A 57671-nucleotide genomic window follows, 5' to 3' on the forward strand; every position below is an offset into this window, starting at 1 on the left:
AAGCTTTCTTCTTTATGCAGATTAATAACGCCATCCACTTTATTGTCACCCTTTTCATTACTAAGGTAGTAAGTCGTTTTTCCGTTCTTAATATTCATCTTAGTAAAATTATAAAAAAGAGGATCAGAAGCATGGACCTTGATAACAAGATTGCTTTCATTATCTCGAATATAAGCATTAATAACTCTTAGGGAGCGGGGACTCATTAATAACTGAATGCTACTTTTTCTATTGATCGCCATGACATCGGCATTAAACAAGCGCTTTTTGCTTGTCTCATTAAACTCCAGATTTAACGCACGACAGGGCTTATAATCAAAAAACTCATGTTCGATATTAATATCTGCCAACACCTGATAACTCATCTTTGCCCCTTAAGATCAGAAACAGGTTCTCTTAGTTTATGTACTCGTCCAGAAATAGTTGAAGAGTCCATGCAGATCATTCTTAATCGATAAAATACCGACGGCAAATACTTACCGCTTAAAACTCCCCAGAGACTACTAAGATCATGTATTGATAAATTCTCTATATCGACGACGAGCTTTTCGATCCCTTTATCCAACTCTGGACTGCTCTGGTGATCAAAAACCGCATGACTCTGAAAATAGTTAGCTGCCGATGACAACAACTTCAAGCCTTCGCTATAGCTGTTACCACCAAAGTTAGCGGCGAGCATAAAGTACAAATTTAAATGAAGAGAGTAGGGCGATGAAGGTTTGAAATTACTTTCTGACTGCCGTACAGGATAGTTCGTAGTATAGGTACTTTCTTTTTGAACATTAGCTAGCGAGATGGTTAGTTTATTATTAACGTCGGTACTGGCACTGCCGTCTTGTTCAGTTAAATTGGATACAACAACGATGTCTTCATCAAGCTCATACTGATGCCTTAAAAACTGGTTTAAGTTACTGGCAATATGTGTGATGGCTATATTGATCATTCGTTTTGATCCATCAAGTAATTGTGAAACTCCCTAAACTACTCACAATAGTGTTAATCAAATTACGAGATAGCTAATACTTATTGATCAATCGACAAAGAATGTTTATGGCGACAAATTTAGTCTTCATCTTATTGAGCGATAAATGCAAAAGCTACTCAGTCATAATTAAGCTAGTTCATGAGTTATAAATGCACAAGAAGTGAAGGCATAAGTTGTGCCGTCACTGTGCTTTGACAAGATAGATAGAAATTTTTTCGACGTGATAAGGATGTTCTAACTTAATAAATAACTTTACTTTTTTAATTTTTTATCAGTTAGAGAGATGCTTAGAAAAAATCTAAACATCTGCAATTATACCATTGGAAGTAGTTGGAAAAATTTGTTGGCTAGCAACAAATAAAGATAACATTGCGCGATGTTTTAATGGATATGGTCATCCATATTTTCAAACCATGCATAAGCGCTTTCTTGACCGGGAAGATTAAACAACACCATCATGGTGATCCATTTTAGTTGCTCTAAATCCACATCTTCTACCGCAAGAGCCATAATACGATCGATGACCAGCTCACGAGTAATAGCATCTAACACTCCAATGTGTTCGAGGTGATACAAAAACCCCTGTGCTTTGGTATTTAGCACAACCATTTCGTCTTCACTGAAAATGCGCGTGGCAATATTAGGTCGATCGGTTTCAATGCTGGCTTGCTGTCGAGCATCCATTAAACCATCTAGCCAATCCAAGGCGCCATGAATTTCGTTGTCACCGAACCCAACCTCACTGAGTTCTTCAACAAGTTTGGCGGCTTCATCAATGACGACATAGTCTTCTTCCTGAAAACGTTCAAAAATATACAACAGCACGTCAAGGACGTCGTTTTTCATAATTTCCCCTGAATGACGCTTTAACGCCAAATTAACTAAAGTAAGCTGGTATAAGCACAACCAACATTACTACGTTATTTTATTTCACGTTTTTAAAAACGTTTATACTTCAAAATTGTTATTTGAGGCGCTGATAACCACCAACCGATGATACCACCCATCCTTCAAGCTCTAATGTTAGCAGTTTTGATGAAAGCTCCGCTACCGATTTCTGACAAGCTTCCACCAGGCTATCAAGCGGCGTCGGTGCGAAATCGATAAGAGTCAGTAGTCGCTGTTGCTCCTCTGATAATTGAGCCATGTCAGGCGTACTTTTGCTAATAAGATCATGCTGCCCACAAGCCAACCAGTTAAGTTGTTCGAGAATATCATCGACGGTCTCTACCAGATGCCCACCCTGCTTAATTAACGCATGACATCCTTTAGCCACCGGATTATGAATCGAACCGGGTATAGCGAATACTTCGCGATCTTGATCAATAGCGGTACGAGCGGTGATCAGAGAACCGCTACCAATGGCGGCTTCTACCACCAGTACTCCTAAACTTAAGCCACTAATGATTCGATTGCGCTGTGGGAAATGGCTCGGTTTAACGCCCACACCCGGCATAAACTCCGACACTAATAAACCCGATTGAGCAACACGGTGCGCCAAGGATTTGTGAGCCGCAGGGTAAACCCGATCAAGACCTGTCCCAGTCACAGCAATGGTAGCACCGCCGCAGGCCAAAGCAGCCTCATGAGCCATGCCATCTATACCCAGTGCCAACCCCGAGGTAATGACAAAACCTTCCTTTACCAATGCCGAGACAAAATGACGGATTAGCCCTTTGCCAGCCACACTTGGGTGACGACTGCCCACCACCGCAATCTGCGGTGACTGAAGCCAATGGAGCTGTCCTTTGGCATAAAGAACATTAGGAGCCCCCGACACTTGCTGCAATAGGCGCGGAAACAGAGCGTGCTCTGGCGTAAGCAAATGATGCTCTTCAGACTGATCGAGCCAATCTGTCACTCTGACTAACAGACCATCATCAGGGCATAATATGGCCGACCGCTGCTCCTTATTGAGACCCACCTCTTGCAGCTGACAACAGGATGCAGCAAATAGAGCATCAATGCTGCCAAACGAGTCAACCAGGCGGCAGGCATTAACAGGGCCAACATTGTTAATTTGAGTAAGTAATAACCACAGACGTTCACGATCAGATATCATCGACGAAACTCCTTTTTCGTTTAAAACTACCTTTATGATGAAAGGTAAAAATTGAATTCACTGAGCCAAGAGTCGTTGTTTAACACACTTGGCAGAGCTTCCATGCTCTTTCGTAGTGGCGATAAACAGCCACTAAGTTGAGTGGGCATTAACCCACTCATATTCTTTTAATAAGGGGTCTTTGCCTTATCTAACACATGTAATGGGCGCTGAGCTTTCAAAATCAAGGCCATGCTGACTTTATCGAAAGTACGGAAGACCATAAGAGAACCCGCTTCTTCGTCAGGTAACGTGACCATATCTTTCTCATTGGTAATGACCTTAAGAAAACGGTCAAAGCCAGAATCCTTATTCACGTTTTCATTATCGCGGGCATAACGATCTTCTACTTCTTTACCACGCTGGAATACCGTCAATACATGGCCTACCTCTAAACCTTCACGTTCCCCTTTGTTCAATACAACCACATCATATTGACCAATCTGAGAAACCCCGTTGTAAACCGAGATAATGGTCGCATCGATATTTTCGTTAGGAGCATGAGGGAAGTAATAGGGGCGTAGCTGTTCTTCATTGGTTGGCCAGGCATTATCGCCTTTCATCACTTCAGAGACGCTTTTTTCAATGCGGATGGTAGCAGGATCGCCATTACGGATTTTGGTACCGCCACCCAGGTGTATGGCTTCAACTCCCAAAACCTCTTTGGTGTCAGGATCGACATAGCGTTCACCGCGGCGGAAGAAAGCATACTTGCTGTGTTCAACCTGGGTAATGCCACGCACATAAACACGGTTGTCTTCGGCATTGGCGATACGTCCCTCATCTCCAGCGACAACGTAAGGGGCATTTTTGAGGTCTTTTTCGGCCACGACCTGTGCTCCCACAAGAAACGGCAAAATCGCATCAAGAGGAATAGTGGTAATGGCATCGCCGCGACTTAGCTCTCGCACAGATGGAGATAACTTAACGGTTCCATCGGCCATTCGAATCTCGCCAGTGTTGTTTTTAATCAACCTAGGTTGGCCATCCATGTAAACCAGCGCAATCACATCACCAGGATAAATAAGGTGTGGATTATCCACCTGATCATTCACATGCCAGATCTCTGGCCACAGCCAGGGGGTTTGTAAAAACAAGGCCGAAATATCCCACAAGGTATCGCCTTCCTTCACAACATAGAAGTCTGGATGATCTTTTCTTAATTCTGCGGCTTGCACACAGGCACACATCCCATATACCCATGCGGCGATCAAACCAGCAATAAACTTTTTCATAGTGGGTATCCCTTATCTTATAATATGCAACGATTACGTTGAAAAACCGATAGTTAACCGAGTTAACCATTAGCTTTTCGCATGACTTATTGAGTATGATCATAATCTTAGCAGCAAAAGTTGCGTTTTTACTAGAACTTACATCACAGATACATGGCTTTTATATGGCAATATTAGAAATTCTTGAGTATCCCGATCCACGCTTAAGAACGAAAGCAAAACCAATTACCCAATTTGATGATGCCCTACAGGCCAAAATTGATGACATGTTTGAAACTATGTATCAAGCATCCGGTATTGGTTTGGCAGCGACTCAGGTGGATATTCATGAACAACTGATTGTGATGGATCTGTCAGAAGAGAAGAACGATCCCTTAGTACTTATTAACCTCAAAATAACCGAAAAACGTGGCTTTGAAGAATTGGATGAAGGCTGCCTGTCGTTTCCTGGAGTCTATGCAAAAGTGCAGCGAGCCAACGAAGTAACCATTGAAGCTCAAGATCGTCAGGGCCAAACCTTTACTTTGGACGCCTCGGGTTTAAAGGCTGTTTGCATTCAACACGAGATGGATCATCTGGAAGGTAAGCTCTTTGTTGACTATCTATCGCCGCTGAAGCGTGATCGCATTCGCAAAAAACTGAAAAAACTACAAAAAGGCCGCTAGTCAGACCTGTTATGAAGCCACTTAATATTATTTTCGCCGGAACCCCGGATTTCGCTGCACACTGCCTACAAGCACTACTCAACAGCGAACACAACATCGTTGCCGTGTATACCCAGCCCGATCGACCTGCTGGCAGAGGCAAGAAGCTGCAACCCAGCCCGGTAAAAACCCTCGCCCTCGACCATAATATCGCAGTAGAGCAACCACTTAATTTTAAAGAAGAGGGCAGCGTAGAAGCACTGCAAGCTTACGAGGCCGATCTCATGGTTGTGGTTGCTTATGGCTTACTTTTACCTCAAGTGGTACTGGATGCACCCAAACTCGGTTGTATCAATGTTCACGCTTCATTGTTGCCTCGCTGGCGAGGTGCCGCACCGATTCAACGAGCTATCGAAGCGGGCGACGCCGAAAGTGGTGTGTGCATCATGCAAATGGAAGCGGGTCTGGATACCGGACCTGTTTGGTCAAGCGTTAGCTGCCCAATCACTGATACCGAAACGGGCGCCAGCTTACACGACAAACTGGCAGCATTAGGTGCCACGGCGTTGATTGATGCGCTTCCTGATATAACCGAGCAGAATCGACAGCCCGAAACACAAGACGAAGCCCAGGTTATCTATGCCCACAAATTGCAAAAAGCAGAAGCCGCCATCGACTGGTCTCTGCCAGCTTTAGCCATAGAAAGAAAAGTCAGAGCCTTCAATAGCTGGCCTGTGGCATTTATCAGCATCGAGAATCAACCACTGCGCATCTGGTCTGCCGTTGCACTGGAATCATCATCCGCCCAACCGCCAGGACACGTCATTAAAGCCGATAAAGAAGGGATAGAAATCGCCTGCGGTGAAGGCAGTCTGCTTATTCAAGAAGTACAGCCTTCGGGTAAAAGAAAAATGGCAGTCGCTGATCTGCTCAATTCAAAAAGCCACTGGTTTACCCCAGGAAAGTTGGTAGGAGCTTAATTGATGTCGGCTGCGCTAAGAGCACAAACCGCACGGTTATTTTATGCCATCGCCTTTGATGGTCGTTCTGCCAATGAGGTGTTGCTAGAATTGCGTCAGCAAATCAGCGACCGACACGAACAGGGTTTTGTACAGGAATGTCTGTTTGGCACTGCACGCCACTTTGAAAAACTCGACTGGATGCTAAACCAGCTCCTGAGCAAATCCTTCAAGAAAAAAGACAATGATTTGCGCTGCTTGCTGTTAACCGCGCTGTATCAGCTATTTTATCTCGATAAACCTTCTCACGCAGTGGTCTCCGAAAGCGTTAATGCTACCCGTCAGCTAGACAAAGACTGGGCCAGCAAGTTGGTTAATGGTGTTTTGCGAAATGCTCAGCGTCAAGGCAAAGAGTTAATGAGCTCTGATCAACAGCCCCTCAATGTTCAGCATGAATTACCTCAATGGTTATTTAAACGCTTACGTGGAGCCTGGCCACGACAGTTAGGCGCCATCGCTGAAGCCGCAGCCACCAAAGCCCCGTTAGTTTTGAGAATCAATCAGTCTCATCCAGAAGCAGCGCATTATTCTGATCACCTGAGCACCGCGAATATTGAGTTCGAAACCCATAAAACCGTTGAGTCTGCTATTCGCCTTAAACAAGCCGTGCCTGTCTCTCAGATCCCCTTGTTTGATGAGGGACTGTTTTCTGTTCAGGATCTGTCAGCCCAGCTGGCCGCCTGGATACTGCCGCTCACCTCTAGCAATAAAGTATTGGATGCCTGCGCTGCACCCGGTGGAAAAACCGCGCATCTACTGGAACGTCATCAGCTGAATTTAACCGCTGTTGATAAAGATCCCAGACGAGCCGAGAAGATCCATCAAAACTTACAACGCCTATCCTTAGAGTGTGAGGTGATAGCCGCCGACGCAGGTCAACTTGAAGAAAGTGCCTTTGACGGCATTTTGCTTGATGCGCCCTGTTCTGCGACTGGGGTCATTCGTCGTCAGCCTGACATCAAGTTGCATCGCCAAAACAGCGACATTGCTCAAGTCGTCAACGAGCAAAAACAACTGCTAGAAAGTTTGTGGGCCAAAGTAAAGCAGGGTGGCCACTTGCTCTATGCTACCTGTTCTATCTTGCCACAAGAAAACGCCGAGCAGATTAAAGGCTTTTTGGATCGCCACCCCGATGCCAAATTAGAGCCACTTGCCACCGACATTATGGCGTTAGGCATCGATACCCGCTTTGGCTTACAAATATTGCCGCAGAACTGGCACGATGGTTTTTTCTATGCCTTACTAAAGAAAGCGTAATGCGACAAAGATAATCTCCGATTATCAATAATTTAACTGGCTTTTAGGCGATGAAAGCTGAATAATGGATTAGCGATAACATAAAAATCTAATACGCAAATGAAGATAATTATTCTTGGTGCAGGCCAGGTCGGTGGAACCTTAGCTGTGAATCTGGCTGGGGAAGATAACGATATTACCGTCGTTGATACTGACGCCAAGCGTTTACGTGAATTACAGGACCATCTTGATCTACGTACCATTGTAGGTTGTGGTTCTTATCCTAATATTCTGCAACAGGCTGGCGCAGACGATGCCGACATGCTTATCGCCGTCACCAACAGTGACGAAACCAATATGATCGCCTGTCAGGTTGCTTTTTCACTCTTTCATACGCCCCGCAAAATCGCCCGTGTCAGAGCACCGAGTTATCTCTCCCGTAAAGATCTGTTCCAGACAGATTCGATTCCTGTCGATGTTGTGATCAGCCCCGAACAACTGGTGGTTGATTCTATTGCTCACCTGGTGGATAACCCAGGCGCGCTTCAGGTTATGGACTTTGCCGATGGCCGCGTCAGACTGGTTGCTGTTAGGGCCTACTATGGTGGGCTACTGGTAGGTAATGCTTTATCAGCATTGCGCGAGCATATGCCAACCATCGAGACTCGAGTGGCCGCTATCTTTCGCGAAGGCCAGGCAATCATGCCCACCGGTGACACCGTTATCGAAGCCGATGATGAAGTTTTCTTTTTGGCAGCTCGGCACCACATACGTACGGTTATGGGTGAATTGCAGAAGCTGGAACACACCTACGAGCGTATTATGATTGCCGGGGGCGGCAACATAGGCCTGGGCTTGGCCCAGCGGCTTGAAACGAATTATAGCGTTAAACTGATCGAGCACAGTGCCAAACGCGCACAGGCCATATCAGAAGAACTTGAAGATACCATCGTTTTGCATGGTGACGCCTCTAACCAAGAAATGCTTAGTGATGAAAACATCGAGAACATCGACGTTTTTATTGCGGTGACCAACAACGATGAAGTAAATATCATGTCAGCCATCCTCGCCAAACGGATGGGTGCTCGCAAAACCATGGTGCTGATTAATCGCAGCGCCTATGTGGATCTGATGCAAGGATACGAAATCGATATCGCGATCTCTCCACAGCAAGCGACCATTGGTAGTTTGCTAACGCATATTCGTCGTGGTGATGTTGCTAACGTTTATTCACTACGTCGTGGAGCTGCCGAAGCACTCGAGGCCATTGCCCACGGCGACGAGCAAACCTCTCGTGTTGTAGGCCGTGCCATCGGTGAAATCGATCTACCGCCCGGCACAACCATTGGTGCAATTGTGCGCGGCGATCAAGTTTTGATTGCTCACGACAATATTGTTATCCAATCCGATGATCACGTCATTTTATTTTTGGTCGACAAAAAATACGTGTTCGATGTCGAACAACTGTTCCAAGTCGACTTTGCCTTTTTCTAGTTATGCAGCCCCGAGTCATTATTCGAATTTTAGGCATTCTGCTCATGGTTTTCAGCCTGACCATGCTGCCGCCTATTGGTGTGTCTTTGTATTACAAAGATGGCGCAGGCGGTGCCTTTTTATCAGCCCTGATCATGAGTTTGATCACAGGCTTTGTGCTTTTTATCACCAACAAAAAATATCGCGCCGAACTAAAAATTCGTGATGGCTTTTTGATCGTTGTGATGTTCTGGACAGTACTGAGTCTGTTTGGAGCCATTCCACTGTATCTATCGAACATTCCTCATGTTGGCATACCAGAAGCGGCCTTTGAGTCTTTTTCTGGTTTAACAACCACAGGGGCCACAGTGATCGAAGGACTCGACTTTTTACCTAAGTCGATCCTTTATTATCGTCAACAACTGCAATGGTTAGGCGGTATGGGGATCATCGTATTAGCCGTCGCTATTCTCCCTATGCTGGGGATCGGGGGTATGCAGCTTTATCGAGCCGAAACGCCTGGCCCGGTTAAAGACGCGAAGCTGACACCGCGTATTGCTGGAACCGCAAAGGCCTTGTGGTTTATTTATTTAGGTCTAACCGTTGCTTGCGCTATCAGCTATTGGTTAGCAGGCATGACGCCTTTTGACGCCATTAATCACAGCTTTTCTACCGTGGCCATTGGTGGTTTTTCTACTCACGATGCCAGTATTGGATGGTTTAACAACAGCACCATCGAGTTGGTGTGTAGTGTCTTTATGTTGATATCTGGCGTGAACTTCTCACTCCACTTTGTCGCCTATCGTCAGTTGAGTATTGATCCTTACGCCAAAGATCCAGAGTTTCGAGCTTACATTACCTTAATGCTCATCGTTGCTGCGATCTGTTTTATTGTGTTGTTCTCGACCCAGCAATTTGGCTTTAAAGATTCCATTTATAAAGCCATTTTCCACGCCATTTCTATCGGTACAACAACCGGATTTGCCAGTGCGGCTTTTGATACCTGGCCAAGCATCTTGCCCTTGCTATTGCTGTTGTTCTCTTTCGTTGGTGGATGTGCAGGTTCGACCGGTGGCGGTATTAAAGTGATTCGCTTTTTGCTGTTGTTCAAGCAGGGCATGCGTGAGATCCGCAAGCTGATTCACCCCAACGCGGTGTTCTCTATCAAGCTGGGTGGACAAGTATTACCCGAGAAAGTGATTGATGCCATCTGGGGCTTCTTTGCCACCTATGTGGCGCTTTTTGTGATCATGCTATTGATACTGGTTGCCGAAGGGATGGACCAGGTAACGGCGTTTTCTGCGGTGGCAGCCTGTATGAATAATCTGGGTCCGGGTTTAGGTGAAGTCGCGACTAACTATTCTTCGCTTAGTCCTTTATCTATGTGGACTTTGTGTGTGGCCATGTTGTTTGGCCGACTGGAAATTTTCACCTTGCTGGTTCTGTTTACTCCCGCTTTTTGGCGACGTTAAAAAGGAAAAATAATGTCACTTATAAAAACAATAACAACCATTGCCTTCACCTTCTCAGTTTTAACCAGCTTTGCAGAAGAGCACAAACACCACCATCATCATACATCTCCCATAGAAGGGCTTTCTCCCGAGTTAAGACAGTTACTTGGCAAAGAGATGCGAGCATTACAAGGTGGCATGCAGTCGATTATTCCGGCTTATATTTCTGGCGATTGGGAGCAAATTGCCAAAACCGCTCATAAGATGAAGAACAGTTATATTTTGAAGCAAAGTTTAACCGATGCTCAAATCAAAGAGCTGCATCATTCATTACCCAAAAGTTTTTTGAAACAAGACCATCAGTTTCATTATCTGGCAGGTATGTTGGAGCATGCAGCAAAACACAAAAAGCCAGAGCTGGTGAACTTCTACTTCTCTGAAATGAACGAAGCCTGTGTCAGTTGCCATACTGACTTTGCCACTCATCGATTTCCTAAGTTAAAGAAAGAAGAGAAAGGGCATCATCATTAAAGCGTTTTGATAGTCATAAAAAGGGTTCTTCTGGGTTCAATTGGCGCAACTAAGATATCGTTTGCTCATACTTTTTTAGCCTTATTGACTCTTGGAAGAAGTTTCCGGAGAACAAGTAATAAAAGGCCAAAGATACAGAAGCTTCCACCACCCGATGATTCTTCACCTATCGGATAAAGTGGTCCATTGTATGTTCCAGGGTAATCATTTTTCATGACGGCTTTGATCCAGTCCAGATTATCGCTGACCCTTTCATATACGGACATTGAACCGTACTTAAATATACGATCAGAAAAATCAAAATGGGCCGTTGATCCAACACCAGCCACGTAACGTTGATTATCTACCCAGATGAACGCTGGTCCACCACTGTCTCCACCACCAATATGAGCTTCAAACTCTGTAACATCACTATCATCTGGACGATCAAACGTCATAAAAAGCTCATGGTCGGTTATTCTATTTACTCGGTTTGTGCCACGACGCAAAGTACGTGAGCATGGCTCAGAACCGCAAGGTTGCAACTGGCCACTGAGTCCGTTTCCAGTATGTCCAAAGCCCCAGATTTCTACTGGCTGATTCAGCTCTTGCGAGCCCTCATATAAAGGGATGGGGGTAACATTCAGTACCGGACTGCTGAGCTTAACCAGTGCAATATCTTTGATTCGTTCATCGTAGCTTGGCCGTCTTACCGAGCGATACTCTGGGTGAAAATAGGGCGAGCCAGTTACGGAATATTCTGTGCCAGCAATGGTGACCTTCGACAATGTAGAGATGCCACTACCATCGAAGCCTCTCACACAATGGGCGGCTGTCAGCAACCATTGAGGGTGGATCAGAGTGGCTGAACACCCCCAATACACAACATAAGCATGGGTCGTTTGGTCCATCACATAGTCGCTGTCGTCTCGGTCATGGCGCTTGATGATGGCATTGGCTGCAATAGGCATCATTAAAATAAAGCTGATTAGCCATGTGCAATTTGTTCGCATCCAGATTCTCCTTTTAGGTATTTAGCTATCTTCTACGCATCCAGACAAGCCCCAGCAAAAGCAATAAAGTTGAGACAGCGCCTCCACCAGATGCTGGTTCTTGTTGATCTGGATAGGCAAATTTGTACTGGTAGAGAAAAGTTTCATCAAGAGAGCTGTGATCGTCGATAGCCGTTGTCACAGCTATGGCCAGCATGACTTTGTCTGCCCCCGCGACGGCCACAGAAAATTCATCAAGGCGGCCATTTTGCAAAGGCAATTGTGTATAGCTAGCAATGCCGTTAGTGGTCGTTACGACACTCACATGCCATTCGCTAGATGCATTTAAGCTCCCGTGAGAAGCTCCCTGAAAAGAAATCAGCAGATTCCCTTGGCTGGGCTTAGCCAGTTCAATGTAGTTACTGCCAAAACGGCGTGGCAAAGTGGCCACTGGAGCAGAATGCCAGCGATTTTCGGGTTGTGCGTGGCGACGAGCAATATGTTCATTTCGGTGGTTCGTAGAGCGCGAGGCGAGCACCTCAACATAAACCGACTGATCGGGATAATCCCAAAGCGCGTTCCTTGCGCTGAACGCTGCAAACGCGGAGGAAAGTGTTATGTTGTGGGTATCGATTAAATAGCGGTCCAGCTCTTTTACCGCATTGGGTGTGTGATTGGGCCGAGCAATAGTTTTCAGGTATTCCAAAAAATGACGTACAAAATTTTGGTCTCCAGTTAACTCGGTTAAATGCACAAAAAACAAATAGGCACCATAGTGATGGCCCCTTAACAAATCGTATCCAGAGCCTTCTTTTGTGGGTGATTCATGATAAAGGGTGTAGTGTGGATAGAAGGCATATTGAGCAAGCACATGTTCAGCAACGCTTTGTGCACCAGCGTCCGTTAGCCCAACCGCCCAACTGGCCGTTGCTTCTGTTAACCAGCTGATATACACCATGGCGTCAGACCGTATAAGGCCGTAGCTTGACTGAATGGTGTGAAAAAACTCATGGGGGAGTACAAAAATCAGATTGTCAGGCAAAGGCACAATGTCTTTATGCATAACAAAAGCCTCGTGCCCACGACGATCAAGAATAGCGTAACCTCCCAACACATGATTATAAGGAACTCGGCTTCCGGTACCTGAGAGATACACATTCAGCTTATAGTTTTGCATGGTAATAGGGCGTTCATATCCCTGTTCAATCACCAGACTTTCCCAGCTATGCTCTAAAATATCGAGCAAAGGCTCAACCTGTGCAGCATCAACACCCTCCTGCCAATAAATGACAAAGTGCTCGCTACTGACTGAGTTTTCGAGGTTGTATGGATTACGTTCCGTCAATTCACTAACACTGCCGTAAACTTCTGTGCAGCAGAAAATACAAAACCAGTAGAGGAGGCTGATACCGTATCGTAGCATTTTAAAAATCTCTGATTTATGATGAATTCACTTTTAACATGGGTCTTTGGCGAAGTCCTTTCCATGGAGATTGAAAAGCTGTGATTTTTTTGTGATGCTTTTAAAAATCAAAGAGTTAATGCCCTCTGACGGAAGTTATTAATAGATAGAATGGAGCCATTTTTTGCAGCAAAGTGAACAACAAAACTCTTCAATCACGACGCTAAGTGCTGTGCACTGGACACTCGGCGACTGGCTTATTGATGCCGATGGAAATGGCCTCTATCGTGCTGGCGAGAATTATCTGATTGAGCCCAAAGCGATGGCCGTGTTGGTCTATCTAGCCGAGCACAAGGGGCGCACTGTTTCTATTCAGGAACTGTTGGAACAAGTCTGGGAAGGTTCTGTTGTCAGCGAAAATACCGTGCGCCGAATACTGACCCAGTTGCGCAAAGTATTACAGGACGATGCAACAAACCCTCAATATATAGCGACAATTCCCCGCAAGGGTTACCGAGTGATTGCCGATGTACAGATAAAGCCGCCTTCGCGCACCTGGCGAAAGCCGTTTCTGCAGGCTGGATTGGCGGGCATTTTACTTATAGCGGTGAGTAGTATTGGATGGCTAACCGAACCTTCCAATGATTCTGGTGCAATACCCTTGCTCCCCATCACCACACTGCCAGGTCGAGAACTGACACCCACTTTTTCACCAGACGGAAAAGCGTTTGTTTATGCTCATGCAGAAGAAAACTCCCCACATTATCAACTCAACATTCAATGGTTGGAGAGCGGCAAACGCAGCGTCATTAAAGACGTCGTGGGTAACCCTTTTGCGCCAGTATGGTCTCCCGATGGACGCTATCTAGCTTATGCCGATATTCAAAACTATCAGATCATGGTGGCGCAGTGGCAACCTGATGGCCTCAGTTTGAAAACACCACAAAGTATCTATGCTTTTCAGCCTGATAATTTTCCTCAGCTTGCATGGTCGAAAGACAGCCGCTCGTTGTTTTTTAATGATGTGGATTCCTCTCGCTGGTTCTATCAGCAATTCCAGTATTACCTGAACACTGCTTCGCTCGAACTTATTGATCTGAAGCCTCCGGAAAGTAAGCAAGGCATAATAAAAATCCTGCCGCACCCGAATGAAGATAATTGGGCCGTGGTATCCCTTGATGGAAATAACTCTACACATACCTGGTTGTATTCGCCCACGGTCGGTAACTTCACCAAAGTCTATGATGCTCCCGAATTTAATCCGCACCTTACCTGGTGCGGCTCACAAAAAAAGTATCTTTTGCTGGGAGGAAAACAACAGTTACTTAAGCTGGAGGCTCAAAACCATAATCATAAGGTTTTAAAACAGAACGCCGATGGCTTTCATTATCCAACTTGCTCTGCCAGTGACTCAAAGGTGTTATTTGCATCACGCTGGAGAAACCACAGCCTGATCAATCAGCCCAATCCTTTAACCAATTCTGACTTGTCGACTCAACCTCAATTTCTGTATCGTTCGACTCAAACAGAAAGGCATCCTGTATGGAAGAATACAGAGAAGCTCTTGACCTTCACTTCGAACCGAAAAGGTTATTGGCAATTATGGCAAGGCGAAGGTGTCGATGAGGCCAGACAACCTGAATTATTATCCGATCAAACTTTTGAAACCCGACCTCAACTCATTGGATGGTCGCCGGACGACTCTCAATTGTTGCTGACTCATTTGGGCAAAGTATGGATATTTAGTGCTCAAGAAAATATCTTCCGCACAATTGAATTGAAAATTAACGCACCACTCGCTTTGAGCTGGTCGGCAAATGGCAAGATGATTTATTACGTTGATGCAACTAAAGGAACCTTGTACCAAACGGAACTGAAAACAGGCACTACAGAAGTCATTGGTGGTAACGCAGGCCATGCTCTTGCTGCAAGTCAAGACGGAGAACATATCTACTTATCAAAACAAGAACATAAAGGACTATGGAAAATCCATCTGTCCAGTAAAACAGAGAGCCTGATTTTCAAAGATTTTCCGGCTGGGAGCCAGTTGCAAGTATTTGAGAAGGGTATCTATTTTCATCACCATGATAAACCCGCTCCCGGTCTCTACTTTTATAACTTTACTTCCGAAACTATCCAGCCAGTCCTAAATCAATATAACGACCAAGGTCATGAGTTCGCCATATCTTCCGATGAAAAGGAAATCACATATATTACCTGGGACAAATACCATTCTGATCTGAAGTTGCTGCACCTGCAAGAGTAGAGCACTTCTTCAATCGTACGGAAAGTGAAGTCGTTAAACAGTATTTAAACAAGTCAGGCAACATGCCTTTAAACAAAAACCAAAACACTACCTTTGTTAAACAAAAGAAAACTTTATTGATCAAATTAAAACTTAATTGGACTTGAAGATTACGGATACCAGTGAGCCGTCACAAAAAGTTCAGCTGGTAATTCAGTTGGCTTCTGGTGCGAACGATGCGCTTGGGAATATTGGTCGTACTCAGGCTAATACTATGTAGATGCAACTTTAAAATATAAAAGACGCCAACCAAAGTTGGCGTCATAAATGCACTACTTTTTATCTTCCTTGGTTAACTCGGAATAAATACTCTGGCCAAGGCCGATTGCGGCCGTCGCAATAGACTTTTTATGGTCAGCTGATATCGTGATTTTAGATGATACCTTTGTATCCGAAAGTGTTTTTCCTAAAGTGTTATCCGCCAAGTTGTCTTTTAGTGAACCCGTTAATCCTCCAGTAGCAGCATCTGCAGCATCAAATGATGAATTATCAGTAGTGTCAAGCGCCTGATTAATAGCTGACTCTCCTAGAGAAGATACCGCTCCTGATAAAACAGCTTCAGTGACATCTCCTGCCGCCTTAGCTGTAGTATTCACCAGCTTTGCAGCCTTCTTTCCTTTAGAATAAAGCGATGCTAACTGAGCAGCTTTCTGGCCTAACCCAACGCCAGCTCCACCTGCAATAGTCGCCACAGCCAACTTAGCAACATCGTACTCTCCTTGAATGGCTTGCATAGTTAATTCCGCTGCAAAACCTAACGCAGCTCCAAGAATTCCGAACTCACCATCAGGATCGACAAATTTGTGAGGGTTATTATTCGCATAAGTAAATCGATTAAAACCATGTACAGAATTCCCTCTGCTTATATGCCCTAATGCACCAACAGGGTCATTCGAATAAAAACGCCCAACCACAGGATCATAATAACGCGCCTGCATATAGCTCAGATCCAAACTCTTATCAAACTTATGTCCGGTATACCCAACATCATCCTTTGGTGCTTCAATCTGCTCACCAAAAGGTTGATAGTGCATCTTCGCTGTCACAAACCCTGCTGTATTAGTTTCTGCCGCGGGACTGCCCAAATAGTCCGTATGAACATAAGTCACCGCAGAGCCTTTCTTCTTCGCAACCAGCTTTTTACCTAAATGATAATAGTCGGTATGAATGCCGTTTACTTTTCGATAAACGAGCTTTCCGTCGCGAGCGTACATTGAGTAGCTGGTGCCTTCACTATCAACGGTCTTCACTCGTTTGTTATGACCATCGTAAACATAATCACCCACATCCGAGCTGTACATCTGATCTGCGGCGTTATAGAGGAACGTATGCAGACCATTACTGGTGACATTCCCTTTATCATCATAATTAAATGAGCGAGACTGATGTCCTGAAACAGAGGTTAATTGCTTACTGCTGTTGTAGTAATAGTTAAGCGACTTATTGCCTATTTTGTAATAAGTGATGTTGCCCATGCCATCATAGTTAACATCGCCCGTTCCAGAGTAACTGTCTGTAATGCGGTCAAGACGATCCAGACCATCATAAGTTGCTCTAAAGTCATAAGCGCTGTTGACCTTGTCATCCCAGAACGTCAGGTTACTGTTCGCGTCATAAGTAAAACCTTGATTGATGGCATAAGTCAGGGTCTGACCAGCTTTCTGGATTGTTGCTCCCTGACCGCCTTGTTTAGCGAATACACCGCCTTTGATAGGCTCAATAATAATTGGGTCAATCGGTACTGGGTCAATGGGTACTGGCGTAATGGTTCCTGACTTTGCAATACGATCATAAGTACTTGAAGGCAAGCCCGTTGTATTCTGCGTCATACTGTAAGAGTAGTTATTTCCATAAGTATGAGTCTTCACAGCTCCGTTCGGATGATAAGTTGCATACTTGGCATAACTTCCCGCAGTCGTAGGTTGACCCAGAGCATTAGGTGCATAGGTAATATTGGCACCGCTTGGGTATTTCAAGCTACTCAGGTGGCCATTGCTGTTATAAACATAGTCAAGTACGAAGTTATTTGAATCAACCGACAGGGCTTCAGATTCCAACAACCCAGCGCTGTTATAGGTGTAGGTCGTTGTAACGTTACCTGCTATTACTCTTTTTAACAGATTATTCTTATAGTAGGTGTAAGTCTTATCGGGGCTATTATCAGAGTAGGTTGTACTTCTTAAGTTACCCAGATTATCGTAACCATAAGTGACTTTATCTGCAGAATTAACCGATGTATCACACGCACTGGTACTGCTTGATATAGAGCTTCCTTTTGCACTCCATAACAACTCGTTCAATGCGTTGTAGGAGTAAGCAGAGTTTCCAACATCTGGACGAGTGGTTTTACAATGGCGTTGATAGTTATCATACACACGATGTTCAGTGATACCTCCTTGATTGATGGAAGTAACATTACCAAAGATGTTGTAATTTAGACGGGTGTTGGTACTGTGAGGCGCGGCAATATAAGTTGCCATACGCTGACTGGGAGAACCGTAAGCCAGATAAGTGGTCGTGGTTTGGTTGCCTTTATTATCATTAGCACGAACACGATTTTGCGACAGGTAACTGTAAGACATGGAACCTGAAGTCGTATTGTCGTTGACATCAACCACACGACCCAAAGCATCGTATTGAGTGATGGTTCCATAGTTGGTGGACGACTTTAACCAAGGCTTACTTTGATAGGTTGGACGGTTAAAAGCATCAAAATCATTTCGGGTATATCGTTGAGTCGTTGACTTTGATTTGTCCCACTCTTTAATCATACGCGGACGTAAAAGATTATCGAAGTAGGTGACTTTTTCATAGTTACCACGAGAGATTGTCTGCTTTAACATGCCACTGTGGACATAACTCAAGCCATCATTGCCGGATGTGGTTTGATAGCTGATATTGGTATTACTCCAACGCGTATCACAAGGATCAATCTGAGTTAAGCGACCAATGGTGTTGTATCGATAGTAGGTACAATGACCTTCAAAATCCGTCACTTTGGTCGTTCGACCATCATTGTCAACAACAAGGTACGCATATTGACTGGCCGTGCTCTGGCTTTGTGGCATACGAACCGTTTGCGGTTTACCACGCTTGTAGTTAGTAAAATCTACCCAACGACTGTAGCTATTATTGCTCGCACCGTTGTATCTAACTCTCCAGGGTAATCCCGCTTGATCACCACTGGTGTGATACAGCTCATTGCGTTTGTACCAACGACCAAACTCATACTCATAATGAGGTGAAGACTTATAGGCACTGGATGCACTGTGATAAGTAGTTTTGGCCACCTCAGTGTAGTTGGAATCCGTTGCAGATACCTGAGTAATGCTATGACGGCCAATCAGATTATAAGTTTTATCGTGATTATAAAATGTCTTGGTGTACTTCTTTTTATTACTGAAGTTATTGTGTTCATAGGTTTTCTGAGGTAGATCGTAGCTATCAAAACCACTATAGACTGTTGTATACACATCGCCTGTTGTAGAGAGTGTCTCAACTTTTTTTGTCGTCAACTGCTTACGTGAGGCTGAATGCCCCTTTTTGATATCAGCAGCAGTGAATGCATCTTCAGTAGCAGGCACAGAGGTATACATCAATGCTTCGCCATGATAGTACCCATCGGTATACTCATACGAACTTCTTTTTAATAGCGTATCCGTTGCACTGTATATTTCTGAGAATCGCAGACTGCCCGATTGCTTCCCATATCGGCGATCAAAGTATTGTATGGTTTTGCTGTTGTCGGGACCGATGATGGTTGTTGACTTCAGATGTGCGGTTTCAACACCAGGTACATTCAAGCTTAATCGATGACTGGACTTGATGGCATCGCCTTTGTAGTGACCGTCATTATTGGAGTAGAGATAGTCCCACTCATACTCTTCACCATTGGACAGTGTCAGTTTCTTTGAGGAAATAGCAAACAAATTTGAAATACGTGGAATGTAATAAGTATCGTAGTTTCTTCTCAGTGGGTTTGGACGACGGATCTTAGGTACATCAAACTGTCCCTGACACACTTCTTCCAGAACAAATTGTCCCTTAATACCTTCTGGGTGCGTGATATCAATGAAGTTTCTTGTTCCACTCTCAATACACTGAATACCATGATGAGGCGCTTGAGCATGTTCTGCTATATTGCCAAATATCCAAAGGCTGTTGTTGCTCGTCTTGTCATGGCTAAAGTTCCATTCTTTGTTATCTGGGCGAACAACGGTTTTCAGTGTTTTAACACGATAATCGTCATAGTAATAACGCCAGGACTTTCCGTTCGCAGACACTGAGCTAATTCGCTGGCCCGAATAATAAACGTTAATGCTTCGTCCATCATTGGAAGTAATCTTCTGAAGACGTCCATCATTGTGATAACTGTAGTTCACCCAGTTTCCGAAGCGATCTTCTATACGTGTTGCCTGCATAAACACAAAGTACTGTGGGTACTGCACTGTCGAATCAGGATCCGAAGGGCCGACGGCCTCCATAGGGCAGGGGCGAGAAGTTCCATTACAAGGAGTAAGACTGAATACAGGTGACAAATTGAACGGCTTAATCGACTTAACGGTACGTTGCTTACCCATGGTATAGGTGACGCCGTTGTCCAGAGTAATCTTGAATCCTTCTGTTCCATCACTGTTGGTGATGCACTCGACATTCCAGTTGCGATTGTTGTACCGCTTATAACTACTGTCACCGGGTTTTTCTGTCAGTTTGACAGAGCCATGCCCCGGAATTGAGACAGTATCACCATTCCAGTAACTGTCTTTACTCCCCTGGTAGGCTTGTGTTTGTAAAGAGTAAGAACTATAGGATACATATCGACTGAAAGTAGGATTCGAATTCAATCTGCGTGAACAGGCTTGACCAACCGCCCAGTACGCATTCTTGGCATTACCAGTCTTATCTGTAATGTAAGTCGACCTAACGTGTGGGATCGACAGACTCCAATTTTCAAATTCACGAGTTTCACGAAACCATGAATCCGGATCGGACAAGGTTCTTGTGATAGCGACAGGCAGTCCAGAATTACCAGGAATGCTGATATCAGTCTGAGTAAAAGAGATGCTGCCAGACGAAGGATCGATCTGATCACCCAACAAATCTGTAGTCATGGTTGGGATATCAGGAGTGATGTTATTTTGTTCGTGAAAGTTATAGCCGTAGTCTTTAACTTCCTCTGCAGGTCCTTGACCTATATCGCCAGGGTTAAATCCATCAATGGCGACAACAGCCTGACCAGCAAACATAAGGCTTACTAAAGTGGATTTTATAAACAGGTTTGATGTGCGTGCCTTTTGGCGCAAACCTTTTTGGGTAAGACTCCCCATACAAAGCTCCTTAGCTAACGGATGTACATTAATCGATTGGGAACAATAGACCTGTGGATGTGGTGGTAAGCAGTTACACAGTTTTATCTAGAGTTTCGGAGAGAATGAGTGACCAGAGTCGCTCATTCTTTAACATGTTGAACTTCAACTGAATCATTAAAACGGATTAATAACTCCCGTATTTTCTATGGTGACATACTGCGTTTTTGTACTTTCATAGCCATCGTCGTCTGTCACAATGACCTTCACCAGATAACTTTGTCCAATGGCTCCTCTTAACATCACACTGGTTCGGTTTTGTAGCTCGCCATCTATAAACAGTTGCTTCTTTACAATGGTGCCATCGCTGTCATAACCCAGAGCTTTGATGTAGACCTCACCATAACTAAATTGATCCACTTCAATCTTGGCACTGGGTCGATAATCACACACTTCTCGAGATACAGGCTGATAGTGAGAGAATGGAACCGATGCTACACAGCTAACTTCGATCACTGAACCCGAATAGAGCTCTACGAGTCGTGTAATTTTAAATCTGGGACTCGATTGAGGAGGCACGTAAGCCGATAATGTAAAGAGAAAGTTATTGTGGCTAGCAATGCAGCTTGCTTGACCCGAGTAAATAGGCAATTGTTCAATAATTTCTGTACGGCAATTTACGGGTTCTCCTCCAGCCATTGCACTCATAGAAAATGCCGAGAATACAAGTGATGAGAATAAGTATTTCTTGAGTTTCATAAAGTTTCCTTAGTTTAATTTTGGTGCTGTTGTTTAAGTTTCGAGCAGAATATCGGACTCGTTCTTATGCCTTGAAGGAGAATTCGGCCCAGCCAGAATTGATTGAAAACCAAACCAATCAGGTTCATTAAACAAAGTTAACTATCTACTTGAAGTAACGACTCTGCATGCAACGACGAGCGTCAATGAAGGCCAAAAACTCATTAATATCAAGGGAAAGGAATTGTGCGATCATTGAGTTAAAATCAGGTATAAATCATCGGACAAACACAAGCTCTATTCAGACAAGCTCTTATTTATCAATAAGTTATAAACCGTCCAAATAAAGAGGCAGTTGAAGAGTATTTCAAGATCCGAGAGTTAACTTTCGGCTTGAAAATCGGAGGGGGCAACTCTGTATTTTGCTTTAAAACACTTTCCAAAATACGAATAGGAAGCGAATCCAACATCCAATGCAACGTTGCTGGCAGGTTGACCGAGGCGCAATAAATCAGCGGCTTTAACCAGACGGTAGTCGCGTAAATAATGCGTCGGTGTCATATCCAAAAGCGCTTTAAGCTTGCGGAACAACTGTCGCTCACTCATAGCGACTCCTTTCGCGATCTCTGATATTCGCAATCCTTCCTGGAAATATAATCCATCAATAACGCTATTTAACTCTTCAATAAATTCCTGCTTTTTTTGATCCCCAACTGAAAGCGCAGTGCTTGATTCTGTAGACTCAGCTGGCTTAAAGCTTTGCTCCTGGAAGCTTTTTTGAACAATTTCCCGAATTGACAACAAGTTATCGATTCGAAGAATCAGCTCTTGTTCGTTAAAAGGTTTGGTCAAATATTCATCGGCCTGGTGTTCCCAGCCTTTCAATCGACTCTTTTGATCTCCACGAGCGGTAAGCAAAATTACCGGGATATGGTTAGTCACACTATTCCCACGAATAGTTTTTAGTACTTCATAACCATTCAAACCTGGCATCATAATGTCACTGATAATTAAATCCGGAACTTGCTCGATGGCCAACTCAACGCCTTTTTGTCCGTTAGGTGCAGCCATCACGTCGTATTGATTCTTCAAGCAGCTCAATATGTAGCTGGACATGTCTTCGTTATCTTCAATAACCAACAACTTAGGGTTCGAGGATCGGCTGGAGGCATCTTGAGATTCACTCTCAACCTCTAAAATTTCGCTCTCCCGGTCCTGAAGGCTGTTAAGCTCAATGTCAATCAGCTCCTGATTAATAGACTCAATGGCCGTTTTTTCGCAAGCTTCTATTACAATAGGTAAGCTAACGCTGATTGAGGTTCCCTTATCAACTTCACTGTGAATATCAATAGTTCCATCATGGCTATCGACTAATTCTTTGACCAGCGCCAAACCAATACCCGCACCTACGACACTGTCGCTTTCTTCACCTAGCACTCTAAAGTACTTATCGAAAATATGAGGGAGTTTGGCTTCAGGTATGCCAATACCAGTATCCTCGACGCTCATGACAAGATTGTTCTCAGATTTTTTAACTATCAAGGAGATGCTATTCCCTGATGGAGTATACTTGAGCGCATTTGAAAGCAGGTTGAGTAGAATTTTTTCTATGCTGTCTTGAGTGAGTAGTAACTCAATATCGGCCTCAACAGTGTACTTCATGGAAATATTTTTTTCGGAAGCCAGCTGTTCAAAGGACTCCGCAATCAACAGGATAATCTTTGAGGCTGGCTGCACTCTTTTTTCAACAATAGACTTAACTCTAAAAGTTTGCAGATTAAGTAACTGATCAACCATACGCAATAATCGAAAACCACTTCTTTGAATAACGCTGAGCTTCCTTTTACTCTGTATAGAATTCTCCTCACTCGACAACATCTGACCCAAAGGCCCCAAAATCAATGTTAAAGGTGTTCTGAATTCATGAGATATATTGGCAAACTCTTCGTTCTTCTTTTCTAGTAATTGTTCTACTTTTTCTTTTTCTACTTTTAACTCCGTTGTTCTTTGCTCTACAACATCTTCAAGGAACTCAGCTCGCAAACGCAAAGTTTTTGTTCGATACCATAAGAATGAAATACCTGATACAACCAGAAAAAGAAAATACAGTGTATACGCCCACCAAGTTTTCCATGGTGCAGGAGCAACCGATATTGGCAGTGTTAAGGCCTCTTCACTCCAAATACCATTGATAGTTTTTGCTCTTACTTTAAAAACATAATCACCAGGCTCAAGGTTTGAGTAAGTCACTCTCCGATTCTGAAAGCTGGATTTTATCCAGTTGGGTTCCAGACCTGACAGTTGATATTCGTATTCCAACTTATTGGGAGACAAATAGTGCGTTGCTAAGAAATGAAAGCCAATAACGGCTTCTCGATGGCTTAGGTTCACGCTTTCCATATCATTGATATGGTTATCGATAGAAAATCCTTCGTAATCGACTCGAGGCTCAACAATCTCGCCTAGTCGAGTAAAACTTTGCAATGATATTGTTGGCGGGCTCAGGTTAACTTGAAGCTTCTCAGGAGCCAAAAGGTTGAATCCATTTCTGCTGCCGAACAGGACTCTTCCATCTGGAAAACTAGCGCTGGCCCCCAGATTGTAGATATTGTTGATAAGCCCGTGCTCAGAAAGGTAATGCTCAACATCATCGGCTTTCAGGTCAAATTTGAGTAATCCATTGTTCACCGATAATAGCCATAAGGTATTGTCATCATAAGTATGAAACCCAGCAAAGCCCTCTCGATAGGTAAGCTGGAAGTCATTGGTTCTGTTCTTAACCTCATTTGACACTGGGTCCCATTGAAACACTCCTTGGCTTTCTTCAGTAAACCAGACGCCATGATTTTGGGTAACAGCAACGGAATGAACGGCATTATGGTTAAGGTCAGGATTATCCTTCCATAAGTGAAAAAGAGTGCCTGTCTCAGTATCCAATCGATGAAGACCTCGACTAGTGCCTACCAATACTGCGCCAGAATCTAACCGTCTTAATACCGAAATACTAAAGCTTTCACCTTCTTCATTAGTAATCTTTTGCGCAGACCTTTTATCCATATCAAAGTGGAAGAGGCCTTTGTTTGTCGCCAGCAGCAAAGCCTTATCATAAGGCAGAATATCGAATACAAGAGCATTATCAATCAGATGGCCAAACCTTTTTACATCGCCGTTTTTTAGCGAAATAATATCAAGACCTTTATCAGTTCCAATCCAGTAATGATTCTCACCAGCAGGGAATATTTTGAAAACTTCATTATTCGATAAGCTTTTATTACTGGAAGCGTCATGGGTATAGTGCTTGCAGCTTTTTTCGTTCAGGTTTACAAGAGACAGTCCTTTTAAGGTACCAAATAACGCTTGTTCGCTGGATACCGGATAAACACTTCGAATATCATCAGATAACAAGCAAGGTAGACTACTTAAAGAGTTGTTATAGCTCCCAAAAGTAAGGTGCAATGGATCAAAGTAATTAACCCCAGCATTGTAAGTTCCAACCCATATGATGCCAGATCGGTCTTGATACAAGCTTAAAACCGTCTTATCGCTCAATGAACTGGCATTACTTTTATCAGGTAAAAAATTGAGCACAGGCTCCGAGGGTGACACTCTAAAAAGCCCCCAGTTAAATGTGCCAACCCAGATATTATTATCACGATCAACTAAGAGGGACAGAATATACGATGCGGCTTTACCTAATTCGACTTTTCTGGCAGCTCCAGTATCAGGATCTAAGACATAGAGTCCTTTATAAGTGCCGATCCATATTTGTCCAGTATGCGACTGAACCATCGTACGAATAACTGGCTGAGTCTCTATAGGGAGCGGGATGGCTTCAAATTTTTTATCTTTATAGCGCTTTCGAAAAACACCTTGGCTAGTGCCGACATACAAGTCATTAGACGCAGTCGTCAGCAATGCTCTTGCTTGTTGGGTTAGACCACCTTCTACTTCAGAGTCGTGACTATAATGAGTAAATTGCTGCTTAACTGTGTCAAAGTAATCTAGCCCTTTGCCTGTAGCTATCCACAAATTACTATGAGTATCCGACGTTAATGCCAATACTTTGTTATCACTTAAAGTATTAGTGTCTTTTTCGTTAAATTGAAAATGCTCAAAGTTGCTCGAATCTTTTCTATAACGGCTCACTCCCTTACCACCGCTAACAACCCATATACTTCCTTGATTATCGACATGTAAAATTCGGATATAGTTTCCAGCTAGGCTACTCGTGAGCGATGAATTAGCAAAGACAGTATCTAATGAATATCCATTAAACTTAGCCAGGCCTAGCTCTGTTCCAAACCAGATAATACCTTGGTTATCACTCGCTATCGAGCGGATAGAGTTATAGGGCAAACCATCAGTGATATCGATAGTCTGAAACTTGAGGTTATGAGAAAAAAGTGTTTGAGAGAAAAAAACCAGTCCAGCTAGAAATAACTGGACTAGCTTTAGATAACAGTTAGCTTTCACTGAATGACTAGAGAGTGATCACAGGCATGCCATTTTCAATAACGGTTCTCTGCGTTTCAATAACACAGCTCGCATTACCATGAGTTTGATTGTCATAATAAATGGAGGTATTGGTTTGGTGAGTCCTATTTAAGATCAGCTTCTCTCCTCTGAAATTAGAAGGAGGAGGGCACTCTCTTAAATCGTTATAGACTTTTATCTCAAATAGCTCGGTCTTTACACCTTTAATATCTTCATAGTGATAGCTAGCACACTGAACACTGGTTGCAGAAAGTGCTGTCCCATGAAAAATAAGAGCACTGGCTATAGCCGCCCCAACTTTACAATACTTTAACATTTATTATACTCCTGACTATTTTGAAAGGTTCCTTGAATACTAACAAAGTGGCATATTTTGCGTCACTCTATCACTTCGCAGCTAGAAATAAAAGTGTTATAGTTCACAAGCTGAGATTGATAAAAGCGAGAAGAATCATGGGGAAGTTTTTTTTAGGATTGGTGACAGGAAGTTTTCTGACAGTAGTAGCTTACAGTACTTTTAGCTCTGTCGAAGAAGATAAAAAGCAGGATGAACATACATATATTCAGCAGCCTTTAGCCAACATGCAACGCCAAGAACCAGTTCTTAATATCCAGGAAAAAAAACAAAACATCACTCCAGTTCTGATAGAGAATCAACATAAGCAGCTCAAAGAAGAAAGTGCAGACTTAGATGAAAACCTGATAAAGCACATTAGGTCCCTCAACGAAGAACAATATGTTCAACTCCAGTCTTTTCTTCAAAACTTAGGAAAAAAGACATCCAAAGAAAGATTCATAAGTGAATCCACTAAATCAACTTCTTCTCTTGAACGTCAGTCGGAATTGGAATATTCCTTCTATCAGAATGCAAGCCTTAAAGACCTCGGAGTATTGAAATCTATCGATTGTAGGACCAGCATCTGCCTAGTTCAAATTACTGCTCCAATCGATACAAAGTTAATGCCTTCAAATTTAATGGACTGGGTAATGCCTGAAGCGATAGAAATTAATTCGACCGGAGATGAAGAAAATCCTGAACAGCTAATTGAGCTTTATATTTCTATGGAGTAGTTAGAGTATTACTCTCAACTCGATAGTACTTTCTATCAAGTTAATAACTTTTTTAGTCTCAGTATTCAACCCTCTTTTAATTATTATCATTTTTAATTGATAACCTTTCTTTTAATCAATTAAAACTCCCGGTCACTTTGAAGACAGTATAGAGCGCAACAATCACTAGTAATTTTCCCATTCTTATCTAACTCCTGATCATTCCGATATGGGAAGTTCTCTTAGCACTAAACATACGCATTGACACACTATAGCTTACCGAACTTTGCTACAACTTTTAAAACTCAACGACTTTTTAGCAGCAATTTCATTAACTGCCTAAAAACAAAGTAAACGACTAAGGTATTAAGAATAAAGCCAAAATAAAATGCCGCCTTGATAAGAAGTTTGCTACCACAATCATCTAGACATGCTAAAAATGGAGTATCAAACCAAGGAAATGACCAAGGCAAAGAGCCATAGTAAGTAAACTTGTATAGCAGTTCATTGAAACCAGTGGAAACTTTGGAGTAGAAGTAGAAAAGACTGCCAATGAACATAATTATGACAATTTCTTTCTTATTCAAATGTATTTCCTTACGATCAGCGCTCTCCTGCATCAAGAGACCCGATGACCTTACAAAACCTATACTGACCACCACCGCTGACATTGTACCCACAACCAGACGGTACTTGTTTACGATAGCCGCCCTACTCATGCCATCTAAATTAATCTCTCTCTTCGACTAAAATTGACTCTAGAAGAGGTAAACTTGCTCCTCTTTCAAGCTCCTCAAGATAGATGCCTTTTAGGACCTTAAATGCCTCATCATAAGATACAAGTAACTCAGTAATATTTTCCGGATCACTCAAAGTCTCGGATTTGAGCAAAGCCTCAAACCTATTAATACTCTCATAGACAGATTGCACTGCAACCAAAAGAGTGTCCCTATCTATAATGGGCATTTTTTTAGTTTACCTCTCTGCTTCTCGATATTAACAAGCAACTGATCTATTAACAGTTTGAAATTAGCTACTGACATAGGATAGTCAGGAATAATCGAATAGCGTGTTGTTTGATTCCGGTCATGTAGCCATCTTAAGTTATTAGTGTGCAGAATATAGCTGATAATATTCAGAATAGCACTTTCACTTTATGCCACTACTTTTCAAATGAAAATGTCATCGTATAGCTTAACTCTTGTTTTGAAGCCTCTCCATACTGAGGTTCAAAATGCCACTTGGGAATCGTTTTAGCTACTGTTCTTTTAAAAGCATCTCCGGGGCAAGACTCACCAAAACGTAAGTCGTAAGCTTTTCCATGCTCATTAACCTTAAAATAAACTTTTACCCAACCGCTTTGTTTCTTGTAAGCTTGTCTTTTAGGGTAGGGAGCTGCGGTAACTTTTATCGGTTCTGCAACTTCCAAGTTTTTCTCTCCGGTATATTCTGGTGGCTCGCCGCACTCAACGGGGCCGCTCTTAAGATGCGCACAACTTGTAACTAAAAATACTGTTGATAATAGAAGTAATACCTTCACTGATTTATCCTTATTCAATCACTATTTCAATAAAAATCCGAGTAACACTCGGCGATAAAATAATTAGCCTTACTAAATGATATTTTATTAATTTTCTTCAGATACTTTGTGAAGCTTCAGCGCCCCTATCTTGGACAAAGTATACATTAAAGCAAATGGAAGAAAGAAGCATACAACCGCTGCATATTTAACATCAAAGTTAAAATATAAGCTCGCCATATAAACACTAAAAATCACTAAGCCACTTATGGTATAAGCAATGATATTTATCTCGGCCATTAAATATGGCGGAGCGAGGATAGCGTTGGCATAAACGAACATTGCCGTATTCTTTATGCTTAACTCGGCAGTGTCATGCTTTTTCTCTCGAACAAAAAACTCGAGCGACAAGTGAATTAAAATAGGTAGTGCTATCAATAAAGTTAGCACAGTAATATTCTGATCTTCTATATAACTCCAATACATAATGGAACAAAATAGTAAGTATGGATTTATAAAAACAGACTTTAACTTTATGTTACTCACCTCGATGTGCTTCCTTAAGGTTCATTTTTAGAGGTAATAGATGGATTAACATACATTAAAATCAGAGCAGACAATATGTTAACAATAATGCCTAAATTCGCTTCCAAGTAGCTTGATGACAAGTACAACACAACCGCAAAAATGAATACATTGTAAAAAATCCTAGAGGACCGAAAAACAGATACACCGCACTTTTTACATTTAATCTCTGAAAAAGCATTCAGCATTAAGTTTTCAAAGTAGCTCACTGTTTTACTTGTGCAACTAGGGCATTTTATCGCCATATTCGACTCTCCTTTAATCGCTACTATTTTTCTTCAAACAATCTTACTAATACATCTTGAAGGATTTTATCGTCTTTTGTCGATTCTAAGGCTATCGCCTTTTGTTCTTCGGAATAGTCTGCTTTTAGCAAAGGTAATATTTCAACCCGCCCATTTCTGATAGCCATCATAAGAGTAAAGCTTCTCGGATCTCCTGTTGGGTCTAAGTCTTTATCGACATAAGTAGGGTCTGCTCCTCTCCAAATTAAAAACTCGACTCTTTTATTTGAAATATAGCTTTCTTTACGACCTAATTCGTAACTAAGCGCTTTATTAGGTTCTTCCAATAACTGATAAATGCCACCTAGTTGCATGACAGCCATTACCAGTAAGATTGAAAGTATTATGAAGTATTTCTTAGTAAATGCTTCTCTCAATTTTCCTTTCAATTTATTTTTAACTCCACATATTAATATATCGCATAGACTATGCTTTTAATGTTTTCGCTTATTTTATGGAAAGAAATTAACAGACAAAGCTCCTTCTCTTGTTTACTCACTCCTTATTACTAGCATATTGAGTAAAACTGAAATTATCAATTCGCCTCAAACAACCGCTGCACTTAATAAACTTAACTTATCTAGAACTTTAGGTTTGATAAATACAGCGGCTAAGATGTATCAAGCTACTAATTATAGCTTTGCTACCATTTGCAAACTCTAAGTAACTAGGAGCTTTCTGATTCTTGTCGAGTTTTAACTTCATTAAGAACATCATTATAGATGTCTTCATCATTCACATGTGGAGTTATCCAAATTCTCTTTAGATGATCTACCTGATAAGAGTAAGGAATGCCTTTCTTATCAAGTAAATGCTTAATGTCATTCACTAACTCGCTATTTGAATAACTATAGCTTGGATAAAGTTTAACCTGGCTTTCTAAGTAAAGATAGCTTGCTCCAAATGCCAAGCCTACTCCAAGGAAAAAACATAAAATACAATTCAATTTCATAAATATACTCTCTGATCAACATCCACAACTAGAAGCCCAGCTCTGAAGTTCCTCAGATGAGGAGTCAGCCGCTTCAAACCATTCATAACCAGACTGATTATAAGTCCAAGTTCCAGAATATGTGTTATATCTAGCATTAGGATGATAGGTAGTACCAATAGGATTTCCTTCTCGCCCATCATCACCATCTCTATCGTGTAAATACCATTCTTTATGAGTGCCTTTGATAGATTTTTGAGAATTTTTACTCTCTGTATTTTTACAAGTATATGTTGCAGTAACTACTCGATCTTGACCATACCAACGATCTATATACTTGTCATCTTTCATAGTACTTTTATCGAAAATACATACACAGGCCAACCCAAGAAAATCATATCTTTTTACTGGGTTCCCATCCACGTAAGCGTAAGTCGACGGTTGCCCTGCCGCTAATCCAATAGGATCACTCTGCAAGTATCGTCCTAAATCGGCATCATAATCACGGAAGTAGTTATACCACGAAGCTTTCTCTGCGTCATAGTATTGCCCAGGAAAGCCCAAATTAAACTCACCAATAGATGAGGTAATCACTTTGCGATCAAAAGCTTGATTCTCTGCTCGCCAAACGGTTGTATTACTGGTATTGGTTATTACTTCTGGGCGGCCTAGATGGTCCGATTGAATATAATGCAAAGTACCGTTTTTAATATAGGCAACAGGCTCTGAATTAAGATAGACGTAGTCTTTCTTATCATCTGGCAGACTTTTGTGGTTTAAATCCACATACTCATGCAACAGCTTGCCATCAGTACCATAACTAAAGAAGGTATTGATGTGTCCAACTTGCTTTTTAACACGCTGACCAAACGCATTGTAGTCATAGCTGGCATTGGTAAATCCTTGTTGGTAACTCATCATTCGATTGCTGTCGCCATAGCTATAGCTCTGGCTACCTTTGCTTAAGATGTTACCGTTACCATCATAAGAAAACGCTATCGAATCCACCGATTGTAATCGATTGGTATAATTTGATGTAACGTACCGAGTGCCATCTTTATAGGTGCGGTTACCATTTTTATCGTAACGATAGCTGTGGTAGGTGCCGTAATCGTTTGAAGTTAGCAGACGGTCCATAACATCGTAGCTGTATAGTCGTGACGATGTTTGCCCGCTGTGATACCCATCTGTGATTGATTGGATGTTGCTGTTCTTATCGTATTGATACGATAGGTTCATTACTCCCGCACTGAACAAGCGCGTCACTCGATACTGGTTATCTCGACTATAAAGTCGCAGTAAGTTACTGCCGTACTTCAAGTCACTCACTGGACCAAAAGGTTTGTAGTTAACCGAATGTACCACCGACTGACCGTTGTAGGTCACCCCATTTACTCGGCCCTGACTATCAAACTGATAACGAATATCACTGCCACTGGGGTAAACAATGCGCGAGATTTTTCCGGCTTTGTTGTACTCCCATCGAGTGATGAGAGAGTGGCCGTTCAAACTACTCGACTGCCAGGTCTTTTCACCATGTGCATTAAATTCAAAGTTGTGAGTACCCGATTCATCCACCACGCGATTCAAATAACCCACTCGCTGCTTATCGTATTGATAGCTGCGTGAAATGGAAGAACCCATCGCTTCGGAAGTAATACGACCTAGCGCATCGTAAGTCATAATTGAAATGACGTTTCGTGCATCCGTCTTTTGAGTCAGATTGCCTGCTGCATCGTACTGGAATCGAGTGATACCTGTATCGGGGCTTGTCTGTTGGATTAACTGACCAAAACCATCGTAAGCATAACGTGTCGTGTTACCTTCTGGGTCATTCACACTGGTGATGCGATCATTAGTGTCATAACCATAAGTCGTCACACCACCGTCTCGACTGACTTCGGTTTTAATTCGACCCAGTGCATCATAGCTACGTGTGGTTGGAATGCCCTTGGCATCTTTTATCGTAGTCGGTTGATTATTAGTGTTGTAAGCAACACTTTTAACTACAGAACCACTCGTGCTGCCACTTCCGCCACCAAAGCTAGTGCTATCTTCACCAATACCACGAACTATTTGCGTTAATCGATTTAGAGCATCGTAACCACGACGTTCTTCCTTAATAGTTTCGTGCGTTAATACCGGGCATAACTCACCACCCAGCTTACCAGCAAACGGATTAAATCCACCAAAACCACCTGAGCCACCATCACACACTTCAAACTTGGTGACCCAATGTTTGATGCGTTCGTGGGTTAAGTTACTTGCTGCATCATAAGCGTATTCGACGGATTGATTCTCGGTGTTTTTGACCGATGTTAAACGATGCGCCGAATCGTAAGTGAAGCTTAAGCGCAGACCATCGGGTTTGATGATTTGTGTTAACTGGCCGACTTTATCGTATTGATAACTTGTTGTGCGTTTATCACCATAAACATCGGCCTGTTTGCTTAACAACCATCCGCGCGGATGATAAGACAAGGTATCTACACGCCCATCAGCATAACGAATGGTTTGCGGTTGACCGTTAGCATTGTAGTTTTCGTAACGTGTCGTATGACCTAGCGGATTGATCACCTGAGTCAAAAAGCCCTGAGTCGAATAATGGTAAGTGGACACATCATTGACATCAGTGCGAGGCCCATCAATGGTCATGGTTTTAGTTAAACCATTTGCATGCTGTGTGTATTGATAGCTCCAGCTACGGCTGATCTGGCTATCTAATGCTGTTTCTGTTTTTTGACTTAATAATCCCTCATCGGTGTAACTGAAAGTCGTTTTTAAATTATCGGTTTGGATACTTAAAGGTTGGTTAAGCATCATATTCCACTGATACTCGGTGGTGCGCTGCTCAGCCGTCCCTTTTGCTTCAATGATCTTGTTAACATAGCCATAAGCATTATGGTCATAGTCTGTCACATGACCTGCCCAATTAGTCTGAGTGTCGACAAAACCATTGGCATCATAAGTAGTGTTTTGATTTGCGGCCAGGCAGCTGTCTTTAGCATGCCCCTCTACTTGTTTTATTTTCCATTGCCCACCTAACTTAGCAAAATGATAAGTCGTCTCTTTGCCTAGTGCGTTACGAGTGCGAGTGTAGCGCCCACCACTTTCTGTGCCTGAACTAATAATCGAAACAGCATTTTGTTGGTTGCCATGTGCACTTGCTATCGCTCTGCCATAACTATCGTACTGCCAGTGACCATAAGCATCGCCATTTTCATCGATGATTTTAGTTAAGCGTGTCCCTTCATAAACATACTGCTTTTGATGCACTTCGTTATTCAAAGCAGGATAGGTAACGGAAGTCAGGTTGCCAGAGCTATTGTAAGCGTAGCGATAGATAGCATTGCCTGGCGCTTCAACTTGGGCTAAACGACCTTGAGTGTATTGGAATTTCAAAGCTTGGCCCGAGTTGTGACGAATCTCGGTTAACTCACCATAACCATTAGCCAGAGAGTATACATATTGCAGTTGTTCGCCATTAGCATGCTTGACCGCCATAATACGGCCAGATGGGTAATAAATTTCTTCTAAGCCGTTATTGAAGTAGGCAAATGAACCTTCACCCAATGCTATTAACTGCTCAGTTTGGCCGCTAGGACGTCGCCAAACGTTATCCTCTGAGTCATATTTTAAAGTGAGTAGTTTGCCATCATATCGGTACAATTTAACTTCACGATAGTCTACGCCACTCGTGCTGTAGTCTTTCCAAGAAAGCTGAGGGAATAAATTGCTTGACCATTGATGGCCAAACACACCACTAAATCGGCTTGCACTATTGTAAGTGCGAGTAAGCATGAGAGGCAGGGTTCCATGACCCCGATAGTCCACTTCGGTTTGAACTTTGTTTTGTGTGGCTAAATCAATGGGATTGGTTTCACCACTGCACTGACTTTCGCCAGTGTTTTCATTCGCATCACTGCTTTCACCTGAACCAGCTCCGACCGATCCGCCCAGGCCACTACCACCACTACTTCCTGAACCACCAATGCCAAAACCTGAAAGATGACCTCCAGCAGCCTTACAAAAAACATAAGTTCTACAGGTCCTTCCACTGCCATCATCTTTTACTGGGCAAGTTTGACCCACTTTGACGAAAGTGGTGCCTGGAGGACAATACCGCCCCCAGTCCTCTGCTTTTAAACTTGGACTGAGTCCTAAAGCGATCAAAATGCCGCCAATATAAGATGATGTTTTCATCAGTTTACTTTTACTAAACATTCATTAACCCTTTATCAAATTGCCTTCTTGGCACAAGTATTCACTTTATTAATTCCCACAATTATTTTGCTTTTTTAGAGTTCCCTTCTAAAAAATGAGTCCGGATTCTACGGAATTCAAAAGAGGAAAAACAAGCCTATCTTTTACTGTTTTTATGACGTATCGATATAGAAACAGCCGCTTGATTATAAGAACGTTCTCGAACGAAAAACATCCATCATTAAAGCGCTCTTAGTAGACCAAACATGGATAGCAGTGTAGAGAAAATCTTGCAGAGAAGTTCATAAAATTGGGCCAAATGATAAGAATATTCGGCCATGCAAAAGAAAATTTAGGTGGAAGAGAACAGTTTGATTAAAAAGCATTCTACGCAAGGTTAAAACGAACACAAAAACATCGGACGGCACAGCTCACTGTACGCGACCTAATTATTTTAATACACCTTTTCGATATCAGCGGGGCGTGTTTTGAATCGTTTATAAGCCCACTCAAACTGCTCGGGACGATGTTCAATCTGCTGACTCAGTCGCTTATTTAATCCTGCCGCAAATACTTCGGGGTTTTGTTCTTCAACATCAAAGTCAGCTTGCTCGATATGCAACTCAAATCCTTTTTTGTTACGCACACAACGAAAGAATAACAGCTCCGCTCCGGTGCGTTGAACAAGTCGCTGTGCCAATACCATGGTGTAAGCTGGCTGACCAAAAAAGGGTGCGAACACACCACTGTTAGCAACCGGTTCCTGATCCGACAAAATCATAAAAATCTTGCCTTCTTTTAATACTTGCAACATACGGCGAACACCTTGTCGCTCGCCCATAATTAACTCGGAGCCACCTTTTTCGCGCGCATTACGAATGATGGTATCGAGCTCTGCAATTTTGGGTACTCGATACAAAGCAGCAGTGTTACCCTGGAAACCCTCCCACAATAAAACTGGCTCCCAGTTTCCTAAATGTGCGCTGGCCATAAGCACGCCTTTGCCTTTTGCCAGTGCGGCATCCAACACCTCTTTACCAACGACTTTATTAATTAATGGCGAAACTCGACTTTGCGGACGCAACCACACCCAGGCAGCTTCCGTCAGTAGCATTCCTGATTGAATACAACTGGCTCTTACTCGCCGCTTAATTTGCTCATCATTCAACTCAGGAAAACACAGGCGAATATTTATTTCTGTGATCTTTACGTTACGACTTTTGGTGAGCCAATTAACCCAGCCAATAAAGCCACCTATCATGCGATTTAAACGAAACGGCATGATGGCAAAGAGTTTAAACAAACCCACAACGGTTTTAGCTTTTAACGGCTCTGACTGAGTATTTTTTCTCTTCATAGATTTTTGCTACTTCATAATATATTCAATAATCTGAGCAACCTGCTCGGGGGTTCTTGCTGTAGCCTGAGCCGCAGCATCCACCTCTTTTAGCGCATGATCCAGAGATTCTGGATGCAGGGTAATCAGAGGTTTACCCATAGCGCTTGCCAGCCCTGCATCAAAGGCAGCATTCCACTGTCGATACTTCTCACCAAACCGTACGATAACAACATCGGCCTGTTCGATGAACAGTCGAGTTCGAATGCTGTTAATACCGGCACCTTTTCGATCTTTCCAGAATGCAGCAGGCTCTTCACCTAATATATCAGTACCGCAATCATCACTGGCTTGATGGTCGGTGACGGGGGAGAGCAGCTTAGCTTCGATGTGCAATTGTTGTAGCGTGCTAGCGAGCTCATCACGCCACTGACTGTGTATTTCACCGCTTAGGTAAAGAGTTATCATATTAAAGATTGGATTGGTAAATGAATGTATTTATTAAGATTTTACATTCGTTTTCGGCATTTTGCTTAAATAAATACGCTCTACCGAAGTAATAGGTATGTTTTTACACATTTTTGCTTTAACAGACTTGGCGGTTACCCACTTTATCGTCCTTAAAGATCGCAAAAATCTCTCCTTATTAAACGGCTATAAGACTAGAAAGTGGTATTACCATTAGTCAACTATAGGTTGTGGATAACTTCTTGGATAAAGAATCGGATTCTACTCCCAACTTATCCACAACTTACAAACACTGACCTTTAAATATCTACCAACCAAGTGCCTTACTTTTGTCTTTACGAAAAAGGAGCATTGAGTCGAGCCTCTTTCGTATATTCACTATTACTCTTAATAACAAACCGAAATTGTTAGTACTTACATACAACAAAGCCAGAGTTAAGTATATTAGAAAGCCCTAAAGTCTAGCTCTTACTTCTTATCAAAGCCCGCAAAGAAGTTGCTGCAACGAATCATCATCCGCCCAATTATCAAGATGAAACAAATCTTTCATCTGTTCATCAATGAATACCACAGAGTATGGGGATATCAGGCTTATTTTTTGATCATTCGCGTTCTTACCAATGTGGATAACATCAAAAACGCACTAAAACTTGGCATAATAAAGCAGCGTAAAATGCCACTACCGACCCTTGTTGCTTGATATATATAGGTTTTTGAACTACGCGCTCACTTTGAGTCAAAGAGAATAGTTTAGCTGAACAATAAGCGCATTGATGTCGGGAAAAACACTGTCTGCCGTTAACGGTACTGACAGAGCAAATGGCGACTCATGATTTTGACGGTAATACTCTATGCGCACGGCCATATCCTGACCATTATCCAACACCCAACTGTATTTGATACCAAGAGTCACTGCATCAAATCGTCCCAGGCGAGGATCCGCCGAAGCAAAGGAGGGGAGTTCGTCCTGCTGGTTCAAATAGGGCCGATAGAATGCCGCTTCCTGCTGGCGATACCAACGCAGATGAGGCTGCCAGGTCGAAGTGTCTTCTGTGGGGATATGCCACTTAACATCCAAAGTATGTGAGCGAACCTTCCAGGTATCGTTCATGTAACGGTAAGAGACATCCCAGATAGAATGATCACCATGGTATTTAGTTTGCCAGTAGATACTGCGCTTTCGACGCTGATCGGGCCGTTTTTCGTAAAGATAAGCTTGTGATATGCCGCTTTCATTAAGGTTTGAAAGCACTTTGAAAGGATCGGTCTGGTAGCCCGATACGGTAAAGAAGGAATAATTAAATAACATCAAAGTGCGGCGATTGATAACCTGAGTGACGCCCACTAAGAGATCAACAATGTGTTTGTCGTCATTGCCTGCACGCCGAGTCGCTCGAAATGCCTGCCAAAAAGACGCTTCATCCAGATGGTCCTGACGTAATGTCATGGCGCTGAAAGAGTTGGGGATCCCGCCTTCTGGATCAAACTTATCGTAGGCCGTCGACAGCCCCATACTGAGAGTTGTGTTCTTTTGATTAAAGTCGATGGCCCAACTGCCATTCGCTCCCAACGAAAAGTAGTCGTACTCTTTGGACAGGTGCAGCCCATAACTCAAGGTATCGGCAGCTTCTGTGAGCCGAGTCCACTGAGCATTCATTTGTAGACGGGTATCTTTGAAGGTATCGTCCAGTGGTGTTAATCCTGCTGCGACTTCGTAACTGCCATTACCTGATGGCCGAGTAAAAGTCTGGACCTGAGGCTGAACAACAGCACCCGAGGGCGATGCCCCGGTCAGAGAATCCAGAGTTACTTTGTAGTTAACCGATGCTTCATCAGATAGCTGCTTCGTGGCACTGAAAATCCCTTCTACCGCTGTGACTCTTTGGCTTTCACGATAATAGAGCAGGGCCGTATCGATCTCCCATTGTGATTCTTCTGCGCTGCTTGCATCCTGCGCCAACAAGCTTGCCGAAGCGAGAGCCAATGAGTGACGAATATTAGGCAGGGGCTTCAGTTGCATCCGCATCCACCACCAGCAAAACTACGACCGCCGCTTGTGGCCTCTTTACTGAAATAGATATGCTCATCCAGAGTTTGATCCAGTCCTTGATAGCTCAGTTGCATTTCTTCTTTAGCCAGCAGGTCTCGTTGCCAGGGTTTTACACCCCATTGGGCGCATCCTGTGAGAATAAACAGAACCAGTAGCCAGACCACTTGCCGCACAACGACCTCCATTACTTGGATAATAAAGTAAGAATACTCTGTTCGTACTCTTTCACTTTTTTACTTCGAAAGCCCACATGCCGAGCAACAATCTGTCCTTGGCGGTCAATAACATAAGCATTGGGCATGCCCTGTAATTGATACTTCTCTGCCAATACACCTTTTTGATCATAGATAATATCGAAGTTAGCCGGGTATTGTTTTAAAAACTCATCCGCTAATCGCTTTTCTGTGTCCAAATTAACCGTAATCACAGTGAAGCCTTTGGCTTGATGGCGCTCTAACATTTCATTCATCCAGGGAAAAGAGTATCGGCATGGAACACACCACGAAGCCCAAAAGTCCAGGTAGATCACCTTTCCTTTATGCAGCTCAAGCGATTCACTCAGTTGTTGCTGAGGATCAGAGGCCTTTGAAGGCATGCTCAAGATCAATAAACCTATTATCGCTACTGTTTGAGCCAGGCGTCTCATCAAAACCTCCGCAGCTAATTTAAATTATCTTTCCACCATAGCTTTGACTTTAGCGGGAAGCAATAGTTGCCTGAGAAAGTCATGTACAGTCAGCACAAACAAAAAAGCCTTGTTACCCAATGGGAAACAAGGCTCGATATAAGCGGCGTCTGTTGGAGACGAATATTTTATACCCGTCGCCTTTCAAGTTGCAGCGCTAAGCGCACTCACCCCAACCTCTTAGTAAAGCTAAGCTCTGGGGATTCGCTTGCTGGCCGCCTACCTGCACTTTGAAATACTTTGGATATATAACCGCTATTTTCTAATCGTTCATTTCGACGATGTTAATATCTTCAAACGCTGCTAAAGAGCTAGCCAGTCGTTGCTCTATATTGTCCAACGTCTCCAGGTTTTGGCATAGCATCATAGCTCTTTGTTCAATGCCTTCGGCATCTCGCTCCAACTCGTCTTCTATTTCATGCTCGAGCATTTCCATACGAAACTCCAGATCGGCGGCTTCTTCTTCATCACCACTCAAAGCTTGTTTAACAATGTTCCAAACTCCTTGAACGGCAATTTTGCTGACAGCGTCTTCCATCAGTTGTTCGATCTCTTGCTCAAGCTCGCTGTCCTGAAAATGGCTATTAAACCATTCACCCTCAAACTTGTTTTCACTCACATGATCATGCAATTTGTTGGATATATTATCTAATCTATGCACAAAGTCTTGTGTGAGCTCGGGATCATGACCCGCCATTGCAGTGATAACAAGAGTGGCTGCTTTGATACCTAACTCGGCTCCTTCTACCGCGATATGAGCGATATTGGGTACCAATTCACGATACTCATCGGCCATATCTTCAACGAGTGCTTCTTGCTTCCGTGTAAGGTCAATTTCATCTCCGTTGATATAAAGTTCGTTATCTCTTGTGATCCTGAAAACCACCTCGTCAGAACTCGATATTTTTACTCCTCGCTTGGTAATGTCGATATCGTGCTGAATGTTGTAATCGCAATCATCTCCATTGATGTTGATATCCATAGCCCAACCCATAGAACAGCTGCCAGCCAGTAATAATGATGATAACCAGTACTTTTTCACTTATGTTCCCCCAACGCTCAAGAGTCAAAATAATGTCCACAAGTTAATAGTCGACGGCTTTCGGCAAAAAGTTTGGTTTTTCATTAAAAGTTTAAAGAATTGGGTGTAACAAGATGTGAATATTTATCTATTCCTTCTATGATAGAGCTCCATACCAAATCTTGGATAACACAAATTACTACAATGACCACGGTTCATAATTCCTTATTTTGTTCCAGCAGGCTGATAGTTAGGCATTTAATGCCTGATGATCTTGAGCCTTTTTACGATATGCAGAGTGATCCTGATGTTATGCGCTATATCAAAGCGCCAATGAATCATGAGCAAAGTCAAAAGGAACTCGAACGCTTTATTAGCTACTACTCTCATGAAAGCGCTTTTTTTAATATCTGGGCTATGGTCGATAAGGCCAGCATGCAGTTTGTCGGTATTTGCGGGGTTTATGAAAATGAACAACAGGAATTTGAAATTGCCTATCGTCTAAGGCAAGCCTACTGGGGCAAGGGATATGGTAGAGAAATAGCTAGAAGCCTGATCTCATACTGTTTTGAGCATCTTGGATTGAAGGATCTTACCGCTTATGCAGACAGCCGCAATCAGGGATCAATTACGATTCTGGAAAAAGAAATGATGTTTGTTAAAGAATTTTATAGCGAAAAAACTCAGGTAACCGAGCGCAAATATTCTCTTAAACTTGAGCAGTAGTGCCCTGAACAGGAATAGAGTAATTCATGGAATGAAGGCATAAAAAAGAGCATCATAATGGATGCTCTTTTTCATGTTACTTAGACCTGAGTGAATTATTTATTCATCAAGGTCACAATCGCTTGCATTAACTCATTGGTCGTTTTAAATGCGCGAACATCAATCTGATAGTGATCATTGATTACATAAGAAGGTGTACTGATCACACGCTGTTTGATGGCTTTTTGACGACCTTGACGCATTTTGGTGTTCAGCTGAAAAGAAGAAGCGACAGAGTCGAATTGCTTAGGATCAGCGCCTAAAGAAACGAAGAACTCTTTTAGGTCAGCTTTATTAACAATCTGCTTGTTCTTGCCATGAACACGCTGAAAAATAGCGCTGTGGGCTTTGTCTAAAATGCCCAACATATCGGCAATGTAATAAGCTTCGACATAAATTTTCCAGCCTGAGTGATTCTCAAAAGGGATCGCTTCAAACTTGGCGTCTTTTGGCATTGTTTTTTTGAGCTGAGACACAAAGCCTTCTGCGCGGTAACAAGCGCCACAACCATAGTTAAAGTACTCAGATATCTTTTTCTCAGAACTTTTTTGTGCTGATATAACTTTGTAATGAACGCCTTCTTTAAGCGCTTCAGCCATTGCGCCAACGCTGAATAGAGTAAACGCAACCAACGTTAGTAAAGACTGTTTTAATTTCAACATACTTACTCCACAGTAACGGATTTTGCCAGATTTCTTGGTTGATCCACATCGGTGCCTTTGATCACAGCAACGTGATAAGACAGCAACTGAAGTGGGATCGTGAATATAATCGGTGCGGTGATCTCGTGAGCTGATTCAATTTTGATAACCTTAACACCTGGTTCATCATTAAATGGCCCTTCATGGTCAGCGATAACATACAATTGACCACTACGTGCACGCACCTCTTCCATATTGGACTTCAATTTTTCCAATAGTTCATTTTTTGGTGCAACAACAACGATCGGCATCTCATGATCAATTAAAGCCAGTGGGCCGTGCTTCAATTCGCCAGCGGCATAGGCTTCTGCATGAATGTAGGAGATCTCTTTAAGCTTCAACGCTCCTTCCATCGCGATGGGGTACTGCTCTCCGCGACCTAAGAACAAACTATGGTGCTTTTCTGAGAAGTCTTCGGCCAGCGCCTCAATAACAGGATCTTGCTCCAAAGAGCGTTTGATTTCGCCAGGTACTGATTCTAAAGCATGGACCAGCTTTTTGACTTCGTCTTCTGACAATCCATTATGACGAGCCACACAGATAACCAACATCAACAAGCCCGCTAACTGCGTAGTGAAGGCTTTCGTTGATGCCACGCCAATTTCGGCGCCTGCTCGTGTCATAAAGGCCAGATCAGATTCTCGTACCAAGGATGAGCCAGGTACATTACAGATGCTCAATGACGACATAAAGCCTTGCTCTTTCGCAACACGCAATGCTGCTAGAGTATCAGCGGTTTCACCTGACTGAGAGATAGTGACGAACAATGCGTTGTCCGGCACAAAGCTCTTGCGGTAGCGGTACTCACTGGCAATCTCTACCTGGCAAGGGATGTTTGCTAAGGACTCACACCAGTATTTGGCCACCATTGCAGAGTGATAAGAAGTTCCACAGGCAACAATCTGAATCGCTTTGATTTCGCTAAGAATTTCTTTGGCATTAACACCAAAGATCTCGTCACTGATGTCACCATTGTTAACACGACCTTCAAGCGTGTTGGCGATCGCCTCTGGTTGCTCGTAGATTTCTTTGAGCATGTAGTGACGATAAGGGCCTTTGTCGGTAGCGTCGTGGCTAACCGTTGACTCTTCGAATTCGCGCGCTTGAGGTTCGTCATTGCTGTCAAAGATAGAAACCGACTCACGTTCAACCTTGGCAACTTCGCCTTCTTCCAGGAACATAAACTGGCGGGTAACAGGCAATAAAGCCAGCTGATCCGAGGCAACAAACATTTCGCCAATGCCTTTACCAATAACCAGAGGGCTACCAGAACGAGCCACGATGATTTCGTCAGGGTTGGTTCGATGCATAAATACTGCACCATAAGCGCCGTGTAACTGCTTTACACTACGTTGTACCGCACGCAGCAAATCACCGTCAGCTTTATATTCTTCTGCAACCAGATGAGCCATTACTTCGGTATCGGTTTCAGTAACAAACTCATAGCCTTTACCGCGTAATTCAGCTCTTAGTTCTTCGTGATTTTCGATAATACCGTTGTGAACGATGGTAATATCGGTTCCAGAGACATGAGGGTGAGCATTAATTTCACTTGGCTCGCCATGAGTAGCCCAACGCGTGTGAGCAATTCCAGTACCGCCAGAAATAGGGGTAATTTCGAGTGCATCGGATAATTCTTTTACTTTACCCAGTCGACGCACTCGCTCAATATTGTCGTTGTTAATGACGGCGACTCCCGCCGAATCGTATCCACGATATTCCAGACGACGCAATCCCTCAATTAAAATAGGGGCTACATCACGCTGTGCAACGGCTCCAACTATTCCGCACATGTCCTGTCTTCTCCATTAATCTTTGTTTTTCTGGGGTCTGACCCAGTTAGAAATTTCTTTTTGCTTGACGCGCGATACACATAAAACACCATCACTTACGTCAGAGGTGATGGTGGCACCCGCGCCCACTGTGGCATTTTCGCCAATCGTTACAGGCGCGACAAGCTGTGTATCAGAACCTATAAAGGCTCCGTCTTTAATAATCGTTTTATGCTTATTGGCTCCGTCATAGTTACAGGTAATCGTACCTGCACCTACATTAACGCCGTTACCGATTTCGGCATCACCAATATAAGCTAAATGGTTTGCTTTGCTGCCAGAACCAAGAACCGACTTTTTCACCTCAACGAAGTTGCCAATATGAGCATCGTTGAGTAGTTCTGTGCCTGGACGCAAGCGAGCGAATGGTCCAATAGTACAATCAGAACCCACAATAGAATCTTCGATCATGCTATTGGGTTTGACGACAGTATTCTCACCGATAGTACAGTTTTTAAGAATACAGTTTGCGCCAATGGTTGCACCGGATTTTAAGATAACGTGACCTTCGAGGATCACATTCACATCAATGGTCACATCGGTTTCAAAAGTGACCTTGCCTCGCAGGTCGAATCGATGGGGATCGATAAGAGTAACACCACCGAGTAGCAGCTCTTTGGCTCTCATCTGTTGGTAGGCGCATTCTAGTTGAGCAAGTTGAAGTCGATTATTAACACCTTCTACTTCGGCCTGATCAACAGGGGAGGCGGTTTGCACTGCTTGTCCTTCATTAGCAGCGAAGCCAATCACATCAGTCAGGTAATACTCGCCTTGGGCGTTGTCATTACTTAGCTGTGATAACCAGTGTTTCATCTGACCGCCATTGGCCGCCATAATGCCAGTATTCACTTCGGCAATGGCTAACTGTTCTTCGTTGGCGTCTTTTTGCTCAACAATTCCAACAACCTGATCATTATCATTACGAATGATACGTCCGTAACCTGTTGGATCGGGGAGGGTAACAGTGAGTAGAGCGATGCCTTTTTCTGGCTTGATGTCCAATAGCTCATTAAGAGTACTAGGATGTATCAGAGGCACATCGCCATACAAAATCAGAACGTCATCTTCATCATTCAACAAGCTGGATACCTGGTCCACAGCATGGCCAGTACCAAGCTGTTCTTTTTGTTCGACCCAGGTCACCTTAGGTTCGGTGATGGTTTTCTGTACCATTTCACCGCCATGGCCATAAACAACATAAATGTTGTTAGCTCCCAGACTTTTGCTGGTATCGATAACATGTTGAACAAGCGGCTTACCCGCTAGAGGATGTAATACTTTTGGAAGTGATGATCGCATGCGTGTCCCTTGACCCGCTGCAAGAATGATTACACTCAAAGCCATAACAACTTTCCCTGATATTTCTTATATGGATGGATCTTGCCTGAACTATCCCTTAAATGGAATAGCTAATCGGCTAAACCGGAAAATATGAAAGTGGAAAAGGAGGATTATAGATAGAAATAAAGCGTTAGCCATAAAAAAGAGAGGCAAACCTCTCTTTTTTAAGGACTATGCTAGGGCGTGAGCCCTATTTACCCGCTTTTTTGCGGATAGCCTGCAGCGTTCGTAACTGAGCAACAGCTTCAGCTAGCTCGGCAGCGGCTTTAGAGTATTCAATCTCAGCAGTCTGATCTTTCAGTGCCTGCTCAGCTTGACGACGAGCATCTTCTGCAGCGGCTTCATCAACATCATGAGCGCGCACAGCAGTATCAGCCAAAATAGTCACAACGTGAGGCTGCACTTCCAGCATTCCACCAGAAACGTAGTAAAACTCTTCTTCGCCTCCATGCTTGGTTACCTTCACTGGCCCCGGCTTAAGCGAAGTCAGTAATGGCGCGTGACCCGGTGAAATACCTAACTCACCCAGATCACCCGTTGCAACCAGCATGTCTACGGTGCCGGAGAAAATTTCTTCTTCGGCACTGACGATATCGAGATGAAATGTAAATGGCATATTCTTCATCCCTTAGGTCACTAGACCATTAAAGGTTTTTAGCTTTCTCAACAGCTTCTTCGATACTTCCTACCATGTAGAAAGCCTGCTCTGGTAAGTGATCATACTCACCATTCAGAATGCCTTTAAAGCCAGAAATTGTATCTTTCAAAGATACGTATTTACCAGGAGCGCCGGTGAATACTTCTGCTACGAAGAATGGCTGAGAAAGGAAACGCTGAATCTTACGAGCACGAGCAACAACTTGCTTGTCTTCTTCGCTCAATTCATCCATACCCAAGATCGCGATGATGTCTTTCAGCTCTTTGTAACGCTGAAGAACAGACTGAACACCACGAGCAACGTCATAATGCTCTTGACCAATGACAAGAGGATCAAGCTGACGAGAAGTAGAGTCCAAAGGATCAACCGCAGGGTAGATACCTAGCTCTGCAATCTGACGAGAAAGTACAACAGTCGCGTCTAAGTGAGCAAAGGTGGTTGCTGGAGATGGGTCAGTCAAGTCATCCGCAGGTACGTATACCGCCTGGATAGATGTGATCGATCCAGTCTTAGTAGAAGTAATACGCTCCTGAAGAACACCCATTTCTTCAGCAAGAGTAGGCTGATAACCTACCGCAGAAGGCATACGACCTAGCAGTGCTGATACCTCAGTACCTGCCAGTGTGTAACGGTAGATGTTATCTACGAATAACAGTACGTCACGACCTTCGTCACGGAATTTTTCTGCCATGGTCAAGCCAGTCAAAGCAACACGTAAACGGTTACCGGGTGGCTCATTCATCTGACCATATACCAGAGATACTTTATCCAGTACGTTTGAGTCGTTCATCTCGTGATAGAAGTCATTACCTTCACGAGTACGCTCACCAACACCTGCGAATACTGAGTAACCTGAGTGCTCAATCGCGATGTTACGGATAAGTTCCATCATGTTTACGGTTTTACCAACACCCGCACCACCGAACAGACCAACTTTACCACCCTTTGCGAAAGGACAGATCAAGTCGATTACTTTAATACCTGTTTCTAGTAGTTCGTTTGCTGATGCCTGATCTTCGTAGCTTGGAGCTGCACGGTGTATAGACATGCGCTCTTGCTCACCGATCGGACCTTTTTCATCAATAGGGCTACCCAGAACGTCCATAATACGTCCTAGAGTTTCTTTACCTACTGGTACTTTAATAGGGTCGCCTGTATTGGCTACGCCCATTCCACGCTTCATACCATCTGAAGAACCCATGGCGATACAACGTACAACACCGTCACCCAGCTGCTGCTGAACTTCCAGTACAATTTCACTGTTTTCTACGGTGAGGGCGTCATAAACCTTAGGTACATTGTCTCGTGGAAATTCGACGTCTACAACCGCACCGATAATTTCAACAATGTTACCACTGCTCATATCACAGTCCTCTTAAACAAAATCTAATTCTTTACTGTACACAACCGGCTTAAACCGCCGCTGCACCCGCTACAATCTCACCCAATTCTTGAGTGATAGCAGCCTGACGTGCTTTGTTGTATACCAGTTGCAATTCGTCGATTAACTCACCTGCATTGTCGGATGCGGCTTTCATAGCCACCATTCGAGCTGCTTGTTCACAAGCGATATTATCAACAACACCTTGATACACCTGAGATTCGATATAACGAACCAATAACATCTCTAATAATGCTTTCGCATCTGGCTCGTAGATGTAGTCCCAGTGGTGCTTTAATTCATCATCTTCGCTTGGAACAATAGGTAACATCTGATTAACGACTGGCGATTGCGTCATAGTGTTGACGAAATCATTTTGTGCCAGGAACAAACGGTCAATCTTACCTTCGTTATAAGCATCCAACATAACTTTAACTGCACCGATCAAATCAGCAACCTGCGGAGCGTCACCCAAATGCGTTGCGTTAGCAACCACATTGCCGCCAAAGCGTTTAAAGAAGCTAAGGGCTTTTGATCCGATTAAACAAAGGTCAATTTCGACCCCTTTATCAGACCACTCTTTCATTTCTAAAAGAGTTTTCTTAAACAAGTTAATGTTTAAGCCACCACAAAGTCCACGGTCGGTAGAGATAACTACAAAACCAACTCGCTTAACTTCGCGTGCTTCCATAAAAGCATGCTTGTATTCAGTGTTACCGTGAGCCAGGTGGCCGATAACACTGCGAATACGCTTGGCATAAGGACGAGTAGCAGACATGCGATCTTGCGCTTTACGCATTTTACTCGCAGCTACCATCTCCATGGCACCGGTGATCTTTTGGGTGTTTTTAATACTCCCAATTTTCGTTCTAATCTCTTTAGCGCCGGCCATATTCGTTTCCAGTTACATAACAGGGAACCTTAGAGGCTCCCTTATCGTTGATTACCAGGTCTGAGTCGACTTGAACTTAGTGACGGCTTCCTCTAATCCACCTTTGATTTCATCGTTGTAATCACAGGTTTCATTGATTTTGTCCATCAACGCTTTATGTTCGTTGTTCATGTAGTCGATCAGAGCCGCTTCGAAGTCACCAATTTTATCCAACTCAACATCTTTTAAGTGGCCTAATTCAGCTGCATACAAAGAGACAGCCATTTCAGCAACAGAAAGAGGAGTGTACTGAGGTTGCTTCATCAACTCGGTAACTCGCTGACCGTGTTCTAGCTGTGCACGAGTTGCATCATCAAGATCCGATGCAAACTGAGCAAACGCCGCTAATTCACGATACTGAGCCAGTGCTAAACGAATACCACCACCTAACTTCTTGATGATTTTGGTCTGTGCAGCACCACCTACTCGAGATACCGACAAACCAGCGTTAACCGCTGGACGGATACCAGAGTTGAATAGGTCAGTTTCTAGGAAGATTTGACCGTCAGTAATAGAGATTACGTTAGTCGGTACGAAAGCAGATACGTCACCCGCTTGAGTTTCGATGATAGGTAATGCAGTCAAAGAACCTGTTTGACCTTTTACTTCACCGTTAGTCAGCTTTTCTACGTACTCGGCATTGATTCGAGCAGCACGCTCCAATAAGCGAGAGTGCAAGTAGAATACGTCACCAGGATAAGCTTCACGACCTGGAGGACGACGTAGCAACAATGAAATTTGACGATAAGCCCAAGCTTGTTTTGTCAAATCATCATATACGATCAGTGAATCTTCACCGCGGTCGCGGAAGTATTCACCCATAGAACAACCAGCAAATGGAGCAATATACTGTAGCGCTGCAGAGTCGGAAGCCGCCGCTGCAACAACAACGGTGTGAGCCATTGCGCCGTGTTCTTCTAATTTACGTACGATGTTAGCGATAGTAGAGGCTTTTTGGCCAACCGCAACATACACACATTTAACGCCAGTGCCTTTCTGATTGATGATGGCATCAATCGCGATAGCAGTTTTACCAGTCTGACGGTCACCGATGATCAACTCACGCTGACCACGACCAACTGGAATCATGGCGTCGATAGATTTAATACCTGTTTGAACAGGCTCTGAAACTGATTGACGAGCGATAACGCCCGGCGCTACTTTCTCAACTGGAGAGTAAGTAGAAGTTTCGATTGGGCCTTTACCGTCGATTGGGTTACCTAGTGCGTCAACAACGCGACCAAGCATCGCTTCACCAACAGGTACTTCAAGAATACGACCAGTACATTTTGCTTTCTGGCCTTCTACAATACCTGAGTAATCACCAAGTACAACAGCACCTACTGAGTCGCGCTCAAGGTTAAGAGCCAGACCGTAACGACCACCAGGAAGTTCGATCATCTCACCTTGCATCGCGTCAGCTAAGCCGTGGATACGTAAAATACCGTCAGATACGCTGACGATTGTGCCTTCATTGCGAGCTTCAGAGACAACTTCAAATTCGTTGATTCTCTGTTTGATTAACTCGCTGATTTCAGATGGATTCAGTTGCATACTCATGCTCTGGATTCCTTTTATACTTTCAGCGTCTCAGACAACTTGGTTAGCTTACCGCGAACCGAACCGTCAATGACCATATCTTCAGCTTCGATGACCAGGCCGCCAAGTAATGTTGGATCAACGCTAACGTTGATATTGACCTGCCGCCCTAATTTCGTTGCCAGTTTCTGTTTTAAATTCTCTTGCTGCTCAGCGTTTAATTCACTCGCTGACATAACATTGGCATCAATGGTTTTTTCAAACTCAGCTTTCAAATGCTCAAAAATTTCAGAGATTTGAGGCAACGCTAACAAGCGGTGATTCTCAGACAACAACTTAATAAAGTTTTGTCCCTGAGCGTCTAGTTTGCCTTCGCAAACTTGCAGCATAGCATCGCGCTGTTGTTCGTGAGTAAGATGAGGACTGGATAACAGTGCCTGCATCTGTTCATCAGCGACAACAGCCGCTGCAAAACCAACCATTTCAGACCAATTTTGCAAAGCATTCGCCGCCATAGCATGCTCAAACGCCGCTTTGGCATAGGGTCTTGCTACTGTGGTAAATTCAGCCATGGTCCACCTTCTAATTAAAGTTCTGCGACCAGTTTTTCAACAATGTCGTTTTGAGCTGAAGCATCGATATTGCGCTCAAGAATTTTTTCCGCACCAGCAACTGCTAGAGTTGCTAACTGACCACGTAAGTGTTCACGAGCACGGTTAACTTCTTGTTCGATTTCAGCACGAGCACCATTCAAAATTTTGTCGGCTTCGTTACGCGCATCTTCTTTCGCTGATTCAACAATTTCAGAATGACGTTTTTTAGCCTGGTCAATCAGTGTAGCCGCTTCTTGCTTCGCTTCTTTCATTGTGCTGGCAGCTTGCTGTTTTGCTAACTCAAGATCATGAGATGCTTTTTCAGCTGCTGATAAGCCTTCTGAAATCTTCTTTTGACGCTCTTCAATAGCACCAATAAGAGGCGGCCATACGAATTTCATGCAGAACCCGACGAAAATGGCAAAAGCCACCATTTCGAAGATGAGTGTTAAATTAATATTCACGCAGGTTCTCCTTTGGTTAATCGTTAGTGGTTATTGCAATACTAATAATTAACCTTGAGGTAATGCAGCTAAGTATGGGCTAGCGAATGTGAACCACATACCGATACCGATACCGATCATAGTTACCGCATCAAGAAGACCAGCTACTAAGAACATTTTAACCTGTAGCATAGGTGCTAATTCAGGCTGACGAGCAGATGCTTCTAAGAACTTACCACCTAATAAACCAAAACCAATAGCTGTACCTAATGCACCAAGACCTAAGATCAAAGTTACACCTAGTGCGGTCATAGCCAGAATAGTTTCCATTGTTTTCCTCCAGTTGAGTTTAATGCTTAAAAAATAAAACTAAAAACTTAAATTCTTTATCGTTGTTAATGGTCTTCGTGCGCCATGCTCAGGTACACGATGGTCAACATCATAAAGATAAAGGCCTGTAATACGATAACCAGGATGTGGAACACTGCCCACAATACATGCGCTAGTGTGCCGCCGATGAATCCGCCAATACCAGCAGTCATCAACAAAGCGATCAACATGAAAATCAACTCGCCTGCGTACAAGTTACCGAATAGTCGTAGTGCCAGAGACACTGGTTTAGCTAACAGACCAATACCTTCTAACAATAAGTTGAATGGCATCATCCAGGGCCCAAACGGGTGAAACGCTAGCTCTTTAAAGAAGCCAACAGGGCCTTTTACTTTAATGCTGTAGTAGATGATGAGTAAGAATACTGACAAAGATAAACCGAATGTGATGTTAGGATCGGTTGAGGGGACCACTTTCATGTAACCAACGCCACCTGCCTGGAACAGCATAGGCAGTAAGTCTACTGGGATAAGGTCCATGAAATTCATCAGGAAGATCCAAACGAATACTGTCAAAGAGAGTGGGGCGATAACAGGGTTACGGCCATGGAACGTTTCTTTCACGCTCTTATCAACAAACTCAACAATCATTTCTACAAATGCTTGCAGTTTGCCAGGCTTTCCAACGGTTGCTTTTTTTGCAACGCTACGGAATAGCCATAAGAAGAAAATACCTAAAAAGAGTGCCCAGCCAACACTGTCCACGTGAATAGCCATAAAATTGCCATCACAGACATAATTGTTTTCTGCGCCACTCCATTGCCAACCTTGCTCGGTTTGACAAACAGTGAGGTTTTTAAGGTGGTGCTGAATATAACCTGCACTTGTTAGTTCGCCGTTAGCACTCGCCATAGTCCGGAACCTTCTTAGCCTTTTTTAGAGGTTGTCAAAACAAATGGCGCTACCCATTGCAGCAATAACGCCAAACCAAATCCTAAAAACAATGGACCAACTTCAATTGGAAACCATTGAAATGCTGCGATAAACATCAAGATAGTTAGAACAAGCTTGAGCGCTTCACCCAGGTAAAACCCACGCAGCACTTGTCGAGATGCTCTAGCTCCCGAATGTTTGAACGCAAAGTGTGTGAAAACCAAGGATGGAAGAACGCAAGTCAAGCCGCCAATGAGAACGGAAGCTGAAGACCACAAACCCCAACTCAGCGCGATGACTGAGGCTATCAACACGAAAATCGCTTGAGTCGCTATAATTTTTAACGCCAATTTCCGGCCGCCGACAGAGATGGAATTTGCCATTGATTTACCCGGAAGAAAGTAGTTGTTAACGACTAACGCAGTTGAGAATCATTCTCAACTAGTTATTATAATCCGCGCAAATTATAAAAACTAAACGCCAATGAATCAACCTGAACCGACCTTTTTTGCACGATTTACACAGCTCTTTTGCAAAGCCTTAGATTATCGTTATTACAATAATTCACTCAAATCTCATCTCTGTACTACATCTTGTGACGCTATTGAGAATAAGGTGCATATCTTGGCTAAAAATCCAATTTGCGATACTCACAAAATAATTGAGGAAAATGCGCTACTGGTGGTCTGCTAAGTTATATTTTTGGGCTGATTTCTAACAACTCTCTGCAAAGCATCTTAAATTAACAATGTTTATCCATTCTTTGCTTCTCAAGACACCAGGCTCTAAACCAATGCTGATTTATAACAGGCAGTTGTAAGAATCATGAGTTCTGCTTTGTGCGGTCATAAAAAAAGGCGGTTATTAAACCGCCTTTTTAATCGAGCTATGCCATTCAGCTATTATGGCTTCCACTCTGCATTAAGAGATACACCTGAGTATGTAGAGTAGGCGTAAATCGAAATGTAAAGTTTACCTTCTGCTGGATTGTTGATAGTACAAGTCTCGTTGTTACCGCTCTTGTAAGGACGGCAATCGTAAGCAGAGCTAGTAGGCTGCGAACCTTGACGAACATAAAGGTCAGCATCACCAGAACCACCTGACATAGTAATAGTCGCAGATGACATGCCTGCAGGGATATCTACAGAGTAGTGAGCCCAAGCGCCACGAGAACCAGAAAGGTCGTTAGCTGAAGCAGAACCACCTGTTGATCCGCCACCGCTACCGCCACCAGATGCTTCTGTGAAGCTACCAGTTAAGCTAACGCCAGAGAAAGTTGAGTAAGCGCGAACCACTACGTGATAAGTACCCGCCTGAACATTGCTGATTGCACAACTTTCGCTGTTACCAGACTTATAAGGACGGCAGTCATAAGAGCCTGTAGTAGGGCGAGAACCAAACTTAACATAAAGGTCAGCATCACCAGAACCACCTGACATAGCAAAGTTCAAGTCAGTCGCACCAGCAGGCACTTCTAAGGTGTAGTGAAGCTCGTTACCAGAAGAAGCTGAAAGACCTGTTTTAGCAGTACCGTTGGTCAAAGCGTTGTCGTTTCCGCCGCCGCCATTGCCACCGCCGTTACCAGCGTTTGCACCACATAATCCATCAAGGATATCGTGAGTCGCTTTTGCTTGAACTAAACCGTAACCGGTTTTGTCATCACGACCTGAAGTGCCGATGTCTTTAGCACCATCACGTAATGCCTGGCGAACCTGAGCCGCTGTACAGTCAGGGTTGTTGTTCCAAACCAACGCTGCAACCGCTGTCGCATGTGGTGTCGCCATTGACGTACCATTGTAGTAAGCGTAGTCAGTACCAGTATTGGTTTGTACAGTTACTGTCTGGCCAACTTTAGACATCAAAGATTGACCCAAAGTACGGTCAACAGAAACGCTTGGCAATGTGAATGCAGTGTTAGCATCAACCAAGAAAGGATTTTGTAGACCAGGACGAGCGCTGTTTGAGTAAACGATAGCTGCTTTTGCACCCGCGCTTAAACATGCCTGTACTGCGTCTTTTTCTGGGTATGTACCAGAAGTCTGATTTGCAACACGCTCGGTGATACAAATTTTGTTAGTCATGTTGCCACAGTTATAAGAAGAACCAGACACTGTACAAGAAGCCAATGTTCCGGTAGCACTTCCACCGTAGTAAGACTGAGTGTAGCTACCATTAACTGGAACTAAACGATTGTGAGGAACCACATCGTCGTCACCGTGCGTGGTACCACCAACAGTGATATAACTTTGTGTACCGTCACCTACACCAACGGTAGATAGGATGGCTTCACCAGGAGCAGATAGCTCAACCTGTGACGTGTACTGAGAGAATTCAGCCCATTGCTCGTTAGAATCGGTTGCACCAACCGCAATAACTGAATCGTAAGAAGCTGGGTAAGAGTGAGCTGTGTTTCCACCGTTACCAGACGCTGCTAATAGAAGAACGCCCTGGTTTGCAGCTGATTGCAGAGAGTTTCTTTCTGCAGTGCTTGAGCCGCTTCCACCCAAACTCATGTTCACAACTTTAGCGCCGTTGCTAACACAAGTGTTAACCGCAGATGCCAAGCTAGAAGAGTAGCCCCAGCCTGATGCGTTGAATACTTTGATGATGTGCATATCTGCATTGGCATTAGGCAGTACACCTTTAATACCAACAGAGTTGTTAACTGCACCAATAGTACCCGCTACGTGAGTACCATGAGATCCACCAGGAACATACCAGTTACCAGTACCTGAATCGTTGGTACCGTTAGCCGTTGGTAAGTCTGGATTGGTCTGATCATAGCCTGAGTCAATGATACAAACTTTTTTATCCGTCGCAGTAGAAGTCGCAACAGTTAATTGATTCGCTTGTACATTAGTGAAACCCCAAGGCGTGTTTTGAGCTGCCAAGAAACGAGGCTGATCGATTTCGAAAGTGATGTTGTATTTTGCTAACGCTGCTTTCTGGCGCTCAGTCAGCACAACAGCCATTGCACTTTGCTCTGGAAGTTCAAGCTTTACGCTTGCGTTGCCAGATACTTTCTGGACCAGAGCTTTTGCTGCCGCTGCTTTAAAAACACTGACACCCATTTTATTGGTCGTCTGGAATTCCTGACCATTAAAATACGCGATGTAGCGCTTTTCTGATTGATTAGCCATAGCTTCTGCTGCTAAATCAGCAGGATTGTTAGCCAGTTGAAGTGTGAAGTTTGAAGAGCTGGTATCTTGTGCCAACGCTACCGATACTGCCCCCGCAAGTAAGGTGGTTACAAACGCTTTTTTCATAATTATATTATCTCTAACTTCTTATCTGTCTGTTTTTATGGTCATGCTTTAGTGCATGCATATTATTCTTCTGTATCCCTGTTTTGGGCTTCCTTAGCAAGCCAATCAAGCAAGGATGCATAACAACCACCTGACTTTGAACCTACTTAACTATACAACCACAATTGTCAGGTCTTGACTAACTCGAATCCGAAATTGACATAAGCGATAAAGTGAGTCAACCACAGAAATCAAATTAGTAAATATTACACAGTGAAATAGGGGCATATTCACATGTTTTGATGTAACAAATGTCATCTTGTTCGAGTTTTAATCAAAAACAGACCAAATAACGAGCTTTTCTAAACTTAATCAGTCAACTCAAGCCCTATAACACTAAAATAAATGTGTATTTAATTTCGTTAGGATAAAACACACTTATCTTTCGCAATAAAATAACTAATGCGTAGCAAACTGCTATCAAAGCTACGAAAATCTAACTTACAGACAATATATATATACAACCAAAAAGAAGAGGCTTTAATCATTGAGTTTAAGCGGGTTTAAATAAGAAAGGGGGAAAGAGAGGTCTAAGTGACTCAATTCATAAATATTCAGCTAGCTATGAATATTCATAAGTTTTTTTAGCAAAAAGAAGGGGGCTAATGCCCCCTGTATTATTAAGCTTTTTCTAGCGCTTTATTAACAAGCATCCTGAGGTAATTTCGATGGGCATTTGTAGATGCACTGTATCGAGAGTATTTACCAATGTTTTGTAAACGACTTAGCTGATTAATGGCTGCTGCACGAGAAAGGTAATCGTATGTAGATAAGCCTTTTAATCCACTGATTCGAATCAAGCGATTAACATACTCTGTTTGAAGATTCTGGCGATGAGTATTTACATCGCTGTTTTTATCTTCTTCAAAGATGGCATCCGTTAAGTCTTGCATGAACTCATTAAGCTCATACTGATTACCATATAGCCCAGTGTCCACCATACGCTTCATGACATTACGGTGCATCACGTGATCAAGAACGCGTTTTTGTGCATTCAGTACCATGTCATGAATTTTAGGGTCTTCATTAATAGCAAAGGCATTAAAACCACGTCGTTGGCGCTGAAGGTAAGCATAAAGAGGTTTTGCTTCTTCTAAAACGCTAGGCGCAAACATGTATTTGCTTAAAGAGTCCATCGCTGCTTTCTGGATGTCTACTGGTACTGGGGTGAAAGGTTGAGTTTCTCCATCCTGCCCCACCAAAGCTCGATCAAGATAGATTCCGCCAATATAGCGTGAAGTCACCTCTGCAGAACGACGATATTCTCCGAGCAGATAGTTGGTTGAGATCAACAACTCCTGATAGGTATCGCCTTTCTCAAGAGTTTTATCTTTAATGGTTTTTAAAGTCTCTTTGATCAGGTCCATGCGACCATTGTTGTATTTCACCGCTTCGCTGGACATATCACCAATCATCACACGAGGATCAATGTGCAGCCCGGCACGACGCATATCGTCCGCATCATTACCAAAGGTAAGCGCAGGTTCAGTAGAGCGCGCAAGAATGGCCTGCAGGCGCTTCTCTTCTTCGGCAGGATCACTCACCGCAGGAGAATAACCATACTCAATAGCCCAGAGGTCATAAGGACCCGGTTTAGAGTTAGTAAAGTCACCTTGCTTAACGCCAGGAGGTGCAATATTAACTGCGGGATAGTCCATTACAGAACCCGCAACAACGCCTTGTGTAATGGATGAGTCGTGAACATCCGTGGCATTGTGGAGCTGAGTCGCTTTCATATTGTGGTTAAGACCTAAGGTATGGCCTAACTCATGCAAAATAAGATAGCTTAACGATTGCTTGACTAACTCACTCGACAGCTCTTTGCTGCCACCTTGAGCTTTTAATACCGCTCCAGCCATTGCTGTTGAGTCATGTAACATGTGGCCCGCGCTACAGAAAATACCTTCAGGTGCTTCTGGAACCATTTCTTCCATGGTGGCACCGCCAGTATACACCGCATCGTATAACCAGCGATTTTTCAAGAAAGAGTATTCCAACATAATGTCGGAAGCAATAATTTGACCTGTCAGCGGGTTAGCAACACTTGGACCGTAACCACCAAAAGGAGGTCTGGGCGACGCTGTCCAACGCAATACGTTGTAGCGAATGTCACCGGCATCCCAGTCTGCATCATCAGGCTGAACTTTTACTTGAAGAGCATTCTTAAAACCGGCTTTTTCGAAAGCAACGTTCCAGGTTTCGGCAGCAGTTTTAATTGTCTCACGCCATTCTTCAGGCGTCGTGTTTTCGATCCACCATACAATAGGTTCTACTGGCTCAGAAACAGCAGCGTTCGGATCTTTCTTCACCAGATGCCATCGATTAATTACATCCTGGTAAGGAGCCCAGCTATCTGAGGTCAGATCATCAAACTGTTGCGAAAAATAACCAATGCGCGCATCGTCACGACGAGGTTGGTAATCATTCTCTGGCAGTTCAATAAAAGAATGCTGCATTTGTACCGCAACAGTACGCGGATCCGTTACTTCTAAGCCACCACGAACCATTGGTGATTTGTTGTCAAATACGTACTCAACGACGATGTCGGCATTCTTAGGGAAGCTACGAATATTAACGTATTTGGTTTTACTTTTGCTCAAGCTACCAATTTTAAAAGCCGGTCGCGCAGGCTGCCCAGGAACAGGCGGGCGAGGGTAGGGAGAGACTTTATGTAAAGTTTCTTTTAAGAAAATGGGATCGACTTTAACAACGTAAAGTTTCTTCTCTTCGTCGTGTAAAACCACTTTCATGCTCGAAAGTATCGCTGGCGAGATGTTAGTGCCTTGAGAACGGCTGATCGCACTTTCAGCATCTAACTTGTAGCGCGGAGTTTTGGAGATGATTTCGATACGGTCAAAGTGTTTCGAGAACTCCAGCAACTTATACTCACGAAAAGC

Annotated in this window: 48 protein-coding genes (2 of these 48 cut by a window edge); 10 read left to right on the top strand and 38 right to left on the bottom strand. The window is 43.3% G+C overall.

Annotated features, from left to right (window positions below):
* The 5 genes from NH399_RS19975 to NH399_RS19995 all read right to left on the bottom strand — a co-directional run.
* Nucleotides 1-365 carry the 5' end (the start) of a hypothetical protein gene (locus tag NH399_RS19975; RefSeq protein WP_253042962.1) on the bottom strand. 490 nt of this gene lie to the left of the window's left edge, so 365 of the gene's 855 nt are visible here — the first part of the coding sequence; its start codon is at nt 363-365; its stop codon lies beyond the left edge, outside the window.
* Nucleotides 362-943, bottom strand: coding sequence for a DUF4255 domain-containing protein (locus NH399_RS19980; RefSeq protein WP_253042963.1), 582 nt, complete (start codon nt 941-943; stop codon nt 362-364). The genes NH399_RS19975 and NH399_RS19980 overlap by 4 nt, the downstream gene beginning before the upstream one ends.
* 423 nt (nt 944-1366) lie before the next feature.
* Nucleotides 1367-1831 (bottom strand): DUF494 family protein, encoded by a 465-nt coding sequence (locus NH399_RS19985; protein WP_253042964.1) that lies wholly within the window; start codon nt 1829-1831, stop codon nt 1367-1369.
* 118 nt (nt 1832-1949) lie between these two features.
* Nucleotides 1950-3047: a DNA-processing protein DprA gene (gene dprA / locus NH399_RS19990; protein ID WP_253042965.1), complete on the bottom strand. Its 1098-nt coding sequence runs from the start codon at nt 3045-3047 to the stop codon at nt 1950-1952.
* Between the two features lie 167 nt (nt 3048-3214).
* Nucleotides 3215-4321 carry a LysM peptidoglycan-binding domain-containing protein gene (locus NH399_RS19995; RefSeq protein ID WP_253042966.1) on the bottom strand — a complete coding sequence of 369 codons (1107 nt, stop codon included), beginning with the start codon at nt 4319-4321 and terminating at the stop codon, nt 3215-3217.
* Between the two features lie 164 nt (nt 4322-4485).
* Between NH399_RS19995 and def the strand changes: the two genes are divergently transcribed.
* From def to NH399_RS20025, 6 genes are all read left to right on the top strand, one after another.
* Nucleotides 4486-4986 carry a peptide deformylase gene (gene def, locus NH399_RS20000; protein ID WP_253043073.1) on the top strand — a complete coding sequence of 167 codons (501 nt, stop codon included), beginning with the start codon at nt 4486-4488 and terminating at the stop codon, nt 4984-4986.
* Between the two features lie 11 nt (nt 4987-4997).
* A complete protein-coding gene (gene fmt / locus NH399_RS20005; protein WP_253042967.1) occupies nt 4998-5945 on the top strand; it encodes a methionyl-tRNA formyltransferase in 948 nt (315 codons plus the stop codon).
* A gap of 3 nt (nt 5946-5948) precedes the next feature.
* A complete protein-coding gene (gene rsmB / locus NH399_RS20010; RefSeq protein ID WP_253042968.1) occupies nt 5949-7241 on the top strand; it encodes a 16S rRNA (cytosine(967)-C(5))-methyltransferase RsmB in 1293 nt (430 codons plus the stop codon).
* 99 nt (nt 7242-7340) lie between these two features.
* Nucleotides 7341-8714, top strand: a complete 1374-nt coding sequence (gene trkA / locus NH399_RS20015; RefSeq protein ID WP_253042969.1) for a Trk system potassium transporter TrkA — start codon at nt 7341-7343, stop codon at nt 8712-8714.
* A 2-nt stretch (nt 8715-8716) separates the two neighbouring features.
* On the top strand, nt 8717-10165 hold the full coding sequence (locus NH399_RS20020; RefSeq protein WP_253042970.1) for a TrkH family potassium uptake protein: 1449 nt from the start codon (nt 8717-8719) through the stop codon (nt 10163-10165).
* A gap of 12 nt (nt 10166-10177) precedes the next feature.
* Nucleotides 10178-10675 (top strand): hypothetical protein, encoded by a 498-nt coding sequence (locus NH399_RS20025; protein ID WP_253042971.1) that lies wholly within the window; start codon nt 10178-10180, stop codon nt 10673-10675.
* A gap of 65 nt (nt 10676-10740) precedes the next feature.
* On the opposite strand, the gene NH399_RS20030 is transcribed toward NH399_RS20025, so the two are convergent.
* Both NH399_RS20030 and NH399_RS20035 read right to left on the bottom strand, forming a co-directional pair.
* On the bottom strand, nt 10741-11667 hold the full coding sequence (locus tag NH399_RS20030) for a trypsin-like serine protease (RefSeq protein WP_253042972.1): 927 nt from the start codon (nt 11665-11667) through the stop codon (nt 10741-10743).
* Between the two features lie 25 nt (nt 11668-11692).
* Nucleotides 11693-13069 (bottom strand): DUF6055 domain-containing protein, encoded by a 1377-nt coding sequence (locus tag NH399_RS20035; protein WP_253042973.1) that lies wholly within the window; start codon nt 13067-13069, stop codon nt 11693-11695.
* 163 nt (nt 13070-13232) lie between these two features.
* Between NH399_RS20035 and NH399_RS20040 the strand changes: the two genes are divergently transcribed.
* Both NH399_RS20040 and NH399_RS25640 read left to right on the top strand, forming a co-directional pair.
* A complete protein-coding gene (locus NH399_RS20040; protein ID WP_253042974.1) occupies nt 13233-15314 on the top strand; it encodes a winged helix-turn-helix domain-containing protein in 2082 nt (693 codons plus the stop codon).
* A gap of 136 nt (nt 15315-15450) precedes the next feature.
* Nucleotides 15451-15573: a hypothetical protein gene (locus tag NH399_RS25640; RefSeq protein ID WP_256489712.1), complete on the top strand. Its 123-nt coding sequence runs from the start codon at nt 15451-15453 to the stop codon at nt 15571-15573.
* Between the two features lie 52 nt (nt 15574-15625).
* Here NH399_RS25640 and NH399_RS20045 read toward each other — a convergent pair whose 3' ends face one another.
* From NH399_RS20045 to NH399_RS20060, 4 genes are all read right to left on the bottom strand, one after another.
* A complete protein-coding gene (locus NH399_RS20045) occupies nt 15626-20680 on the bottom strand; it encodes an RHS repeat domain-containing protein (RefSeq protein WP_253042975.1) in 5055 nt (1684 codons plus the stop codon).
* 156 nt (nt 20681-20836) lie between these two features.
* Nucleotides 20837-21418, bottom strand: coding sequence for a hypothetical protein (locus NH399_RS20050; RefSeq protein WP_253042976.1), 582 nt, complete (start codon nt 21416-21418; stop codon nt 20837-20839).
* A 360-nt stretch (nt 21419-21778) separates the two neighbouring features.
* The gene (locus tag NH399_RS20055) at nt 21779-25870 is read right to left on the bottom strand and encodes a two-component regulator propeller domain-containing protein (protein ID WP_253042977.1); all 4092 of its coding nucleotides are present in this window, start codon (nt 25868-25870) and stop codon (nt 21779-21781) included.
* A 7-nt stretch (nt 25871-25877) separates the two neighbouring features.
* Nucleotides 25878-26207, bottom strand: coding sequence for a hypothetical protein (locus NH399_RS20060; RefSeq protein WP_253042978.1), 330 nt, complete (start codon nt 26205-26207; stop codon nt 25878-25880).
* A 137-nt stretch (nt 26208-26344) separates the two neighbouring features.
* On the opposite strand from NH399_RS20060, the gene NH399_RS20065 reads away from it, so the two are divergent.
* On the top strand, nt 26345-26962 hold the full coding sequence (locus NH399_RS20065) for a hypothetical protein (protein ID WP_253042979.1): 618 nt from the start codon (nt 26345-26347) through the stop codon (nt 26960-26962).
* A 284-nt stretch (nt 26963-27246) separates the two neighbouring features.
* Here NH399_RS20065 and NH399_RS20070 read toward each other — a convergent pair whose 3' ends face one another.
* The 13 genes from NH399_RS20070 to NH399_RS20130 form a co-directional block, all read right to left on the bottom strand.
* The gene (locus NH399_RS20070; RefSeq protein WP_253042980.1) at nt 27247-27612 is read right to left on the bottom strand and encodes a hypothetical protein; all 366 of its coding nucleotides are present in this window, start codon (nt 27610-27612) and stop codon (nt 27247-27249) included.
* A gap of 58 nt (nt 27613-27670) precedes the next feature.
* Nucleotides 27671-27907, bottom strand: a complete 237-nt coding sequence (locus NH399_RS20075) for a hypothetical protein (RefSeq protein ID WP_253042981.1) — start codon at nt 27905-27907, stop codon at nt 27671-27673.
* Between the two features lie 196 nt (nt 27908-28103).
* Nucleotides 28104-28481 carry a TonB family protein gene (locus NH399_RS20080; protein WP_253042982.1) on the bottom strand — a complete coding sequence of 126 codons (378 nt, stop codon included), beginning with the start codon at nt 28479-28481 and terminating at the stop codon, nt 28104-28106.
* Between the two features lie 87 nt (nt 28482-28568).
* Nucleotides 28569-28910, bottom strand: a complete 342-nt coding sequence (locus NH399_RS20085) for a hypothetical protein (protein ID WP_253042983.1) — start codon at nt 28908-28910, stop codon at nt 28569-28571.
* A 403-nt stretch (nt 28911-29313) separates the two neighbouring features.
* Nucleotides 29314-29718, bottom strand: coding sequence for a hypothetical protein (locus tag NH399_RS20090; RefSeq protein WP_253042984.1), 405 nt, complete (start codon nt 29716-29718; stop codon nt 29314-29316).
* A gap of 278 nt (nt 29719-29996) precedes the next feature.
* Nucleotides 29997-30239, bottom strand: coding sequence for a hypothetical protein (locus tag NH399_RS20095; protein ID WP_253042985.1), 243 nt, complete (start codon nt 30237-30239; stop codon nt 29997-29999).
* A 57-nt stretch (nt 30240-30296) separates the two neighbouring features.
* On the bottom strand, nt 30297-34484 hold the full coding sequence (locus NH399_RS20100) for an RHS repeat-associated core domain-containing protein (RefSeq protein WP_253042986.1): 4188 nt from the start codon (nt 34482-34484) through the stop codon (nt 30297-30299).
* A gap of 433 nt (nt 34485-34917) precedes the next feature.
* Nucleotides 34918-35820, bottom strand: a complete 903-nt coding sequence (locus tag NH399_RS20105) for a lysophospholipid acyltransferase family protein (protein ID WP_253042987.1) — start codon at nt 35818-35820, stop codon at nt 34918-34920.
* A 9-nt stretch (nt 35821-35829) separates the two neighbouring features.
* Nucleotides 35830-36267, bottom strand: coding sequence for a YtoQ family protein (locus NH399_RS20110; protein WP_253042988.1), 438 nt, complete (start codon nt 36265-36267; stop codon nt 35830-35832).
* A 736-nt stretch (nt 36268-37003) separates the two neighbouring features.
* A complete protein-coding gene (locus NH399_RS20115; RefSeq protein ID WP_253042989.1) occupies nt 37004-38287 on the bottom strand; it encodes a DUF3570 domain-containing protein in 1284 nt (427 codons plus the stop codon).
* Entirely contained in the window at nt 38278-38490 is a 213-nt protein-coding gene (locus NH399_RS20120) for a DUF4266 domain-containing protein (RefSeq protein ID WP_253042990.1), read from the bottom strand. The genes NH399_RS20115 and NH399_RS20120 overlap by 10 nt, the downstream gene beginning before the upstream one ends.
* Nucleotides 38491-38501: 11 nt before the next feature.
* Entirely contained in the window at nt 38502-38963 is a 462-nt protein-coding gene (locus NH399_RS20125) for a TlpA disulfide reductase family protein (protein WP_253042991.1), read from the bottom strand.
* Nucleotides 38964-39264: 301 nt separating this feature from the next.
* Nucleotides 39265-40044: a DUF2884 family protein gene (locus NH399_RS20130; protein ID WP_253042992.1), complete on the bottom strand. Its 780-nt coding sequence runs from the start codon at nt 40042-40044 to the stop codon at nt 39265-39267.
* Nucleotides 40045-40227: 183 nt separating this feature from the next.
* Between NH399_RS20130 and NH399_RS20135 the strand changes: the two genes are divergently transcribed.
* The gene (locus tag NH399_RS20135) at nt 40228-40749 is read left to right on the top strand and encodes a GNAT family N-acetyltransferase (RefSeq protein WP_256489714.1); all 522 of its coding nucleotides are present in this window, start codon (nt 40228-40230) and stop codon (nt 40747-40749) included.
* 95 nt (nt 40750-40844) lie between these two features.
* Here NH399_RS20135 and NH399_RS20140 read toward each other — a convergent pair whose 3' ends face one another.
* From NH399_RS20140 to NH399_RS20205, 14 genes are all read right to left on the bottom strand, one after another.
* A complete protein-coding gene (locus NH399_RS20140; RefSeq protein ID WP_253042994.1) occupies nt 40845-41450 on the bottom strand; it encodes a thiol:disulfide interchange protein DsbA/DsbL in 606 nt (201 codons plus the stop codon).
* Nucleotides 41451-41452: 2 nt separating this feature from the next.
* Nucleotides 41453-43282: a glutamine--fructose-6-phosphate transaminase (isomerizing) gene (gene glmS, locus NH399_RS20145; protein ID WP_253042995.1), complete on the bottom strand. Its 1830-nt coding sequence runs from the start codon at nt 43280-43282 to the stop codon at nt 41453-41455.
* Nucleotides 43283-43297: 15 nt separating this feature from the next.
* Nucleotides 43298-44665 (bottom strand): bifunctional UDP-N-acetylglucosamine diphosphorylase/glucosamine-1-phosphate N-acetyltransferase GlmU, encoded by a 1368-nt coding sequence (gene glmU / locus NH399_RS20150; RefSeq protein WP_253042996.1) that lies wholly within the window; start codon nt 44663-44665, stop codon nt 43298-43300.
* A gap of 187 nt (nt 44666-44852) precedes the next feature.
* Nucleotides 44853-45278 (bottom strand): F0F1 ATP synthase subunit epsilon, encoded by a 426-nt coding sequence (locus NH399_RS20155; protein ID WP_253042997.1) that lies wholly within the window; start codon nt 45276-45278, stop codon nt 44853-44855.
* Nucleotides 45279-45306: 28 nt separating this feature from the next.
* Nucleotides 45307-46683, bottom strand: coding sequence for a F0F1 ATP synthase subunit beta (atpD, locus tag NH399_RS20160; RefSeq protein WP_253042998.1), 1377 nt, complete (start codon nt 46681-46683; stop codon nt 45307-45309).
* A 49-nt stretch (nt 46684-46732) separates the two neighbouring features.
* Nucleotides 46733-47593: a F0F1 ATP synthase subunit gamma gene (atpG, locus tag NH399_RS20165; protein WP_253042999.1), complete on the bottom strand. Its 861-nt coding sequence runs from the start codon at nt 47591-47593 to the stop codon at nt 46733-46735.
* A gap of 51 nt (nt 47594-47644) precedes the next feature.
* Nucleotides 47645-49186 (bottom strand): F0F1 ATP synthase subunit alpha, encoded by a 1542-nt coding sequence (gene atpA / locus NH399_RS20170; RefSeq protein ID WP_253043074.1) that lies wholly within the window; start codon nt 49184-49186, stop codon nt 47645-47647.
* A 20-nt stretch (nt 49187-49206) separates the two neighbouring features.
* Entirely contained in the window at nt 49207-49743 is a 537-nt protein-coding gene (locus NH399_RS20175; RefSeq protein WP_253043000.1) for a F0F1 ATP synthase subunit delta, read from the bottom strand.
* A gap of 14 nt (nt 49744-49757) precedes the next feature.
* Nucleotides 49758-50228, bottom strand: a complete 471-nt coding sequence (locus NH399_RS20180; RefSeq protein WP_253043001.1) for a F0F1 ATP synthase subunit B — start codon at nt 50226-50228, stop codon at nt 49758-49760.
* Between the two features lie 48 nt (nt 50229-50276).
* Nucleotides 50277-50537: a F0F1 ATP synthase subunit C gene (gene atpE, locus NH399_RS20185; protein WP_253043002.1), complete on the bottom strand. Its 261-nt coding sequence runs from the start codon at nt 50535-50537 to the stop codon at nt 50277-50279.
* A 65-nt stretch (nt 50538-50602) separates the two neighbouring features.
* Entirely contained in the window at nt 50603-51448 is an 846-nt protein-coding gene (gene atpB, locus NH399_RS20190) for a F0F1 ATP synthase subunit A (protein ID WP_253043003.1), read from the bottom strand.
* A 14-nt stretch (nt 51449-51462) separates the two neighbouring features.
* Entirely contained in the window at nt 51463-51852 is a 390-nt protein-coding gene (locus NH399_RS20195) for an ATP synthase subunit I (protein ID WP_253043004.1), read from the bottom strand.
* A gap of 519 nt (nt 51853-52371) precedes the next feature.
* Nucleotides 52372-54735: a S8 family serine peptidase gene (locus tag NH399_RS20200; RefSeq protein WP_253043005.1), complete on the bottom strand. Its 2364-nt coding sequence runs from the start codon at nt 54733-54735 to the stop codon at nt 52372-52374.
* 659 nt (nt 54736-55394) lie between these two features.
* Nucleotides 55395-57671 carry the 3' portion of a zinc-dependent metalloprotease gene (locus tag NH399_RS20205; protein ID WP_253043006.1) on the bottom strand. The gene runs 285 nt beyond the window's last position, so 2277 of the gene's 2562 nt are visible here — the last part of the coding sequence; the start codon falls outside the window, past its right edge; its stop codon occupies nt 55395-55397.

Source organism: Pleionea sp. CnH1-48 (assembly GCF_024124665.1).
GTDB lineage: Bacteria > Pseudomonadota > Gammaproteobacteria > Enterobacterales > Kangiellaceae > JAMXSB01.

Coding starts and splice junctions, on each gene's coding strand:
- glmU (WP_253042996.1), bottom strand. CDS start 44,665: ATGGCTTTGAGTGTAATCATTCTTGCAGCGGGTCAAGGGACACGCATG.
- rsmB (WP_253042968.1), top strand. CDS start 5,949: ATGTCGGCTGCGCTAAGAGCACAAACCGCACGGTTATTTTATGCCATC.
- NH399_RS20070 (WP_253042980.1), bottom strand. CDS start 27,612: ATGTCAGCGGTGGTGGTCAGTATAGGTTTTGTAAGGTCATCGGGTCTC.
- NH399_RS20140 (WP_253042994.1), bottom strand. CDS start 41,450: ATGTTGAAATTAAAACAGTCTTTACTAACGTTGGTTGCGTTTACTCTA.
- NH399_RS20075 (WP_253042981.1), bottom strand. CDS start 27,907: ATGCCCATTATAGATAGGGACACTCTTTTGGTTGCAGTGCAATCTGTC.
- NH399_RS20105 (WP_253042987.1), bottom strand. CDS start 35,820: ATGAAGAGAAAAAATACTCAGTCAGAGCCGTTAAAAGCTAAAACCGTT.
- glmS (WP_253042995.1), bottom strand. CDS start 43,282: ATGTGCGGAATAGTTGGAGCCGTTGCACAGCGTGATGTAGCCCCTATT.
- NH399_RS20100 (WP_253042986.1), bottom strand. CDS start 34,484: ATGTTTAGTAAAAGTAAACTGATGAAAACATCATCTTATATTGGCGGC.
- NH399_RS20110 (WP_253042988.1), bottom strand. CDS start 36,267: ATGATAACTCTTTACCTAAGCGGTGAAATACACAGTCAGTGGCGTGAT.
- NH399_RS20050 (WP_253042976.1), bottom strand. CDS start 21,418: ATGAAACTCAAGAAATACTTATTCTCATCACTTGTATTCTCGGCATTT.
- NH399_RS20045 (WP_253042975.1), bottom strand. CDS start 20,680: ATGGGGAGTCTTACCCAAAAAGGTTTGCGCCAAAAGGCACGCACATCA.
- NH399_RS20125 (WP_253042991.1), bottom strand. CDS start 38,963: ATGAGACGCCTGGCTCAAACAGTAGCGATAATAGGTTTATTGATCTTG.
- dprA (WP_253042965.1), bottom strand. CDS start 3,047: ATGATATCTGATCGTGAACGTCTGTGGTTATTACTTACTCAAATTAAC.
- NH399_RS20060 (WP_253042978.1), bottom strand. CDS start 26,207: ATGTTAAAGTATTGTAAAGTTGGGGCGGCTATAGCCAGTGCTCTTATT.
- trkA (WP_253042969.1), top strand. CDS start 7,341: ATGAAGATAATTATTCTTGGTGCAGGCCAGGTCGGTGGAACCTTAGCT.
- NH399_RS20135 (WP_256489714.1), top strand. CDS start 40,228: ATGACCACGGTTCATAATTCCTTATTTTGTTCCAGCAGGCTGATAGTT.
- NH399_RS20155 (WP_253042997.1), bottom strand. CDS start 45,278: ATGCCATTTACATTTCATCTCGATATCGTCAGTGCCGAAGAAGAAATT.
- NH399_RS20035 (WP_253042973.1), bottom strand. CDS start 13,069: ATGCTACGATACGGTATCAGCCTCCTCTACTGGTTTTGTATTTTCTGC.
- NH399_RS19980 (WP_253042963.1), bottom strand. CDS start 943: ATGATCAATATAGCCATCACACATATTGCCAGTAACTTAAACCAGTTT.
- NH399_RS20200 (WP_253043005.1), bottom strand. CDS start 54,735: ATGAAAAAAGCGTTTGTAACCACCTTACTTGCGGGGGCAGTATCGGTA.
- atpB (WP_253043003.1), bottom strand. CDS start 51,448: ATGGCGAGTGCTAACGGCGAACTAACAAGTGCAGGTTATATTCAGCAC.
- atpD (WP_253042998.1), bottom strand. CDS start 46,683: ATGAGCAGTGGTAACATTGTTGAAATTATCGGTGCGGTTGTAGACGTC.
- def (WP_253043073.1), top strand. CDS start 4,486: ATGGCAATATTAGAAATTCTTGAGTATCCCGATCCACGCTTAAGAACG.
- NH399_RS20025 (WP_253042971.1), top strand. CDS start 10,178: ATGTCACTTATAAAAACAATAACAACCATTGCCTTCACCTTCTCAGTT.
- NH399_RS19995 (WP_253042966.1), bottom strand. CDS start 4,321: ATGAAAAAGTTTATTGCTGGTTTGATCGCCGCATGGGTATATGGGATG.
- atpE (WP_253043002.1), bottom strand. CDS start 50,537: ATGGAAACTATTCTGGCTATGACCGCACTAGGTGTAACTTTGATCTTA.
- NH399_RS20030 (WP_253042972.1), bottom strand. CDS start 11,667: ATGCGAACAAATTGCACATGGCTAATCAGCTTTATTTTAATGATGCCT.
- fmt (WP_253042967.1), top strand. CDS start 4,998: ATGAAGCCACTTAATATTATTTTCGCCGGAACCCCGGATTTCGCTGCA.
- NH399_RS20065 (WP_253042979.1), top strand. CDS start 26,345: ATGGGGAAGTTTTTTTTAGGATTGGTGACAGGAAGTTTTCTGACAGTA.
- atpG (WP_253042999.1), bottom strand. CDS start 47,593: ATGGCCGGCGCTAAAGAGATTAGAACGAAAATTGGGAGTATTAAAAAC.
- atpA (WP_253043074.1), bottom strand. CDS start 49,186: ATGCAACTGAATCCATCTGAAATCAGCGAGTTAATCAAACAGAGAATC.
- NH399_RS20175 (WP_253043000.1), bottom strand. CDS start 49,743: ATGGCTGAATTTACCACAGTAGCAAGACCCTATGCCAAAGCGGCGTTT.
- NH399_RS19985 (WP_253042964.1), bottom strand. CDS start 1,831: ATGAAAAACGACGTCCTTGACGTGCTGTTGTATATTTTTGAACGTTTT.
- NH399_RS20020 (WP_253042970.1), top strand. CDS start 8,717: ATGCAGCCCCGAGTCATTATTCGAATTTTAGGCATTCTGCTCATGGTT.
- NH399_RS20115 (WP_253042989.1), bottom strand. CDS start 38,287: ATGCAACTGAAGCCCCTGCCTAATATTCGTCACTCATTGGCTCTCGCT.
- NH399_RS20195 (WP_253043004.1), bottom strand. CDS start 51,852: ATGGCAAATTCCATCTCTGTCGGCGGCCGGAAATTGGCGTTAAAAATT.